Consider the following 56,564-nt stretch of genomic DNA (forward strand, 5'->3'; position numbering starts at 1 on the left):
GTGCTCGAGCAGGTGGCGGAAATTCATGATGGTGGTGCGATCCGGCAGGGCGCTATCCAGGGATAATCGGGCAAACAGGCGCATGGAGGCGATTTCGTACAGGGCATCTTCCATGGCACCGTCGCTCAGGTTGTACCAATGCTGCATGCAGTGAATACGCAGCATGGTCTCCAGCGGATAGGGCCGTCGGCCATTGCCCGCCTTGGGATAAAACGGCTCGATGACAGCGGTCATATTCTGCCATGGCAGAATCTGCTCCATGCGGGAGAGGAAAATCTCTTTTCGGGTCTGACGGCGCTTAGTGCTGAATTCACTATCGGCGAAGGTGAGTTGATTGCTCATGATGTCCCTCTGGGATGCGCTCCGGATGAATATGATGATCTCATATCAGGAACTTGTTCGCACCTTCCTTAGATATAATTAATACAACAGTATTCTCACCATAAATACAACCACCAAAGTTTTAATAAATTTATAGTAATCAATGCAAAAAAAACATACATAATGCTTAAAGGTAATACCCTATCTCATTTCTGGTGATTATACTTCCTAAAACTCACAGAATAGTTTTTCTGGCGGTATATGCATTTGTACAAAGGCATCCGAATTCCATGCCCGCATCTAATATCAGAAAATATTAACTACGGATTCCCATAATATATAACCCCACCTACAGCCCCTGGCGAAAATAACTTTGCGGCTATATCCGTTAAAACAATCGTCCTTGAAGTATTTCATCACTATTCCTGTTAAGTCACCGCCCGCACGGCTATAATCCTTGCATTCATTATTACGAAAACAGGAACGCCTATGATCCGCAGTATGACCGCCTATGCCCGCCGTGAAATCAAGGGTGACTGGGGTAGCGCCGCATGGGAGCTGCGCTCGGTAAACCAGCGCTATCTGGAAACGTACTTCCGCCTGCCGGAGCAGTTCCGTAGTCTGGAGCCCGTGGTACGCGAGCGCATTCGCGCCCGCTTGACTCGCGGTAAAGTCGAATGCACCTTGCGTTTTGAACAAGATCCCAGCGCTCAGGGTGAACTCATCCTCAACGAAAAGCTGGCTAAACAGCTGGTAAACGCTGCCAACTGGGTGAAAATGCAGAGCGATGAAGGGGAAATCAACCCGGTTGATATCCTGCGCTGGCCGGGCGTGATGGCCGCCAAAGAGCAGGATCTCGACGCCATCGCCGCCGACATTCTGGCCGCTCTTGACGGCGCGCTGGACGACTTCATCGTCGCCCGCGAAACGGAAGGCCAGGCCCTGAAAGCGCTTATCGAGCAGCGGCTTGAAGGCGTGAGCGGCGAAGTGGCGAAAGTTCGCGCTCATATGCCGGAAATTCTCCAGTGGCAGCGCGAGCGTCTGGTCGCCAAGCTGGAAGATGCGGAAGTGCAGCTGGAAAATAACCGCCTTGAGCAAGAGCTGGTGCTGATGGCGCAGCGTATCGACGTTGCCGAAGAACTGGACCGTCTCGAAGCGCACGTTAAAGAGACCTATAACATTCTGAAGAAGAAAGAAGCTGTGGGTCGCCGTCTCGACTTTATGATGCAGGAGTTCAACCGTGAATCGAACACCCTGGCGTCAAAATCGATTAACGCCGAGGTGACCAACTCCGCGATTGAGCTGAAGGTACTCATCGAGCAAATGCGCGAGCAAATCCAGAATATCGAGTAACGCTTTCTCGTTTGTTATCGTATTTCGGTATCCAGGGCCATGATAAATCATGGCCTTTTTATTTATCTCTCTCACGGGTGAATGATAAGAATCTACTCATAAAAAATAGTCGTCCAGTTTTCGGTTGTGGCAAATAAGCACAACGCGGCACAGTCAGGAAAACACTACCGCGAGAGAAAAGAATGGACTTTAATGCACTTCACCAGCAAAACCAACCTTTGTTGCTTGCCAATGTCTGGGATGCCAGCAGCGCTCAGGCTGCTCAGCAGGCTGGTTATCAGGCGCTGGGATCCTCCAGCGCTGCTATCGCCGCAATGTTAGGGTATGAAGATGGCGAAGAGATGAGTTTTGACGAGCTGTTTTATGTCGTCTCACGCATCAAAACCGTTAGCGAACTGCCGTTAAGCGTCGATTTAGAGGCGGGCTACGGCGCGACAACCAGCCACATCATTGACAATATCCGGCGTCTGGCGCATCTCGGCGTGAGTGGAATAAATCTCGAGGATAGTCATGTGGTGGATGGTACGCGTCGTCTTGACGATGCGGAGCGCTTTGCCGTCAAACTGCAGGAAATAACCCGCGCCTGTCCCGGTCTGTTTGTTAATGTCCGCACCGATACCTTTCTTCTCAACGTACAAGATGCGCTGGTTCAGACGCTCTATCGCGGTCAACTCTACGCCAAACACGGCGCATGCGGTTTTTTTGTGCCTTGCGTCACCCGCGCGGAGGATATTACCGCCATCGTTCACCACGTGCCTTTACCCTTAAACGTAATGTGTATGCCTGAGCTGGCTGACTTCAGCACCTTATCGACACTGGGCGTAAAACGAATTTCGATGGGCAATTTTATTTATGCTGCGACGCAGGCCAGACTGAAAGACTTATTATGTCAGGTGCAAACCCAACACTCTTTCTCAGGTGTTTTTTGACCATGAAAATTACCGACAGCATGCAGTGCGATATCTGGTATCAGGCGCTGCTTGAACGCGCGGTGGAATTCACCGGCGTTTTTTTCGTCGGCGTGAAAACCACCGGCGTATTTTGTATCTCGGTCTGTCGGGCGCGAAAACCCCGGCGGGAAAACGTCGAATTTTATAATGACTTTAAATCCGCGCTGGATGCCGGCTTCCGGCCATGCAAAGTCTGTCGCCCGACGGAGAATGCCCGGACGGCCCCCGCCTTTGTTGAACAAGCGCTCCGCCTGCTGCGAGAAGCTCCAAAGGTCCGCCTCAGCGATAGCGAGCTACGTCAGCACGATATTAGCCCGGAACGCGTTCGCCGCTGGTTCCTGCAAAACCACGGGATCACCTTTCAGGCTTTTCAACGGATGCAGCGTTTGAATATGGCGCTTCAGGAATTAAAAGCAGGCCGCTCAACTACCGATGTCGCTTTCGATAGCGGTTACGAGTCCTTAAGCGGCTTCGGCTATACCTGCAAAAAATTGACAGGTTTCGCACCCAGCGCGCAACGCCAGGTTGTTTTAATTCATCGTTTTACCACCCCGTTAGGGCCAATGTTTGTTTGTGCAACGCAACGGGGAATTTGTCTGCTGGAGTTTGTCGACAGACGAGCGCTGGAGTCAGAATTCAGCGACCTGCAGCGGCGGTTCAACGCCAGCATCATCGCAGGTGAAAATGCCCACACCAGGCAGGCGCAACAGGAAATAACGGAGTATTTCGCCGGACAGCGTCAATCGTTCGAGGTGGCGCTTGATACCCCAGGCAGCGAATTCCAGCGAGCGGTCTGGCGCCGTTTACAGCACGTTAGCTTCGGTGAGACGACGCATTATCAATCGATTGCGATGGAGATAGGTAAACCAACGGCCACGCGCGCGGTGGCTGCTGCAAACGGCGCTAACCGCGTCGCGATTATCATCCCGTGCCATCGAATTATCGGCAAAGATGGTTCGATGACCGGTTACGGCGGCGGCATTGCACGAAAAATATGGCTTATTAACCATGAGGCAACCATCAGGGAAAAACGCGGCTGATTTTACTTTCAGGATCAACGGGCCCCTCCCTGACTTTCACCGCGGCTCGGTAAGCCTATTTTTTATCCAGCACCCGGCAGGTTAAAAACGCCCCTGCCGCGCACAGCAGCGCCGGAGCCAGATAGCTGTGATCCATGTGGGTAAACTCCATCACCAGCGCCACTGCGGTCAACGGCATCTGCATGGAGGCGGCGAGAAACGCGGCCGCCCCCACCACAGCGAAGCTGCTTTTATCACCGCCAGGGAAGCCGAGCTGCCAGAGCGCGCAGAGCAGCAGGCTGACCAATCCGCCCACCGCCAGCCCTGGGGTTAACAATCCACCCTCCGCGCCGCCGCGCAGCACCGCCAGAATCACCACCATCTTCAATACTAACAGGACAGCGACCATGGAGAGAGGCAGCCCGTCGCTGAGCGCCAGCTGCATTGGACCCTTGCCATTGCCCGGAAGCTCGGGGAAATAAAGACTCAGGATGGCAAGAAGAGAAAACCCCAGCAGACAGAACACCGGCATCTGCCAGTTACTTCGCGCGCGTGAACGCGCCGCGCTGGTCGCTTTGCGAAAGAGCCAGGCGCCGGTGCCAAGAATCGGGCCCGCCAGAATCGCCCACCAGAGAAAGGTGTGCGGAAGTGCGCTGGAAACAAAATGGTATTGCGATTCATCCCCTAACCCCAGGGTGGCCGTCCAGGCGGCAATCGCCGAGGTCATTATCGCCGCCAGCGTTTTTTCCCAGCTAAACGACAGCAGCATGACCTCAAGGCTGAACAACGCCCCGGCCAGCGGGACGTTATAGACCGCCGCCAGACCCGCGCCCGCCCCACAGGCAATCAGCGTGCGGGTTTCATCTTCCAGCAGGCGCAGCTTACGCGCCACCATCCCCGCCCCCAGCGCGCCCATTTCCCGGGGCGCCACTTCGCGGCCAAGCGGGGAGCCCAGCGCTACGGTGACGATCTGCAGCAGCGCGTGGATCGTCGTGGTGCCCGCGGGCATGGGTACGCAGGGGTTGGCCACAGCCGCCGCAATGGAAACCCGCCTCTGCCCATAGCGACCAAGCAGCCACCAGCCAAATCCGGCGACGGCGCCGCCGGCCACGATTGCCACGATGCGGCGTGGCCAGGACGACTCCGTGACGCCCTGTAAAAATGACACCGAACCGACGATCTGCCCATAACTGTAACCAAAAGCCAGGTGCTGAATCGCGTGTAAAATTAGTGCCAAAACCATGCCGGACAGACCGGCCAGAATCCCGGTTAATACCACGGCTATCAGGCGGATCAGATGATTTTTATTCCCGGCGGCGACGCTCATTTTCTCAGGCCTTGAAAAGGAAAAATAAAAGAATAAAGGACGAGACTTAAACATTGCGTAATCATAGTGTTTTCGATAGTGATACCCATCGCTTCACTTAGCATTACTTTTTCTAATCAATAAAAATCCCTAAAAATCAATAAACCTTTAAATCAAGCCATCACAGATACTACTTCCATTAATTTTTCCTGGCGTAAATGATTCGCTTTAGAAAATCTCAATCGTGATCCTGCGCACAAATCGTTAACCTGCCCGCCATTACCTGGGGGGATCTATGCTGCTTCATGTTCTGTATTTAATCGGTATCACCGCGGAAGCCATGACCGGCGCACTGGCTGCCGGGCGCCGGCGGATGGATACGTTTGGCGTCATCATTATCGCCACTGCGACCGCGCTGGGCGGGGGTTCCGTTCGCGATATCCTGCTGGGGCACTATCCTCTTGGTTGGGTGAAGCATCCCGAATATGTCATCATTGTCGCCATCGCCGCCGTCCTCACGACTATTGCCGCTCCGGTGATGCCGCACCTTCGTCGGCTGTTTCTGGTGCTGGACGCGCTGGGGCTGATCGTGTTTTCCATCATCGGCGCGCAGATCGCCCTGGACATGGGCGAAGGCCCGGTTATCGCCTCTATTGCCGCCGTGATCACCGGTGTCTTCGGCGGCGTACTGCGCGATATGTTCTGCAAACGCATTCCGCTGGTCTTCCAGAAAGAGCTGTATGCCGGGATCTCCTTTGCCGCAGCCGTACTCTATATTGCTCTGCAACATTACGTCAGCAGCCACGATGTGGTGGTGCTGGCTACACTGCTGTTCGGCTTTACCGCCCGCATGCTGGCGCTGCGCTGGAAACTGGGGCTACCGGTCTTCCACTACACCCATGACGCCCACTAACCGCCTTAAAATCCGGGGATGCGCTGCCCGCTAAGCCATTGCGCCAGCGCCACCACGTCCGGATGGTGCAGGAAAGCCACCAGCTGGCGGGCTCTGATCTCCCCCACGCCAGGCAGCGTGCGCCATTGCGCTTCACTTTTTGCCGCCAGCAGATGCCAGTTCTCGCTTTCGAGCTGCGCCAGCGCCCCCTGCGGCACCGGGATCCCCATCGCCAGCACCCAGCGGATAAAAGGTCGTTTGCGAACGAGATCAAAATGATGCCAGAGGTGCTGCCCGCGGGCGGCGGAAATCCCTGGCACCGCCTGCAGCTGCTCAACGGTAAGCGCCAGCCAGGAAAAAATATGCGTCATCGGGTTTTGCTGCTGAATGACGCGCCATAAATTTTCCCCCACGCCATCGACATTCAGGGCGGACTTTGATGACAACCAGATCAGCCTGGAAAGAAACTGTTCGCTGCACTCAGGGGTGGCGAAATAGCAGGTTAGCGCATTAAATTTCGCCGGCGGCGGCGTCGGTTTATGGCGCTCGGCCGTCCGCCAGACGACGGCGTCGACCCGAGGAATACCCTGCCCTGCCAGACTGATCTGCAGCTGATCGCCAACCCCAATATCCAGCATCTGCCAGCGGGACACAGAGCCAACGTTAACCCGCTGCACGCGTTTATCATCCAGCCGCTGGGGCTCAAGCTCGGCCACCACGTTGAGTCTGCCGCTGCGGCCGGTACTGAAACGGATCGCCCGTACCTGCATCACCCGCGATGCCGGAGGATATTTCCAGGCTGCCAGCCACTCGCCCTTTCCGGGCGACCAGACTCGTCCCGGCGGCTCGCGTCCTTCGCGCACAATCACACCGTCGCTGACGAAGGGCAGCGGCGAGCGATACCAGCGCTGGCGCCACTGCGCCACCTGCTCGATGCGCGACACCGGATGGGTATATTGTCCGCTGTACTTAAACCCCGCCTGCGCCAGCAGCTGCTGACGACGGCGCATATCCGACGGGCCGTCTGGCCAGGCCCAGATAAAAACGTCCAGTTGACTGAGCGCCGCCGCCGCGTCGGCTCGCATCATCAACCCGGCGACTTTCGCCCGCGCATTCATCCCCCCGGCCCGCTGCTGGACATGGCCGTCCCGGCGCAGAAACAGTTCCCCCTGCAGTACGCTGTCGGCCAGTTCACCGGTCATCACTTTCGCCAGCGCCGGGATCTGCCGCGCTCGGGCGGTCCATGCCTCACCGCGTAAACCATCGCCGCGGCTAATGGCCTGAACCAGACGCCCCTGGCGATAAACGAGAGTCACCGCCACGCCGTCCACTTTAGGCTGTATCCACAGGTCGGATTTATTTTTCATCCAGCGGGCAACGCTGTCCTCATCCGCCAGCTTGCGCACGCCGGTATGGGCCACCGGATGACGCGCATCGCCGGTGGGCGGAGGCAGATCGTCATCCTCAGGCGTCGCGCCCGGAAAGCATTGTCGCCACTGCGCCAGGCGCAGGGTGAGCTGGTCGTAAACGTCATCGCTCACTCCGCTGGCGCCCTGCCGCCAGTAAGCCTCTTTCCAGGCGACAATTTGCTGATGAAGGCGTGATGTCTCCTGCCTTCCTCTGTCCGGCGGCCAGTCCGGACACGTCGCCAGCGCGCTGGCAGAGAACATCCCTAACGCCAGCCACCACCCTCCTTTACGCATTGCAGTCCCCTCCACCATCACCTCGCGGAGAGTCTGCTGCAGAATGCCGCGAGCCGCGACGGAAGCTTTTTCGCCTTGCGAAGCGCCTTCCAGGATTTACGCCTCATTGCAGCAACGGCTGGCGAATTCAGGAAAACGGCAGGCAAAATGAAAGAAACAGCGGCAAAAAGTGTGACAATGACTGCGTCACGCCGCGGCGACGTGTATAATAGGCTCGTATGTAGGACCTCTTTCGATAACCACATACAAAAGACACTCATGGCTCAAGGCACGCTTTATATTGTTTCCGCCCCTAGCGGCGCGGGTAAATCCAGCCTGATTCAGGCTTTATTAAAAACCCAACCGTTGTATGACACCCAGGTATCGGTCTCCCATACCACGCGGGCGCCGCGTCCGGGTGAAGTGCACGGCGAACACTATTTCTTCGTGAATCACGACGAATTCCGCTCGATGATTGGCGAAAACGCGTTTCTGGAACATGCAGAGGTCTTTGGCAACTATTACGGCACGTCGCGTAAAGCGATCGAGCAGGTGCTGGCGACCGGCGTCGATGTCTTCCTCGATATCGACTGGCAAGGCGCGCAGCAGATCCGTAAAAGCATGCCCGGCGCGCGCAGTATTTTTATTCTGCCGCCGTCAAAAGATGAACTGGACCGTCGCCTGCGCGGCCGCGGCCAGGACAGCGAAGAGGTGATCGCGAAACGGATGGCCCAGGCCGTTGCGGAAATGAGCCATTACGCGGAATATGATTACCTGATTGTGAACGATGATTTTGACACCGCCCTGAGCGACCTGAAAAATATCATCCGCGCTGAACGTCTGCGCATGAGCCGCCAAAAGCAGCGACATGGCGCTTTAATCACCAAACTATTGGCAGACTGAACCCACATTCAGTATCATGCCCAGTCATTTCTTCACCTGTGGAGCATTTTAAGTATGGCACGCGTAACTGTTCAGGACGCTGTAGAGAAAATTGGTAACCGTTTTGACCTGGTACTGGTCGCCGCGCGTCGCGCTCGTCAGATGCAGGTTGGCGGAAAGGATCCGCTGGTACCGGAAGAAAACGATAAAACCACCGTTATCGCACTGCGCGAAATCGAAGAAGGTCTGATCAACAACCAGATCCTCGACGTACGTGAGCGCCAGGAACAGCAAGAGCAGGAAGCCGCTGAATTACAAGCCGTTACCGCGATTGCTGAAGGTCGTCGTTAATCACACAGCGGGTCGCCCTTGTATCTGTTTGAAAGCCTGAATCAGCTGATTCAAAACTACCTGCCGGAAGACCAGATTAAGCGTCTGCGGCAGGCGTATCTCGTTGCACGTGACGCTCACGAGGGTCAGACACGTTCAAGCGGTGAACCCTATATCACGCACCCGGTCGCGGTAGCCTGCATTCTGGCCGAGATGAAGCTCGACTATGAAACGCTGATGGCCGCGCTGCTGCATGATGTGATTGAAGATACCCCCGCCACCTACCAGGACATGGAACAGCTTTTTGGTAAAAGCGTCGCCGAGCTGGTAGAGGGGGTGTCGAAACTTGATAAGCTCAAGTTCCGCGATAAGAAAGAGGCGCAGGCCGAAAACTTTCGCAAAATGATCATGGCGATGGTGCAGGACATCCGCGTCATCCTCATCAAGCTTGCCGACCGCACCCACAACATGCGTACTCTGGGCTCGCTGCGCCCGGATAAACGCCGCCGCATCGCCCGCGAAACCCTGGAAATTTACAGCCCGCTGGCGCACCGTTTAGGCATCCATCACATCAAAACCGAGCTCGAAGAGCTGGGCTTTGAAGCACTGTACCCTAATCGCTACCGCGTCATTAAAGAGGTGGTCAAAGCGGCGCGCGGCAACCGTAAGGAGATGATTCAAAAGATCCTCTCCGAAATCGAAGGGCGTTTGCAGGAAGCGGGGATCCCCTGCCGCGTCAGCGGTCGCGAGAAGCATCTATACTCCATCTACTGTAAAATGGTGCTCAAAGAGCAACGTTTTCACTCGATCATGGATATCTACGCCTTCCGCGTTATCGTCCATGATGCCGATATCTGCTATCGCGTGCTCGGCCAGATGCACAGCCTCTACAAACCGCGTCCGGGTCGTTTTAAAGACTACATCGCCATTCCGAAAGCTAACGGCTATCAGTCTTTGCACACCTCGATGATCGGCCCCCACGGCGTCCCGGTCGAGGTACAAATTCGTACCGAAGACATGGACCAGATGGCGGAGATGGGGGTAGCGGCGCACTGGGCTTATAAAGAGCACGGCGGCGAAAGCAGCACCACCGCGCAAATCCGCGCTCAGCGCTGGATGCAAAGCCTGCTGGAGCTACAGCAGAGCGCCGGTAGCTCGTTTGAATTTATCGAGAGCGTAAAATCCGATCTGTTCCCCGATGAGATTTACGTTTTCACCCCGGAAGGGCGCATTGTCGAACTGCCTGCCGGCGCCACGCCGGTGGACTTCGCCTACGCGGTGCATACCGATATCGGTCATGCCTGCGTCGGCGCGCGCGTCGACCGTCAGCCCTATCCGCTGTCGCAGCCGCTCTCCAGCGGTCAGACTGTCGAAATTATCACCGCGCCGGGCGCTCGCCCGAACGCCGCCTGGCTGAACTTTGTCGTCAGTTCGAAAGCGCGCGCCAAGATCCGTCAGCTGCTGAAAAACCTTAAGCGCGACGATTCGGTTAGCCTTGGCCGTCGTCTGCTCAATCACGCGCTGGGCGGAAGCCGCAAACTCGCCGAGATCCCGCCGGAGAATATCCAGCGCGAACTCGATCGCATGAAGCTGGCCTCGCTTGACGATCTGCTGGCGGAAATCGGTCTGGGCAACGCCATGAGCGTCGTGGTGGCAAAAAACCTGCAGCAGGGCGAAGCCGCTGCGGCGCCGGTGCCGGCTAACGCGTCGAACCACGGTCATCTGCCAATCAAAGGCGCCGATGGCGTGTTGATCACCTTCGCCAAGTGCTGTCGTCCAATTCCAGGTGACCCGATTATCGCCCACGTCAGCCCGGGTAAAGGGCTGGTTATCCACCATGAATCCTGTCGTAACATTCGCGGCTACCAGAAAGAGCCGGAGAAATTTATGGCGGTTGAGTGGGATAAAGAGACCGCTCAGGAGTTCATCACCGAAATCAAGGTGGACATGTTTAACCACCAGGGCGCGCTGGCTAACCTGACGGCGGCGATCAACACCGCGTCTTCCAATATCCAGAGCCTGAATACGGAAGAGAAAGATGGCCGCGTATACAGCGCCTTTATCCGCCTGACCGCGCGCGACCGCGTGCATCTGGCGAATATCATGCGCAAAATCCGCGTCATGCCGGACGTGATTAAAGTCACCCGTAACCGAAACTAGCTTTATGAACTCAAAGCGCTACGAGCGTATCTGCGAGATGCTCGCCAGGCGTCAGCCTGACCTGACGGTCTGCATGGAGCAGGTCCATAAGCCTCATAACGTCTCTGCGGTCATCCGGACCGCAGATGCCGTTGGCGTACACGAAGTGCATGCCGTCTGGCCGAGCAGCCGGATGCGTACCATGGCCTCCGCCGCCGCGGGCAGCAACAGCTGGGTGCAGGTTAAAACCCACCGCACTATCGCAGATGCCGTCGGCCACCTGAAAGGCCAGGGCATGCAAATTCTCGCCACTCACCTTTCCGACAAAGCCATCGATTTTCGTGAAATCGACTATACGCGTCCAACCTGCATCCTGATGGGTCAGGAAAAAACCGGCATCACCCAGGAAGCGCTGGCGCTGGCCGATCAGGACATCATTATCCCGATGATCGGCATGGTGCAGTCGCTGAACGTCTCCGTCGCCTCGGCGCTGATCCTTTACGAGGCGCAGCGCCAGCGGCAGAATGCCGGGATGTACCAACGCGCCAACAGCATGCTGCCGCCACAAGAGCAGCAGCGCCTGCTGTTCGAAGGCGGCTATCCGGTGCTGGCCCGCGTCGCCAGACAAAAAGGTCTGCCTTACCCCCACGTTAACGAGCAGGGCGAAGTGGAAGCCGATGCCGCGTGGTGGGCTACCATGCAGGCTGCGAGGTAAACCCAATGTCAGGCCACCTGTTAGATGCCGTTCCGCTCAGTTCACTCACCGGTGTGGGCGCTGCGCAGAGCAGCAAACTGGCGAAGATTGGCCTGCATACGGTACAGGATCTGCTGCTGCACCTGCCTTTACGCTACGAAGATCGCACCCATCTTTACCCGATAGCCGAGCTGCTTCCCGGAGTTTATGCCACCGTGGAAGGTGAAGTGCTCAACAGCAATATCACCTTCGGCGGCCGGCGGATGATGACCTGCCAGATCAGCGATGGCACCGGCATCCTCACCATGCGCTTTTTCAACTTCAACGCGGCGATGAAAAACAGCCTCGCGACCGGTCGTCGGGTGCTGGCCTACGGTGAAGCCAAACGCGGGAAGTACGGCGCCGAGATGATCCACCCGGAATATCGCGTCCAGGGCGATATGAGCACCCCGGAGCTGCAGGAAACGTTAACCCCAGTCTATCCGACCACCGAAGGCATCAAGCAGGCGACCCTGCGCAAGCTCACCGATCAGGCGCTTGAGCTCCTGGAAACCTGCGCGATTAGCGAACTCCTGCCGCCGGAGCTGGCGCAGGGGATGATGAGCCTGCCGGAGGCGCTGCGTACGCTGCACCGCCCGCCTCCCTCCTTGCAACTTAGCGAGCTGGAAAGCGGCAAGCACCCGGCGCAGCAGCGTCTGATTCTGGAAGAGCTGCTGGCGCATAACCTCAGCATGCTGGCGCTGCGGGCAGGCGCCCAGCGCTATCACGCCCTGCCGCTCGGCGCCAACGATACCCTGAAAAACCAACTGCTGGCCTCCCTGCCCTTTAAGCCCACCGGCGCGCAGGCGCGGGTTACCGCCGAGATTGAACACGATATGGCGCTGGACGTGCCGATGATGCGCCTGGTGCAGGGCGACGTTGGCTCCGGTAAAACGCTGGTCGCTGCCCTGGCCGCCTTGCGCGCTATCGTCCACGGCAAACAGGTGGCGCTGATGGCGCCCACCGAACTGCTTGCCGAGCAGCATGCCAATAACTTCCGCAGCTGGTTCGAACCGCTGGGCATAGAAGTCGGCTGGCTGGCGGGCAAACAGAAAGGCAAAGCCCGTCAGGCGCAGCAGGAGGCTATCGCCAGCGGCGAAGTGCAGATGATTGTCGGCACTCACGCCATCTTCCAGGAGCAGGTGCAGTTTAACGGCCTGGCGCTGGTGATTATTGACGAACAGCACCGCTTCGGCGTGCATCAGCGGCTGGCGCTGTGGGAGAAAGGTCAGCAGCAGGGGTTCCACCCGCATCAGCTGATCATGACCGCCACGCCGATCCCCCGCACCCTGGCGATGACCGCCTACGCCGATCTGGACACCTCGATTATCGACGAGCTGCCGCCAGGCCGAACTCCGGTGACCACCGTCGCCATCCCCGACACCCGGCGCAGCGATATTATCGACCGCGTGCGCAACGCCTGTACCCATGAAGGTCGCCAGGCCTATTGGGTCTGTACGCTGATTGAAGAGTCCGATCTGCTGGAAGCCCAGGCGGCGGAAGCCACCTGGGAAGAGCTCAAACTGGCGCTGCCGGAGCTCAATATCGGCCTCGTCCACGGGCGGATGAAACCGGCGGAGAAGCAGGCGGTGATGCAGGCCTTCAAACAGGGCGAGATGCATCTGCTGGTAGCCACCACGGTGATTGAAGTCGGCGTCGACGTGCCTAACTCAAGCCTGATGATTATCGAAAACCCTGAACGTCTGGGTCTGGCGCAGCTGCACCAGCTCAGAGGACGCGTTGGTCGCGGCGCGGTCGCTTCCCACTGCGTGCTACTCTATAAATCGCCGCTCTCCAAAACGGCGCAGAAACGTCTGCAGGTCCTGCGCGACAGCAACGATGGTTTCGTCATTGCCCAGAAAGACCTCGAAATTCGCGGTCCCGGCGAGCTGCTCGGCACCCGCCAGACCGGCAACGCCGAATTTAAAGTGGCGGACTTACTGCGCGATCAGGCGATGATCCCCGATGTTCAACGCATTGCTCGCCACATTCATGAACGCTATCCGCTACAGGCCCAGGCGCTTATCGAGCGCTGGATGCCGGAAACCGAACGCTATTCCAACGCGTAGCGCGCTTTTGCCGCGCTGCGGGCAATTTTTCTACACAACGAGTGGATTATGAAACGAGAACTGGCCATCGAATTTTCGCGTGTCACCGAAGCCGCCGCGCTGGCGGGCTATAAATGGCTGGGCCGCGGCGATAAGAATACCGCCGACGGCGCAGCGGTTAACGCCATGCGCATTATGCTTAACCTCGTCAATATCGACGGCACCATCGTCATCGGCGAGGGCGAAATCGATGAAGCGCCGATGCTTTATATCGGCGAAAAAGTGGGTACCGGCAAGGGCGATGCGGTAGATATCGCCGTCGATCCCATCGAAGGCACCCGCATGACGGCGATGGGCCAGGCCAACGCCCTGGCGGTGATGGCGGTCGGCGATAAGGGCTGCTTCCTCAACGCGCCGGATATGTATATGGAAAAGCTGATCGTCGGCCCGGGCGCTAAAGGCGCTATCGATCTCAATCTGCCGCTGGAAGAGAACCTGCACAATATCGCCCGCGCCCTGAACAAGCCGCTGGGCGAGCTGACCGTCACCGTGCTGGCGAAACCGCGCCACGACGCGGTCATTGCCCAGCTGCAGCAGCTGGGCGTGCGCGTGTTCGCTATTCCCGATGGCGACGTCGCGGCCTCTATTCTCACCTGCATGCCGGATAGCGAAGTCGACGTACTGTACGGCATCGGCGGCGCGCCGGAAGGGGTGGTTTCCGCCGCGGTGATCCGCGCCCTCGACGGGGATATGCAGGGGCGCCTGCTGGCTCGCCACCACGTGAAGGGCGATAACGAAGAGAACCGCCGCATCGGTGAAAATGAGCTGGCGCGCTGCAAAACCATGGGCATTGAAGCGGGCAAAGTGCTGCGTCTGGATGAAATGGCGCGCAGCGATAACGTCGTCTTCTCCGCCACCGGGATCACCAAAGGCGATCTGCTGGACGGCATCACCCGCAAGGGCAACATGGCCACTACCGAGACGCTGCTGATCCGCGGCAAGTCGCGCACTATCCGTCGTATTCAGTCGATTCATTACCTCGACCGTAAAGATCCGGACATTCAGCAGCACATCCTGTAATACCGCTTTTTCTCTCCCAGGCAACCGTCCGCAGGCGGTTGCCCTGTTCTTCGTTTATATTTGATCAATAGAGCTTTCTTGCGCCTTCGGGGTGGAAATCTGGCTCGTCTGGACCGAAGATAAGGCATCGCTTGGCAACAGGAGAAGACGATGGCGGACTGGGTTAGCGGCAAAGTGACAAAAGTGGAGTACTGGACGGACGCCTTGTTCAGTTTATACGTGCGGGCGCCTGTTCATCCGTTTACCGCCGGGCAATTTACCAAGCTCGGGCTGGAAATCGACGGCGAACGCGTGCAGCGCGCCTACTCCTACGTCAACGCCCCCGGCAATCCCGATCTTGAGTTCTATTTGGTCACCGTCCCGGAAGGCAAGCTGAGCCCGCGTCTGGCGGCGCTGAAGCCGGGCGATGAAGTCCTGGTGGTGAGTGAAGCGGCAGGTTTCTTCGTCCTCGAGGAAGTACCGGATTGCGATACCCTGTGGATGCTGGCGACCGGCACTGCCCTCGGGCCGTACCTGTCAATTTTGCAGGAAGGCAAGGACCTTGAGCGCTTTAATAACCTGGTGCTGGTCCACGCCGTCCGCTACGCCGCGGACCTGAGCTATCTGCCGCTAATGCGCGAACTGGAGCAGCGCTATGCCGGCAAACTCCGTATTCAGACGGTGGTCAGCCGCGAAACCGTGGAAGGCTCGCTGACCGGCCGGGTGCCGTTTCTGATTGAAACCGGCGCGCTGGAAGAGGCCGTCGGCCTGCCGATGACCACTGACACCAGCCATGTGATGCTGTGCGGCAACCCGCAAATGGTGCGCGATACCCAACAGCTGTTAAAAGAGACCCGGCAGATGACCAAACATCTGCGTCGCCGGCCGGGCCATATGACGGCGGAGCACTACTGGTAATCAGGCGTCCGCTTTCCAGCGCACGTCCTGGGTCTCCTTGCCGAACTTATTCTCGCCCTGGGTGCCGACAAACGCCCCCAGGTCGATCAGCATCATGACGATAATCAGCGTCGGCACAAAGCGCCCGACGCCCCACTGCCAGACCTGCGGCAACATCGCCCAGTTCCCCGCCAGCAGCATCCACGCCAGAACCATCAGCAGCGCCCACAGCCCGGATTTGCCGCGATCGTGCAGCCGCTTGACCACCACCGCCGCCGTCGGCCACAGCAGGCAGACGATAATAAACGCCGCCGTCTGCAGGTTGAGCAGATTGCTGCCTGCCAGGGTAAACAAGGCGCTCATGGTCACCAGCCAGATGGCAATCCAGATCCAGAAATCGCGGCGGCCAATGCGCCCTTTAATTGAGAATAACCACTGCTGTAGGGTCATGCGTTTTTCCTTATCATCATCGTCTGCGTAGTTTACCCTGGCGTCGTGACTTTTTGACAAGCGCCGCGCTTCCCGATTTAATCGTCAGCAGGCAAAAAAAGGAACGACGGGCATGAAGAAGTGGACAATTTTGTGGTTAAGTGGGCTGATGGGCCTTGCCGTCGGCCCGCACGCGTTGTCCGCAGAGAGCGAATCGACGACCGCGGCAGCGCCCTACCTGCTCGCCGGCGCGCCGAGCTTTGACCAGTCGATCAGTCAGTTCCGCGAGAAATTCAACGCCGATAACCCAAAGCTGCCTCTGAACGAATTCCGTTCCATCGCCACCAGTCGCGATCGGGCTAACCTGACCCGCGCCGCCAGCAAAATTAACGAAAATCTCTATGCCTCCACCGCGCTGGAGCGCGGCACGCTGAAGATCAAATCCATGCAGATCACCTGGCTGCCGATCCAGGGGCCGGAGCAAAAGGCGGCCAGGACCAAAGCGCTGGAGTATATGAGCGCCATGATCCGCGCCTTCGTGCCGACTTTTAGCCAGGCGCAAAGCCAGCAAAAACTGCAGAAACTGCTGGCCGCCGGCAAGGGCAAGCGCTACTTCGCCGATACCGAAGGCGCCGTGCGCTATGTGGTGGCAGATCATGGGGAAAAGGGCCTGACCTTCGCCATTGAACCGATTAAGCTGGCGCTATCTGAAACGCTGGAAGGTAACAATAAATGACAAAAAGCAAAGCCTTTCCAGTGACGAGTCTCTATACTGTTTCACAGACCATGCTGCCCTCTGGGGCGGCTATATTCCTTGATTCGCTTAAGTAGCGTGGAGAATTAAAATGCGACATCCTTTAGTGATGGGTAACTGGAAACTGAACGGCAGCCGCCACATGGTAAACGAACTGGTTGCGAACCTGCGTACCGAGCTGGCTGGCGTAAGCGGCTGTGCAGTTGCCATCGCCCCGCCGGAAATGTATCTGGACCTGGCTAAGCGCGCGGCAGAAGGCAGCCACATTCACCTGGGCGCGCAGAACGTTGACGTGAATCTGTCCGGCGCATTCACCGGTGAAACCTCCGCCGAAATGCTGAAAGATATCGGCGCGCAGTACATCATCATCGGCCACTCCGAGCGTCGTACCTACCACAAAGAATCCGACGAGCTGATCGCGAAGAAATTCGCCGTGCTGAAAGAGCAGGGTCTGACCCCGGTTCTGTGCATCGGTGAAACCGAAGCCGAAAACGAAGCGGGCAAAACGGAAGAAGTTTGCGCACGTCAGATCGACGCCGTGCTGAAAACCCAGGGCGCTGCCGCTTTCGAAGGCGTGGTTATCGCTTACGAACCAGTATGGGCTATCGGTACCGGCAAATCAGCGACCCCGGCTCAGGCGCAGGCGGTGCACAAATTCATCCGTGACCACATTGCTAAAGCTGACGCCAAAATCGCTGAGCAAGTGATCATCCAGTACGGCGGTTCCGTTAACGCTGGCAACGCCGCAGAGCTGTTCACCCAGCCGGACATCGACGGCGCGCTGGTTGGCGGCGCCTCCCTGAAAGCTGACGCTTTCGCGGTGATCGTTAAAGCAGCAGAAGCAGCGAAAAAAGCGTAATTCGCTTTTCCCGGTGGCGACACGCGACCGGGTTGACTGACAAAACGTGGGAGCCCGGCCTAGCACAGCGCAAGCCGGGCTTTCTTTTGCCGTTACAGTTTCCCCAACAGCTGATACCAGGCGTAGTCCAGCGGCAGTAAAATCAGATAACTCACCGCCGCCAGCGCCAGACACAGTTGCATCCCCGCCCTCGCCGGGACCTTGCCTAACCCCATCGCCACCACGATCGGCGACGCCTGATAGGGCAGCAGCGGCGTGGAATAGCCCAGCACCTGAATCATAATCACGCTTAGCAGCGGAAAACCGGTGGCGTCGGCAAAGCTCTGGGCAAAGGTGGTATACAGCGCCGGCACGCCGTTAGCGGTCATAATAAAGTTCAGCGCGCTGGTTATCCCGGTCAGGGCGAGAAAGCTGGTGAAAGGATTGTCTTTATCCAGGGGCATCACCTGCAGCAGCGCATTGCCCACCGCGCCGCCAATCCCGGTTTGGGTGACGGCGATCGCTAGCCCCAGAATCCCGGCGACGTAAATGCAGGTGCGCATATTCACCCCGCTGGCAAACTCCTCGCCGTTGATAAAGCCCACCCGCGGCAGCAGCGTGATCACAGCCGCCGCCAGGCCGGTCCACGCCGGGCCGACGCCGTGCCAGCTCTCGGTCACCCATAGCGAGAGGACCACCGCCAGCAGCCACGCCAGACGTTTCTCGTCGCGGCTCATCGGCGGCAGCGGCGCCAGGTCGCGCGGTGGATGCGGCTTGCCGGGAAAAAGCCAGCAAATCAGCGCCACCAGCACCGCCCCTTTCAGCCAGCCAAGCACCGGCGTATGCAGCAGTAAATAGGGAACATAATTCAGATGGATACCGTACGAGCCTTCCGCCGCGCCACTCATCACCAGATTCGGCACGTTGGCGGGCAAAATCGTCGCTGACAGCTGAAAGGTGCCGAACCCCACCGCCAGCGCCAGGCCGAACCAGCCGCGGCTGCCGTCGGCAATGCCCGCGCGGCGGGCCATCGCCGCCACGATCGGCATCAGCAGCGCGATGCGCCCCATGTTGGAGGGCATCACGAACGCCAGGGCGTAGCTCAGGAGTACCACGCTGGCGACCATCCGCGGCCAGGAGTCGGTGAGCCTGGCCGACAGCGCCTGCGCCGCCCGGTCCGCCAGTCCGGTTTTACGGATGGCGATGCCGAGCACAAAGCCGCTGAACACCAGCCAGAACGCCGAAGAGGCAAAGCCGCCGAAGATCACCTCCGGCGGAGCGATTTTCGCCATCATTGCCGCTGCGAAGAACAGCAGCGCGGTGATAAATTCCGGCAGCAGCGACGTCGCCCAGAGCACGATGGTGACGCCGACAATCAATGAAGGAAGGAACAGCGGGTGGGTAAGCCAGAGCGACATGCCTGTCTCCTGTCGTTTTTTTCAGCAAGAATACGACGACAGGTAAGACAGGTAAACGCCAGAACTAGTGGTTTGCGTTAAGGATGGCGCAGCGATGATCCTGAATTTCTTCCGCTGAAGCCCGGTTCAGGGTCAGCAGGTTACGCTCCGTCGCCAGCAGCACCAGCGAGCCGTCGCTCTGTTGCGCCATTGCCAGCGCGAAGCGTCCCATATGTTCACGCGCCTCCGGCACCTCTTCCGCCAGCATCAGGAACGGGCTACGCTGGGCCAGCTCCGCCTCCGTCACCCGGCGCGCCAGGTATTCGTGGCCCTGAAGCCCGCCCGGTAGCGGCAGCCAGCGGCTGCTGATCGCTGCGGCATCCTTATCTAACTGCGCGCGCACATCGGGGCGCAGGCAGGAGATATGAATATGGAAATGGTTTTGCGTACGTCCACTGCGCGAGTTGATCGCCAGCGATACCGCGTTATCAGGAACCGGCGCGCCGTGGCGCTGGCTCATGATTTCACGCCCCTGCCAGGCCTGCCAGAAAAAGTTCGGCGTCAACGGTTCCAGCAGCAGCGGGCTTTCGGTGCCGTTGATGCGGTAGGTCGGCATCAGCAAATACTGCAGCGGGCCGTTACGGTCTTTAAACAGCACATAGCCGCCCTTGAGGTTCACTTCCGCGCACGGCGACGGGTTTTGCTGCTGTTGCTGATGGGGTACGCACTGCTGCAGGACAATCTTGCGTAATGCGTCCGGGTTGCCAGAGTGCAGCCAGTAGTAGCCGCCCGCCAGCGCCGCGAGGATCGCCACCAGCAGCGCCAGCAAAAAGTATCTTACTCTTCTCATTTTCATTCCCTGTTAAGCCTGAAGCGGAAGAGTAGCGTAATTTGATGACTAAATGAAAACAGATGGTGGACGGGGCGTTATCCCGGGTAGCGGCTGACGCCTTACCCGGGCTACGCACCACGCAAAACTGTAGCCCTGCTAAGCGTAGCGCAAGCAGGGACAAGAGAATTAACGCTGGCTAATCTGGTCGAAGGTGCCGCCGTTGGAGAAGTGCTCTTTCTGCGCTTTCGTCCAGCCGCCGAACTCCTGATCGATGGTAAACAGCTTCAGTTTCGGGAATTCGTTAGCATATTTCTTCGCCACATTCGGATCGCGCGGGCGGTAGAAGTTCTTCGCCGCAATCTCCTGGCCTTCCGGCGAGTAGAGATACTTCAGGTACGCTTCCGCCACCTGGCGCGTGCCTTTCTTATCCACCACTTTGTCGACCACCGAGACGGTCGGCTCAGCCAGAATCGACTCACTTGGGGTCACGATTTCAAACTTGTCTTTGCCCAGTTCGTTGGTCGCCAGCAGCGCTTCGTTTTCCCAGGCGATCAGTACGTCGCCGATGCCGCGTTCTACGAAGGTATTGGTCGAACCGCGTGCGCCGGAGTCCAGCACTTCCACGTTTTTATACAGCGCCTTGACGAATTCCTGGGCTTTCGCCTGGTCGCCGTGATTCTGATGCAGGGCATAGCCCCAGGCCGCCAGGTAGTTCCAGCGGGCGCCGCCGGAGCTTTTCGGGTTCGGGGTAATGACCGACACACCCGGTTTGATCAGATCGTTCCAGTCATGGATCTGTTTCGGATTGCCCTTGCGGACGAGGAACACGATGGTGGAGGTATACGGCGCAGAGTTATCCGGCAGGCGTTTCAGCCAGTTTTTATCGATGCGGCCGCGTTCGGCAATAGCGTCGACATCGTAGGCCAGCGCCAGCGTGACCACATCCGCTTCAATACCGTTAATCACCGAGGTCGCCTGTTTGCCAGAGCCACCATGCGACTGGCGGATCACCACGTTGTCGCCGGTCTCCTGCTTCCAGTGTGCGCTAAACGCTTTGTTGTACTGTTCGTACAGCTCGCGCGTTGGATCATAAGATACGTTTAATAGCTGAATGTCTTTTGCCAGAACGCTGGCGGATGCCAGCAACAGAGTTAACCCTACGCCCCACTTATTCATCGCACCGCTCTCTTTATGTGTGTTGTGATGGGTTAAGCGTGCCAGAAAGCGATTCAATGATTAAAGAATAAAAAAAGATTGGCTATAACTTGCGGATATAAAGACGCGAGTAAGGATGACCCCCTCCCGGGCGGGAGAGGGCGCGAAGCGATTAGACTTCTTCCATGCGACCCAGCAGCGCCTGCAGACGTTCCTGCCAGCCCTGCTGCTGCTCTTTCAGCTGGCTGTTTTCGCGCTCCAGCTCTTCACGACCATGCTGCGCGCTCTGAACTTCCTGCACCAGGGTGTTGTTCTTTTCTTTCAGCTCTTCGATTTCCATCTGCAACAGAGTGATGGTATCAATCGCCTGCTGAACCTTAGATTCTAATTTCTCAAACACTTCTAATGACATCGTCATACCTCTCCTGAACTTGCAAGGCGTTGATAGAAACTCGTGTTTCGTATACGCGGTCCCGCCTTAACGAAAATTAGCGCACATAGCGGTGTTATCGTCGATTGTATGAATCCCCGCCGCCCCTGTCCAGCGGCAAGCCGCGTAGATTGCGGTTTGCAACACTTTTCAGTCTTTACCTGGTGCTTTCAGCGCAGTTCGCTCGTAGTTCATGGGTCAATGTTAATTTTATGGTTAACAAAATGCGTGGTGAAACGCTCCGGCAGCGCTCTCGATGCGCGCAAATGGCGCGAAAACGCTCATTTTCTTGACGAGGCACACACATTTGAAGTTCGATATTTCTCGTTTTTGCTCGTTAACGATAAATTAACACTATGCCTACATGGCAATATGGTCGTCTGTGACCACCCTACATACAATAATCATCACCACGCTTCAGGATTCGATTATGAGCCAAACATCAACCTTAAAAGGCCAGTGCATCGCAGAGTTCCTCGGTACCGGGTTGTTGATCTTTTTCGGCGTTGGGTGCGTGGCTGCGCTCAAGGTCGCGGGAGCCAGCTTCGGACAATGGGAAATCAGCATCATCTGGGGTCTGGGCGTCGCCATGGCGATCTACCTGACCGCCGGGGTCTCCGGTGCGCACCTTAACCCAGCGGTGACTATCGCGCTGTGGCTGTTCGCCTGCTTCGAAGGCCGCAAAGTGGTTCCTTTTATTATTTCGCAATTCGCTGGCGCCTTTTGCGCTGCGGCATTAGTTTACGGGCTTTACTACAATCTTTTCCTCGATTATGAAACCACCCACCATATGATTCGCGGCAGCGTGGAAAGCCTCGATCTGGCCGGCATTTTCTCCACTTACCCGAACCCGCACATCAATTTTGTGCAGGCCTTCGCGGTAGAGATGGTGATTACCGCTATCCTGATGGGCGTCATCCTGGCGCTGACCGACGATGGCAACGGCATACCGCGCGGCCCGCTGGCCCCTCTGCTGATTGGCCTGCTGATTGCGGTGATTGGCGCCTCCATGGGACCGCTGACCGGCTTCGCCATGAACCCGGCGCGTGACATCGGCCCGAAAGCCTTCGCCTGGCTGGCGGGGTGGGGTGACGTCGCCTTCACCGGCGGCAAAGATATTCCTTATTTCCTGGTGCCGCTGTGCGCACCGGTGGTCGGCGCGGCGCTGGGCGCATTCAGCTATCGTAAGCTGATTGGCCGTCACCTGCCTTGCGACACCTGCGTGGAGGAAGAGCAACAGAGCCCCTCCTCTTCCACCGCTCAACATAAAGCTTCGCTGTAATCTGACTACGGGACACCGACTATGACCGACAAAAAATATATCGTTGCGCTTGACCAGGGCACTACCAGCTCCCGGGCCGTTGTGATGGATCATGATGCCAATATCGTCAGCGTCTCCCAGCGAGAATTTGAACAAATTTATCCTAAGCCAGGCTGGGTCGAACACGACCCGATGGAAATCTGGGCTTCCCAAAGCTCGACGCTGGTCGAAGCGCTGGCCAAAGCGGATATCAACTCCGATCAGATCGCGGCCATCGGCATCACCAATCAGCGTGAGACCGTGGTGGTGTGGGAGCGAGAGACCGGTAAACCCATCTACAACGCTATCGTCTGGCAGTGCCGCCGTACCGCGGAGATCTGCGAGCAGCTCAAGCGTGACGGGATGGAAGAGTATATCCGCAAGGCCACAGGCCTGGTGGTGGACCCGTACTTCTCCGGCACCAAGGTGAAATGGATCCTCGACCATGTCGAAGGTTCCCGTGAGCGTGCGAAGCGCGGCGAGCTGCTGTTCGGCACCGTTGACACCTGGCTTATCTGGAAGATGACCCAGGGCCGCGTGCACGTCACCGACTACACCAACGCCTCACGTACCATGCTGTTCAACATTCACGACCTCGACTGGGACGACAAGATGCTCGACGCGCTGGACATTCCGCGCGCCATGCTGCCGGAAGTGCGCAAGTCTTCCGAAGTGTACGGCCAGACCAACATCGGTGGTAAAGGCGGGACCCGTATTCCTATCGCCGGGATCGCCGGTGACCAGCAGGCGGCCCTGTTCGGCCAGCTGTGCGTCAAGGAAGGGATGGCGAAAAACACCTACGGCACCGGCTGCTTTATGCTGATGAATACCGGCGAAAAAGCGGTCACCTCCACCCACGGTCTGCTGACCACCATCGCCTGCGGCCCGCGCGGCGAGGTGAACTACGCTCTGGAAGGGGCGGTGTTTATGGCCGGCGCGTCTATTCAGTGGCTGCGCGACGAGATGAAGCTCATCAGCGATGCCTTCGACTCCGAGTACTTCGCCACCAAAGTGAAGGATACCAACGGCGTATACGTGGTACCCGCGTTCACCGGTCTTGGCGCACCGTACTGGGACCCGTATGCCCGCGGCGCGATTTTCGGCCTCACCCGCGGCGTGAACTCCAACCACATTATCCGTGCGACGCTGGAGTCCATCGCCTTTCAGACCCGCGACGTGCTGGAAGCGATGCAGGCTGACTCCGGCATTCGTCTGCACGCCCTGCGCGTAGACGGCGGCGCGGTGGCTAACAACTTCCTGATGCAGTTCCAGTCCGATATCCTCGGCACCCGTGTCGAGCGTCCGGAAGTACGCGAAGTGACGGCGCTGGGCGCGGCCTATCTGGCCGGTCTGGCGGTCGGTTTCTGGCAGAATCTGGATGAACTGCAGGAGAAAGCGGTGATTGAGCGCGAATTCCGCCCGGGGATTGAAACTACTGAGCGTAACTATCGTTACAGCGGCTGGAAGAAAGCGGTGAAACGCGCGTTAGCGTGGGAAGAGCACGACGAAGCGTAAGATTGTGAAGTTATTCCCGGCTTGCGGCGTAAACGCCTGAGCCGGGCTACAAAACCCCAAACAGCACGATCTTGTAGCCCGGACAGGTGCGCAGCACCGCTTCCGGGTTTTTTATCAGCCAAATATCGGCAGCAGCAGGTACAGCTTAATCACCAGCGCGTTGACGATATCGATAAAGAACGCCCCCACCATCGGCACTACCAGGAAGGCCATATGCGATGGCCCGAAACGGTCGGTAATCGCCTGCATATTGGCGATCGCCGTCGGCGTTGCCCCCAGGCCAAACCCGCAATGCCCGGCTGCCAGCACCGCGGCATCGTAGTTTTTGCCCATCATCCGATAGGTGACGAACACCGCATACAGCGCCATCGCCAGCGCCTGCACCGCCAGGATAATAATCATCGGCAGCGCCAGCGAGGCCAACTCCCACAGCTTGAGGCTCATCAGCGCCATGGCGAGGAACAGCGACAGGCTGACGTTGCCCAACACCGATACCGCGCGATCGAACACCCGATACAACCCCGCCAGCGCCAGGCTGTTGCTGAGGATCACGCCGATAAACAGCACGCAGACGAAGGTCGGCAGCTCGAAGACGCTCCCCGCCAGCAGTTGCGCAACCACCTTGCCCAGCGTCAGACAGATGGCGATCAGGGCGATACTTTCGATCAGCACCAGCGAGGTGATCACCCGCCCCACGTCCGGCTTTTCAAAGGCGGTTGGCGCCACCTGATCGTCCGGTGTCCCGTCCGGTGAGGAAGAGTGCTTCACCAGATAACGCGCCACCGGGCCGCCGATCAGGCCGCCCAGCACCAGGCCGAAAGTCGCGCAGGCCATCGCCACCTCGGTGGCGTTGGCAAAACCGTAGCGCTCAACGAACAGCTTACTCCACGCCGCCCCGGTGCCGTGGCCGCCGGATAAGGTAATCGACCCGGCCAGCAGACCCATTAGCGGATCCAGCCCCAGCAGCGTCGCCATGCCGATACCGAGGGCGTTCTGCAGCAGCAGCAGGCCAACCACCACGATCAGGAAAGTGCCCAGCACCTTGCCGCCGGCCCGCAGGCTGGCGAGGTTGGCGTTAAGACCGATGGTGGCGAAGAACGCCAGCATCAGCGGATCTTTCAGACTCATATCGAAATCAATTTCGATATCCATGCTTTTTTTCAGCGCCAGCAGCGCCAGCGCCACCAGCAGACCGCCGGCAACGGGTTCAGGAATAGTGTATTTCTTAAGGAAGGGAACGGTTTGTACGAGTTTTCTGCCGAGTAACAGCACGAGCGTTGCGGCAACGAGCGTCGATAAGGTATCGAGATGAAACATAAAAAGCTCCTTATGGGCGCATGATCCATTCACACGCGACGATATTCCTGGTGTCTTTAGCTTCTCATCATGAGGAGTCAGAGGGGGATTTTACGCAGAACGGCGGAAAAATTGACAGAAAAAGATATTTTGTATCCTTAATGATGCGATTTAGCATACAAAATGTTAATTACCTCGTTGCGCATATTCACGGTATAAATTTTTATGAGCAAACGCTGGCAAACGTTTGCTTTTGGTCTACAGTCCGATAAAATTCCCGCTTTGCCACCTTGGGATTGCTTGTGATGTCCGTTAACACCGCAGAGTCAGAAAATGCGCAACCGGTTGCGCATAAACCAGCCAGCGAATTAATCTACCGCCTCGAAGATCGCCCGCCGCTACCGCAAACCCTGTTCGCCGCCTTCCAGCACCTGCTGGCGATGTTTGTCGCGGTGATCACCCCGGCGCTGTTAATCTGCCAGGCTCTCGGTCTCCCGGCGCAAGATACCCAACATATCATCAGCATGTCGCTGTTCGCCTCCGGCGTCGCCTCTATTATTCAGATCAAAGCCTGGGGCCCGGTCGGCTCCGGACTGCTCTCCATCCAGGGCACCAGCTTCAACTTTGTCGCCCCGCTGATCATGGGCGGTACCGCCTTGAAAACCGGCGGCGCCGACGTCCCCACCATGATGGCCGCCCTCTTCGGCACCCTGATGCTGGCCAGCTGCACCGAAATGGTCCTCTCCCGGATCCTGCACCTGGCGCGCCGTATCATTACCCCGCTGGTTTCCGGCGTGGTGGTGATGATTATCGGCCTGTCGCTGATTCAGGTCGGACTGACCTCCATCGGCGGCGGCTACGCGGCGATGGCTGACCACACCTTTGGTGCGCCGAAAAATCTGCTGCTGGCGGGTATCGTGCTGGCGCTGATTATTATCCTCAACCGCCAGCGCAACCCGTACCTGCGCATCGCCTCGCTAGTGATTGCCATGGCTGCCGGTTATCTGGCGGCGTGGTTCCTCGATATGCTGCCAGCCAACACCGCCCCGACCAACAGCAGCCTCATCACCGTCCCGACGCCGCTCTATTATGGCCTCGGCATCGACTGGAGTCTGCTGCTGCCCCTGATGCTGGTGTTTATGATCACCTCCCTGGAAACCATCGGCGATATCACCGCCACCTCCGACGTCTCCGAACAGCCGGTCTCGGGTCCGCTGTATATGAAGCGCCTGAAAGGCGGCGTGCTGGCTAACGGCCTGAACTCCTTCGTTTCCGCGGTCTTCAATACTTTCCCGAACTCCTGCTTCGGTCAGAACAACGGCGTGATCCAGCTGACCGGGGTCGCCAGCCGCTACGTCGGCTTTGTGGTCGCCCTGATGCTGATCGTCCTCGGCCTGTTCCCGGCGGTGAGCGGCTTCGTGCAGCACATCCCTGAGCCGGTGCTCGGCGGCGCCACGCTGGTGATGTTCGGCACCATCGCCGCGTCCGGCGTGCGCATCGTCTCCCGTGAACCGCTGAACCGTCGGGCGATCCTGATTATCGCTCTGTCGCTGGCGGTAGGCCTCGGCGTGTCGCAGCAGCCGCTGATCCTGCAGTTCGCCCCGGACTGGCTGAAAAACCTGCTTTCCTCCGGGATTGCCGCCGGCGGTATCACGGCGATTGTTCTGAATTTAATTTTCCCGCCAGAAAAGGCGTGATCTCATGCGTTCCCGGTCGCGCATCGGCCGGGACGTCCTCCAACCACCTGCCCCATCACGGAAATAAACCACGCCTGCCTTGAGAAGTGCGCCTAAATCGGGCATAACACGGTGATGTGCATCTCACAGAATGGAAGACCATGAAATTTCTTGGAAAGCTGATTCTCTGGCTGCTAGTCGCTCTGCTGCTCGTCATTATTGGCGCGTGGTTCCTGCTGCAAACCCACTGGGGCGCCCGCCAGGCCAGCGCCTGGCTCAGCAATGGCACCGGCTGGCAGGTCTCCTTCGATGAGATGGAGCACGATTTCTCTCCCCCCTTCATGTGCAGTTGCGAAACGTCACCTTTGGTCGGGAAGGCAAGCCTGCCACTTTGGTGGCAAAAACGGTCGACATTGGCTTCAGCACCCGCCAGTTTAGCGATCCGCTGCATGCGGATGAGATAGTCCTTAACGACGGCACTCTGAATCTGTCACCCCACTCTGCAGACCTGCCGTTCGCTGCCGACCGGCTGATGTTGCGCAATATGGCTTTCAACAGCCCGGAAACCGGCTGGGCGCTCAGCGCGCAGCGCGTCACCGGCGGCGTCAGCCCATGGACGCCGGAGGCGGGCAATGTGCTGGGGAAAACGGCGCAGATCGAGATGAGCGCGGGCTCGATGACGCTCAATGGCGTCGAAGCCAGCAACGTTCTGATTCAGGGTAAGATTGATCAGGGCGAGGTCACCCTCTCCACCCTCGGCGCCGATGTCGCCCGCGGCACCTTAACCGGCAATGCCAAACGCAGCGCCGATGGCAGCTGGCGGGTGGATAACCTCCAGCTCAACGAGATTCGACTGCAGAGCCCCGCCTCGCTGACCGAGTTTTTCGCGCCGTTAACTACGGTCCCCTCTCTGCAGATTGGCCGCCTGGACATCACCGACGCCCGCCTGCAGGGACCGGACTGGGCGGTAACCGACCTCGACCTGAGCCTGCGCAACCTGACCCTTAGCCACGGCGGCTGGCAGAGCGAGGACGGCACGCTGTCGATGAACGCCAGCGAATTTATCTACGGCTCGCTGCATCTTTTCGACCCGATCCTCAATGCCGAATTCTCTCCCCAGGGCATTGCGCTGCGCCAGTTCTCCTCGCGCTGGGAGGGCGGCATGGTGCGCACCTCCGGCAACTGGCTGCGCGCCGGGAACGCCCTGGTGCTCGACGATACCGCTTTCGCCGGACTGGAGTACACGCTGCCGGCGAACTGGAAACAGCTGTGGATGACGCCGCTGCCAGTCTGGCTGCAAAGCCTGACGCTGAAAAAATTCAGCGCCAGCCGCAATCTGATCATCGATGTGGACCCTGCTTTCCCGTGGCAAATTACCGCCCTCGATGGCTATGGCGGCGAGCTACAGCTGGTGAAAAACGGCAGCTGGGGAGTATGGAACGGCAGCGCGACGCTGAACGCCGCGGCGGCGACTTTCAACCGGATCGACGTGCGCCGCCCATCACTCAAACTGAACGCCACAGCCTCGATGGTCAATATCACTGAGCTTAGCGCCTTCACCGAGCGCGGCATTTTGCAGGCCACCGCCGCGGTATCCCAGCTGCCGCAGCGCCAGGTCAATCTGAGCTTCAGCGGCCGCGGCGTGCCGCTGAATATTCTGCAGGCCTGGGGCTGGCCGTCGCTACCTATAAGCGGGGATGGCAATCTCCAGCTGACCGCCAGCGGCAGCGTGCAGGCCGATGCCCCGCTCAAACCGACGGTCAACGGGCAGCTCAGCGCCGTGAATATGGAGAAACAGCAGGTGGCGCAAATCATGCGCAACGGCGAGGTCAGCCCCACCCCCGCCGCGCCAGCGCCCGCTCCCGTCACCCCATAGCGATGCCCATTCCCTCTCCTCTATGGGGAGAGGGATTGCTTCCCGGCAAAACTCCACTCTGACTACTCTCTCCCTTTCAGGGAGAGAGTTGGGGTGCGAGTCCTGAAACCTGTGCGCAATACGCGGCTATCTGTACCTATTTAGCGCAACAGGTTCCTTTCAAATATCAGAGTTGCTATAACCAAATCACTGGAAGTCGATAAAAAACCGCTCCCTGTACCTACAAAAATATAAAAGGATCAATCATGCCTGAAAAACGTCAGCGTATTCTGGAGAATATGCAAAAATTCTCCCGGGCCATGATCGGCGCCGTATTGTTCTTGCCGGTCATTGGCTTAATTCTGGCCCTCAGTTCAGTATTAACTAATCCGACATTAATTGCTGAAACCAGTTTCTTACATCAGCTTGGGCAAATGCTCGGCGACACCTTTTGGCCTTTATTTGGCAACCTCGGCTTATTATTTTGCGTCGGCATCAGCTATGGCCTGGCAAAGGATAAAAAAACCGAGTCGCACTGGTTTCAGTGATGTGCTTTATTATGTTTCTTGGCGCCAACCACTCCTGGCTGGAACACACCCATGGACTCGCCGAAAAAATTAACGGTGAATATTATGGCACCGGGCAAACCCAGCTGCTGGGCTTTGTGGTGGTGGATATGGGCGTTTTCCTGGGCATTATTCTCGGCTGCACGATTGCGTGGGTGCACAATAAAGTCTCTGCCATTGAGCTGCCTGGCGCGCTGTCGATGTACGGCGGCGCCAAGCTGACGCTGGTGGCGATGACGCCGGTGGTTATCTTCTACGCCATCGCCTTTACCTGGATTTGGCCCTTTATGACCCACGGCATCTCCGCCCTCACCGGTTTTATGAAAAATGCCGGGGTCGCCGGGGTCTTCGTCTATGGTTTCTTTGAAAAATTCCTTATCCCCACCGGCCTGCACCATTTCGTCTGGTCCCCCTTCCAGCTCACCCAGATTGGCGGCACGCTGAACGTGGATGGTCAGGTGGTCTCCGGCACCCAGGCCATTTTCCTCGCCTATATGCGCCATCCCGACCTGACGCCGGTCATGAACGACGCATTACGTTTTTCGCAGCAAGGGATGACCACTATCTTTGGCCTGGCGGGCGCCTCGCTGGCGTTCTACCACACCGCGAAACCGGAGAAGAAAGCGATGGCGAAGGCGATTCTGCTGCCGGCGATTATCACCTCGATGCTGACCGGCATCACCGAGCCGATTGAGTTCACCTTCTTATTTGTCTCACCGCTGCTGTGGGTGATCCACGCGACGTTAACCGCCGCCTCGCAGGCCATTTGCGACATCTTCACCGTACGTCCCTGGGGAGCATCGGGCCTGATCGAGTTTCTGATCTATAACCTGCCGCTGCCGGTCTCCTTAACGCGCTGGCCGGGCTATGTCCTTATCGGTATCGGCCAGTTCGCCGTCTACTACGTGATTTTCCGCACCCTGGTGGTGAAGCTGAACCTGAAAACGCCGGGCCGGGAAGATGACGAGAACGTGAAGCTCTACAGCAAAGCAGAGTACCGCCAGAAAGTCGCGCAACCGCAGTCGGTCACCGATGACATTATCCGCGGCCTCGGGGGCAAGGAGAATATTCTCTCCGTCGATAATTGTTTTACTCGCCTGCGCGTGGCCGTGCGCGATATGGCGCGGGTTGATGACACGCAATTAAAAAATACCGGCGCCAACGGCGTCGTACGCAATCGAAATGAAGTTCAGGTTATTTATGGCGTCAAAGTGGGACAGGTACGTTCCCGGGTTGATAACTGGTTAGCAGAAAATTAATGAGGAGTATTTATGAAATTAACCGTATTAGGCGGGGGCGGCGTTCGCTCTGCATTTTTAGCGAAATCTCTGGCCTATAACGCTCACCGCATTGGTTTAACAGAAGTCGTTTTTCTCGATAACTCTGCTGATAATCTGGCGATATTTGGCGAAATTGCCCGCTATGTATTTAATACCATTCGCCCGGATATTCAGTTTAGTACCACCACCGACCCGGTCGCAGCGCTGCAGGACGCCAACTATATCATTACCACCCTGCGGGTTGGCGGCGATGAAAGCCGCATTCGCGACGAACGTATTGCGCTTGAGCATAACACTCTCGGCCAGGAGACCACCGGCGCCGGCGGTTTCGCGATGGCCATGCGCTCGATCCCGGCGATCCTTCGCTATTGCCGGCTGATCGAAGAACATGCCGCCGAAGACGCTATTCTGTTTAACTTTACCAACCCGTCAGGTCTGGTGACGGAAGCGATTATTAAGTCCGGCTTTAAGCGCCGGGTCTATGGGATCTGCGATGCCCCCTCCGAGCTGATTCGTGAACTGCCGGCGATCCTTGGCTGTGAGGAGCGCGACCTCAGCGTGGAATGCTATGGGCTGAACCATTTCTCCTGGTTTACCCACTTCACCGTCCGTGGGGAAGAGGTGACCGAACGGCTGATCGCCAGCCCGGAACTGTACCAGAAGACGGCGATGCAGTACTTCTCCCCGGAGCTGGTACGGCTTTGCGATAATCAGCTCCTCAATGAATATCTCTATTATTACTACTATCGCGACGAGGCGCTGAAGGCGATTCAGGGGGCCGGCGAGACGCGCGGAGAGCAGATCGCCCGCATCAATCAGGAGATGCGCGAGGCACTGCGCACCGTGGATGCCAGAACGCAACCGGAGGCCGCCTTCACCATCTGGATGCAGCATTACCTACGCCGGGAAAACAGCTATATGCAGAACGAATCCCGGCAGGAGAAATTCCACACCCGCGAACCGCTGACGCTGCGCCAGTTTATCGAAGAGCCGGACACCGGCGGCTATGCCGGAGTGGCGCTGGATATCCTGGAAGCGGTGAACAGCACCACCACCAAGCGGATCGTGGTGTCGATCCAGAATCACGACACGCTCGACTTTTTACGCCCGGACGACGTGATCGAGATCAGCTGCGACCTGAGCCGGGATGGCCTCAAGCCGGTGACGCCGGTGAAGGTACCGACGGCGCAGAAGAATATGATTGCCTGCGTGAAAGAGTATGAGCGGCTGGCGGTGGCGGCGATCCTGCAGCAGGATAAATCGCTGGCGGTGCGGGCGCTGATGGCGCACCCGCTGATCGGTTCCTATTCGCTGGCGAAAACCCTGGTCGAAGCCTACCTCGACGATGAGCAGTTCGCCGCCTGGCGGTAATCCGCTGCCGATGGGATTCCCCCGCTCGCACCGCGCTTAGCGGGGGCTAACTATTGCTACGTAGGCTGGTAAACCACATCTTCAATAGTCGCTCAAAGCCTAAGATGCAGTAGCCGAAAAACGGGTTGCTCCAGTAAATATCATCATCGAACTTCTGCGGGTCGTGAATAATAAACGCCGTATCCGCGGCCTGCGCCAGCGGGCTTTGGTAGTCGCCGGTAAAGCAGACCAGATTAATCTCCTTCCCCTCCAGGGCCTTAACCCAGTTGAGCGCCGAGCTGCTGCGCCCGGATTTAGAAATGATCCAGATGGAGTCGAAGCAGGCGGCGTTTTTCTGTTCGAGGATTTCGTAATCGGGCCACAGCGCCAGGCTGGCATTCACGCCGGTGACGAGAAACTTGTTGTAAATATACTGGGCGATCAGCTGTGAAAAGCCGCTGCCGTGGATCAGGATGCGCTGCTGTTTAAGGCTTGCCAGCAGCGGCGTCAGCGCTTCTTCCGGCTGAACGCTCATGTAGTCGATATCGTTGGTGACATCGAGCTTCGGCATGGTGATATTGAACTTGATAAAGTAAACCAGCTCCAGCCAGCCGCTGAACTTCAGTTTTTTCGCTAGCCGGACCAGGGAAGAGGGGTTGCTGTAGCACTGTTCAGCCACAGCGCGAACTCCCTGGCGGATACACTGCTCCGGGTCGTTCTGAATAAAGCGCAGCACGGTCATTTCCGTTTTGCTTAGCTTCACGTCACGAAAGATATTTTCTACGTCCATGGCGGGCTCCTCTCAGCGGCAGAATACGCTAACACCGTTCGACAACCGCGTCTGCGGCCTGAGTCACCACTATGAAATGAACGTTACTTTTTGTACAAAAATGGAATAAAAAAACCCTCTCCGCCGGGCGAAGAGGGCTGCTGCTGTTAACCTATTTACAACGTAATCGTCAGCGTATTGCCCTCGGCGCTCACCACCACTCCCCATTCGCTACCGGTCTGCGTACCGCCCTGCACGCCCGCGACCTGCGGGATATTGCGCAGACATAACGTCCAGCCGCGGGCCTCGCCTTCGCCGCTCACGGCGATGGCGTTACCCTGGCGCCTGGCCTTCAGGGTGAAGATCGTCGAGCCGTCTGCCGCCGGAACGTCACAGCGTGCCTCGCGTCCATCCTCAAGGTGGAACAGCTGGAAGGCGGTGCCCTCATGCCAGGCGTAATCCGGCTTCTGGTCATTGTTGCCCAGCGCCAGCAGGGTGTTGTCGCGAACGTAGACCGGCAGGCTCAGTGCATCGTGATGCTGCTTATGCCAGCGGCTACCCGGCAATTCATCGTTATGCCACAGATGCGTCCAGTGCCCTTCCGGCAGATAAAACTGCACTTCGCCGGCCTCGGAGAACACCGGCGCCACCAGGACCGAATCGCCCAGCATATACTGGCGGTCGAGATAGTCGCAGGCCGGATCGTCCGGAAACTCGAGCATCATCGCGCGCAGCATTGGCGTGCCGCACTCGTTGGCCAGCGCCGCCTGACGATAGAGATACGGCATCATGAGGCATTTCAGCTGCGTGAAGTGGCGCACCACGTCGCAGGACTCGTCATCGTAGGCCCATGGCACCCGATAGGATTTGCTGCCGTGCAGGCGGCTGTGGCTGGAGAGCAGGCCGAAGGCGCACCAGCGCTTGTAGACGTGGGCCGGCGCGGTGTTTTCGAAACCGCCGATATCGTGACTCCAGAAACCGAAGCCGGACATGCCGATCGACAGCCCGCCGCGCAGGCTTTCCGCCATCGATTCGTAGTTGGCGTAGCAGTCGCCGCCCCAGTGCACCGGGAACTGCTGCGCGCCCACCGAGGCGGAGCGGGCGAACAGCACCGCCTCCTGCTCGCCGACGGTCTCTTTCAGCACCTTCCACACCAGCTCGTTATAGATGAAGGCGTAGTGGTTGTGCATTTTCTGCGGATCGGAACCATCAAACCACTGGACGTCGGTCGGGATACGCTCGCCAAAGTCGGTCTTGAAGCAATCGACCCCCATCGCCACGAGGCCTTTTAGTTTGTCGGCATACCACTGGCGGGCTTCCGGATTGGTGAAGTCATAAATCGCCAGCCCCGGCTGCCACTTATCCCACTGCCACAGCGAACCGTCCGGGCGCTTCAGCAGATAACCCTTCTCTTTCAGCTCCTTGAACACCGGCGAGCGCTGACCGATGTACGGGTTGATCCACACGCAGACCTTCAGCCCTTTCGCCTTCAGGCGCTTGATCATCCCTTCCGGGTCCGGGAAGGTCTGCGGATCCCATTCAAAATCGCACCACTGGAAGGCCTTCATCCAGAAACAGTCGAAGTGGAAGACGTGCAGCGGCAGATGGCGCTCAGCCATACCGTCGATGAAGCTATTCACCGTCGCTTCGTCATAGTTGGTGGTGAACGAGGTCGTCAGCCACAGACCAAACGACCATGCCGGCGGCAGCGCCGGGCGGCCGGTGAACTGCGTATAGCGGTTAAGCACCGCTTTCGGCGTCGGGCCGTCGATCACGAAGTACTCAAGGTATTCGCCTTCAACGCTGAACTGGACTTTAGAGACTTTCTCCGAGCCCACCTCGAAGGAGACGCGCTGCGGATGGTTGACCAGCACGCCGTAGCCGCGGTTGGTCAGATAGAACGGGATATTTTTGTAGGATTGCTCGGTGCTGGTGCCGCCGTCTTCGTTCCAGGTTTCTACCGTCTGGCCGTTGCGCACCAGGGCGGTAAAGCGCTCGCCGAGGCCGTAGACGGTTTCGCCGACGCCGAGGTCGAGGCGCTCAAACATGTAGTTGCGCTGGGTCTTACTATCCTGCACGTAGCCGTTGTTTTTTAGCTGGCTACCGGTGATACGCACGCCGTCGCGCAGAAAATCCAGCGCCCAGAATTCGCCTTTAGTCACCCGCACGCTGAGGCTGCCGCTTTTCAGCTCGGCGAACCCGGCCGTATTTTCCATTTCGACATGGACGTCTTTCTGCACGTTCAGCGGATAGTGCGGGCCGTTATCCAGCGCGCCCTGGAAGTGCTCCATACGCACGCCGATTATCCCTTCCTGCGGCGAGAAAAAGCGCAGGGTGAACAATGGCGTATCCAGCTGCCAGGCGCGTTCGCGGACATCGCGCGGCGCGGCATAGACCACCATTTCATTCCCCTGCTGCTCCACCTCGTAAACCTGTACGGGTTGGATCAGGTTGAGCCCTGGTTGAATGAGCCAGTTTCCATCACTGATTTTCATTAAAACGTCCTCTTAGTTTTGCCATTCTTTGTCGATCGGGGCGGCGGTGAAATCTTGTTCGTTGCGACGCGCGCCCTCGGCCAGCTCGGCCATCATTTTTTTCAGGAACGGCGTTTTCAGCGTGTAGTAGCGTTTGGCGATCACCGCGCTCAGCAGGTAGCACACCGCCGGAACGAGGGTGAACAAGGCGATAATGATGGTGAGGGTGGCGCTGTTCTGGGTTTTAGCGGCGGCGTCATAGCCGCCGCCGGCCAGCATCCAGCCGATCAGCGCGCCGCCCAGCGCCAGCCCTAACTTGAGCACAAACAGGGTACCGGCGAAGCTGATGCCGGTCAGGCGTTTGCCGTTACACCATTCGCCGTAGTCGACGGTGTCGGACATCATTACCCACTGGATTGGCGTCACCAGCTGGTGCAGTACGCCAATGACGAAGATAAAGACAAACATGGTGATTTCGGCGTCCATCGGTACGAAGAACATCGCCACGCTGAGCACCGCCAGGAGGGCGTTGGTCCACCAGAAGACGCTGACTTTGCATTTCCAGTCGGTCAGCGGTTTCGCCAGCGCCGAGCCAATCAGGTTGCCGACGCAGTAGGTCGTGAGGAAGGCGGTGAACAGCGCCGCCGAGCCCATGATCCAGGTGGTGTAGTACATCATCGCGCCGCCGCGAACGCAGACCGCGAGGATATTGAGGATGGTGAGCACGCCGACCACCCACCACTGGTCATTGCGCCAGATATCGCGCAGGTCTTCACGCATCGAGGTACTGCTCGGCGGCGCTTCGACACGCTCTTTGGTGGTAAAGAAGCAGAAGGCCAGCATCAGGAAGGCAATCACCGACAGCACCGCGATGCCCCCCTGGAAGCCGAGCGCTTTGTCTTCGCCGCCGATAAAGTTGACCAGCGGCATCATCAGCACGGTGGAGAGCATGCCCCCCGCCGTCGCCAGCACGAAGCGCCAGGACTGCAGCGAAATGCGCTGCGTCGGGTTGTCGGTGATCACGCCGCCCAGCGCGCAGTAGGGGATATTCACCACGGTGTAGAGCAGGGTCAGCAGCGTGTAGGTCACGGCGGCGTAGATCAGCTTGCCGTTGTGGCTTAAATCCGGCGAGCTGTAGGCCAGCACGCAGACGAGGCCGAACGGGATGGCGCCGAAGAGGATCCATGGGCGGAACTTACCCCAGCGGCTGCGGGTACGGTCGGCAAGCAGACCCATACACGGGTCGGAAATCGCGTCCAGCGCGCGCGCCAGCAGGAACATGGTGCCGACAAAGCCGGCGGGGATACCAAAAATATCGGTGTAAAAAAACATCATGTACAACATGACGTTATCAAAAATAATGTGGCTGGCGGCATCACCCATGCCGTAACCAATTTTCTCTTTGACGGACAAAATGTGATCTTTCATATGCGCACTATTCCCTTAGCGGCACCGAGGGTTGGTACCGGTTACGGTTTTTGTAAACCTTTGCCGCACTAAGATGAATTGCGATATCTCGTTATCAGATTACGTTTCTTGTTTTCTGTGATCGCGGTAGGGAATCAGGGAGTGAAAAAGTGTAACTCACGGATTTTGTGAGGATTTGTCCAGGACTGTTCTGTAAAGTCCAGTTTTAACAGTAAAAAAGTGCGTTTAGGTATGTGGTAAACGGCTGAAAGTAGCTATAATGCGCCCCGCCTCCATGTAGCAATCGAGGCGCGGAAGATCGTCATCTCCGGTGAGGTGGCTGGACTTCAAATCCAGTTGGGGCCGCCAGCGGTCCCGGGCAGGTTCAACTCCTGTGATCTTCCGCCAGTTTGCCCCTGCTCCCCCACAGCCACTCCCTACCAACCTGAGCCCCCCAAACTCATCATCCCAGCCAATCATTTTTATCCAAACCCTGCGTTATTTTGTCTCTCGCAAACCCGTTACACTGGCGCGGTGGCCGCGTGCCGTTACCAACCGAAACAGGAGAGCCATAATGACCCCCGAACTCAGACACTGTTTTTCCATTACCATCCAGGTTGATAAACCGATAATCGTCTCCCGCAGCCTGCAGACCGGTAAGCGCCAGCTGATCCCGATTGTCGGCGGCAGCGTCTCGGGTCAACTTCGCGGCCACGTATTACCCGGCGGCGTCGACAGCCAGATAATCGAACCCGACGGCACCTGCAGGCTGTCCGCCCGCTATGCCCTGCAGGTGGCGGAAGGCACGGTCTATGTGGAAAACAATGGCATCCGCCGGGTGCCGGCCCAGTATCATGACCAGCTTTTCGCCGACGATATGCGCTTTTTTAGCGATATTCCGCCAGAAGCCATCTATTTTCGCACCGTGCCCACCTTTGAGGTGGATGCTCCCGCGCTCAGCTGGCTAACCACCTCGCTGTTTATCTGCGCCGGTGGCCGGACCCAGGATGGGGTGATGCTCGACTTCTATCAGGTGGGCTGATTTTCACTTTCTGCATATAACTGTTATTGCCGTTAGCCCGTTTTTCCCCTCCCGGCAGCGGTCTACGATGGCTCCATCTTTTCATTCACCCGAATCACAGACCGGAGCAGTTATGAAAGCTATCGCCATTACTCAAGCCGCCGCTGACGGCAACAACATCCCTTCTTTAACCGAGATCGACCTGCCGATCCCCACCGCCCACGGGCGTGATCTGCTGGTCGCTGTGAAGGCTATCTCGGTCAATCCGGTAGACACCAAAGTGCGCGCCGGCTTTCAGGGCGACACGCCGCGGGTGCTGGGCTGGGACGCCGTTGGCGTGGTGCAGTCCGTCGGTGAGGAAGTGACGCTGTTCGCGCCCGGGGACGAGGTCTGGTACGCCGGCGCGCTGGGCCGGGCCGGCAGCAACAGTGAATATCAGCTGGTGGATGAGCGCCTGGTGGCGCACAAACCGCGCACCCTCGATAATGCCTCCGCCGCCGCGCTGCCGCTGACGGCGATCACCGCCTGGGAGCTGCTGTTTCACCGTCTCGGCGTTGAGGAAGGCGGCAATGCGGGCGACACGCTGCTAATCGTCGGCGCGGCGGGCGGCGTGGGGTCTATCCTGACCCAGCTGGCCAGTAAACTGACCGCCATGACGGTGATCGGCACCGCCTCGCGTCCCGAGAGCCAGCAGTGGGTCCGCGAGGCGGGCGCGCACCATGTGATCGATCACAGCAAGCCGCTCGCCGACGAGCTGGCGCGCATTGGTATCACGTCGGTAACCCATGTCGCCAGCCTGACCAATACCGAGCAGCACTTCAACGCGCTGATCGACGCCCTCGCCCCGCAGGGCAAGCTGGCGCTGATTGATGACCCGGAGACCCTGGACGTGGTGCCGCTGAAGGCCAAAAGCCTGTCCCTGCACTGGGAATTTATGTTCACCCGTTCAATGTTTGAGACGGATGATATGATCGCCCAGCATCAGCTGCTCACCCGCGTGGCGGCGCTGATCGACAACCACACTATCAAAACCACCCTTGGCGAACACTACGGCGCCATCACCGCCGCCAATCTGCAGAAAGCGCATCGCCAGCTGGAAACCGGACGCGCCGTCGGCAAGATCGTGCTGGAGGGGTTTTAAGATGATATCGCTTATCGCCGTGCTCAAGGCGAAACCGGGCCAAACGGACGCCCTGCGCCAGGCCCTGCAGGCGCTGCTCCTGCCGACGAGACAGGAGCCGGGCAACCTCGACTATGCCCTGTTTCAGCTGCGCGACGCGCCGGACACCTTCTATATGCGCGAGGCGTGGCAGGGACAGGACGCCCTCGATGCCCATGTCGCGATGCCCTATTTTCAGGCGTTTATGACGCAGATGGAGTCTCTGCTGGCTGAGCCGCTGCGGCTGGACTTTCTGACGCCGGTTGAGCCTTAGCCCACCGGCTGACGAGGGGTGGGAAAATCACGCCCCTCCGCCGCGCGGGTTTAAAAGTGGGCGGGAAGCGTGCGGGTTATCTTTTCCAGCACCCCGCGATGGACCGTAATGTAACCACCTTTGCGCAGCTCTGCCAGAATCGACATAACACGGCTGCGCGACAGGTTGGTGCGGCGCTGTATAAAGCTTAACGCGTTAATTTGGCGACGATATGCCTCCGGGTAGTCCGCCAGCTCTGTTAGCAGGGTTCGCACCATCGGATAAGAATCCACCCCCACCATCTCCTGCGAACGCATCCTCAACACCATCAGTCGCTGCGCCAGAATATGAGCCATCTCCTGCCACAGGTTTTTCTCATTGAGGATCTCGACCGCCACCTGGTGTCCTATCCAGCGTCCGCGCAAATCCGTCTCAGCAAATACGGAACAGTGGCTTTTTTCCGGGATACCATTAAACGCGCCGTAACCATCGATTAATCCCAATAGCGAAGGGGCAAATATCGTTGATACAACCATGCTCTTCTCCGCATGGCAAACGGAGGCAATCCCCTCTTCGATTAAAATTATTCCAGATTCTTCCCGGGTCGGCGGAAAACGATAATAGGTCGATCGCGGCAGCGCAAAGGGTGAGCTGACGGGCAGGAACGCAGATAACAGGGATTTCACCGCGAATAACGGCTTTGTCTGTCTTCCGTAGTAAAAGGACGTTAACGCCTGGTCGGTAGAGGGGCTGGCTGCAGGTATCGACATGGTTTTTATGCCATCAGGTCAGGTTGAAAAAGTGATTCATTGAGAATCATAGTATCAACAGGTGAAATAACGAATAAAAGACAAGACGTTACGGGGATAAAAAGAGTGTAAGCATCATTATCTGCAATAACTATTTATCTCTATTCTACAGGAATAAATAATACTATATGCCGTAAATACCTATAAGGCTTAGCGGCGATAAAGATAAGGCCATCTTATTATTTACTGCGCTGGTTAAGGCCGCGCCTGAGGGTTTCTCTACCGCTTTCCCCCTCGCATCTCGGCCAGTCCAGGCTACGCTTATCGATGCCACTGACCACCCGCATTCCCCTCCCGTTCTATTGAGTCCATTCATCAAGAAGAGGTTTCGCTATGCTGATCAACGCTATTGGTACCTACTCCGCCAGCCAGCCGCTGGAATCAATGGCCATCACCCGCCGCGACCCGGGGCCGCAGGATGTACAGATCGCCATCGCTTACTGCGGCGTCTGCCACTCCGATCTCCACCAGGCGCGATCGGAATGGGCGGGAACGCTGTATCCCTGCGTGCCGGGGCATGAAATTGTGGGTCGGGTGACCGCGGTCGGCAACGCCGTCTCGCGCTACGCCGTCGGCGATCTGGTGGGCGTCGGCTGTATGGTCGATAGCTGTCAACAGTGCGAAGAGTGCGCTGAGGGACTGGAGAATTACTGCGACCATATGGTGCTGACCTATAACGGCCCGACCCAGGACGCGCCGGGACACACGCTTGGCGGTTATTCACAGCAGATCGTGGTCAATGAACGCTACGTGCTGTGGATAACCCATCCCGAAGCGCAGCTGGCCGCCGTCGCGCCGCTGCTGTGCGCCGGGATCACGACATACTCGCCGCTGCGCCACTGGCACGTCGGGCCGGGTAAAAAAGTCGGCGTGGTCGGCATCGGCGGCCTCGGGCATATGGGGATCAAGTTGGCCCACGCCATGGGGGCCCACGTGGTGGCCTTTACCACCTCCGAATCCAAGCGTAATGCGGCCAGAGCGCTGGGCGCCGATGACGTAGTGGTGTCGCGCAATGAAGACGAAATGGCGGCCCACGTCAAAAGCTTCGATTTCATCCTCAACACCGTGGCAGCGCCGCATAATCTCGATGCCTTCACCACGCTGCTGAAACGTGATGGCACCATGACGCTGGTTGGCGCCCCGGCCACGCCGCATCCGTCGCCGGAAGTGTTCAATCTGATCTTCCGCCGCCGGTCGATTGCCGGCTCGATGATCGGCGGTATTCCGGAAACTCAGGAGATGCTCGACTTCTGCGCCGAACACGGCATCGTCGCCGATATCGAATTGATCCGCGGCGATGAGATCAACGAAGCCTGGGAAAGAATGGTCAAGGGTGACGTGAAATACCGCTTCGTGATCGACAGTGCGACCCTCGCCGGCTAAGCGCCGCGACGAAAGGTACGCCGCCATTCCGTCGGGCTGACGCCAAAGCGCGCTTTAAACTGCTGGCGCCAGGTGACCGCTGAAAGATAGCCCACCGCCTCCGCCACCTGCTCGACCGGCAGATCGCCCGCCTCAAGCAGAGTCTGGCTGCGGCGCAGACGTTCGGCGGTCAGCCAGTCGGTAATGCTCATCCCGGTTGCCCGGGCGAAGTGGCGGGTCAGGGTACGGCGGCTCATCGCCACCACCCGGGCCAGCGAATCGAGACTGTGCGGCTCGGCAATATGCTGCTGCAGATAATCCAGCAGGCAGTTGATTCGCGCATCGCGGGTGTTTTTCGGCACCGGCTGGGCGATAAACTGCGCCTGGCCGCCCTCGCGGTGCGGCGAAACAATCATCCGCCGGGCGATCTGGTTGGCCGCGAGGCTGCCGAAACGCTGGCGGATGATGTAGAGGCAACAGTCCAGCGCCGCCGCGGTGCCCGCCGAAGTAATGATCCGCCGGTCGTCGACGTACAGGGCGTTGATATCCAGCTGCACCTGCGGAAACCGGCGCTGGAAATCCTGCTCGAACTCCCAGTGAGTCGCCGCTCGCCTGCCATCCAGCAGCCCGGCGTAGCCGAGGACGAACGCGCCGAGGCACAGGCCGACAATCTCCGCGCCGTTATCCCGGGCCCGCACCAGGCTATCAAGCAGCGCCTGCGGCGGACGTCGATCGACCTCGCCCCAGTAAGGCACCACCACGATATCCGCCTGTTCCAGCGCGGCATAATCGCCGGTGGCGTACAGCGCAAAACCATCGCGGGCGCGCAGCAGCCCCGGCCGCTCGGCGCAAATGTGCAGATTAAAGCGTTTGATTTCCGAAACCGAATCGCCAAACAGCATGCAGGGGACGGCGTAGTGAAACGGGCTAAAGCCCTCTACAGCGACAATCGCCACGTCGGTGAGTTTCATCGTCCCTTCCCCTTACGCATGTTAATAAACGACGGTTTCTCCATCCTGCGGGATAGAAACCACATCGGCAATCTGATTATCCAGCGCATACTGGCGCATCTCTTCCCGACTCACCAGGCAGTGGTTGACCGCCTCGAGGTGGATAGCCATGATTTTTGCTTCCGGCAGGGTGAAGTGCACGTTCAGGAGATCTTCCTTGCCCATGATAATCGGGCCAAAGCCGATGACGTGGGCGTAGCCGGCGTTGAGGACCACCACGTCCGGGCGCAGCTTCAGCAGGTCGGCTGCAATGTCATCGCGCCAGATAGTATCCCCCACCAGCCACAGCGTCTTCTCCTGCGGATGGCGAAACACCACGCCGCAGGCCTCGCCCAGGCGTTCAGCCATCGCCGGCACCGCGTAGGTCCGGTCGCTGCCGTGTTGGCCGGAGGTGGTTTTCTGCAGGCGCACGCCGGCAAATTCGCTGTCTGCCGACAGCAGGCGCAGATCCTGAAATCCCTGGCTGCGCAGCAGCGCGGCGTCGGCCTCATGCTGGACGAACACCGGCAGGGTTTTCGGGATCGCGGCGATCGCCGCCGCGTCCCAGTGATCGTCATGGGTGTGGGTGACGATCACCGCATCAACATCGACAATTTTATCGCGGGAAAACGGCAGCTCAACCAGCGGATTGCGCAATTCGCTGCGCGCGGTGCCCGGAAAACCCGGCCAGGCGCCTTTGTCCGCCAGCATCGGATCGATGAGAAATCTTTTCCCGGCGTAGTGAATAATCTGGGTCGCATTACGGATGTGGGTGATGTTCATGTTGGCATTCCTCTGGGGTCATCTGACGAACATCGTACTGAGTCCCCGCCTGGCTCAACAGGGGCGTTTGGGCAATGATCGATGAAATCGGGCCAACCTGCGGCGGTTGCCATCCGCCTCCGGCTATGTTGTTCTTAAGGCTCAATTTTTGACAGGAGTGGCAGGATGAAAAAGAAACTGACCGCCGCCGATATGCACGACCCGCAGGTCATCGCCGAGACGCCGTGGTTCAGCATGCGTAAGGTGGGTATTGATGTCGCCCCCGGCGAGCGCCGCGACTTTTATTCCATTCATTACCCGCGCCCGGCGGTGGGGATTGTGGCCATCCAGGATGAGAAGGTGCTGCTGATTCGCCACTACCGCTACCTGATCGATAAGGTGGTGTGGGCGATCCCTTCTGGCGGCGTCGATGAAGGGGAAGACCCGGCGGTCGCCGCGCTGCGCGAGCTGCGGGAAGAGACCGGCTGGCAGGCGCAACGCGTTGAGGAGATCATTCGCTTTAACCCCTCCTACGGCAGCAGCGATCAGCTGTTTATCACCTGGCTGGCCACCGGTTTACGCTGGGTGGGGATGGATGCAGATCAGGATGAGGTGATGGAGACCGGCTGGTTTACCTTCGACGAGATAAACCAACTGATCGCCCGCGGCGAGATGCCGGACGGGCTGTCGCTGGTGCCGCTGCTGCAGCTGATGGCGCAGCGGCGAAGCGGCTCGCTTACGGCTTAAGCATCCGCCAGCGGAACCACAGCTGGGCCACGAGGATCAGCACGCCGCCGATAATCTTTTGCAGCGGCAGCTGTTCGCCGTACCACAGCGCGGCGGCAATGACCGTCAGCAGCGGTTCGAGCACCATGATGATCGCCGCGCTGGCCACCGCCGCGTACTTCTGCCCCTTCATCTGCAGACCGAAGCGCAGGCTGGTAGCGATGACAATGCTGGCCACCAACCAGCCGAGAGTCGGCAGGGTCATCGGCTGGTCCCAGCGTTCAACGGCAGCGGAGATGGTCAACCCGACGATACCGGTGATCGCCAGCTGCACGGTGGTCAGGGGGATCAGCGGTACTTCACGCGCGCAGCGGCTGGTGTAACAGAACCAGATCGACTGCACCAGCGCCGTCAGCAAAAACCAGCCCTGACTGGGGTGGAAGGCTATCGGCATATGCAGACTGAGCAGCCCCAGGCCTACCACCGCGATCGGCAGGCACTCCCACCAGGCGCGCGGCGGGCGCACCTTCATCATCACCCACGCGGTCAGCGGGACGAACATCATCGACAGGCTCATGATAAACGCCCCTTCGCCGAGCGACGCCGTCGTGGAGACCGAATAGATCCACAGGCAGAGGTTGAGCGCAAACCAGAGTCCGCTGATGATGAGTTTTGGCCAGTGCTGCTTTTGCGGGCGAAAACCGCGGCAGAACGGCAGCAGAAGCAGCGCGGCGAAGAAAAAACGCAGCCCAAGAAACGCGAACACCGGCATGCCGGCGATCGCCTCGCGGGAAAATATCCAGCCGCAGGCGGCAATCACCGTCGCGGCAATCAGCAGCAGGTCAGCCTGCCGTTGGCGTACCATACGCGCCTCTCCCTGTGTGTTGGCTTACCAGCCAGGCACCGCGCCGCCGTTGAAGATAGTCTCTGCCGCCTTCGCCACCTCCGGCGACTGGTACGACTGCATAAACTCCTTCACGTTTTGCGCGTCTTTATTGTCTTCCCGGGTCACGATGATGTTCACGTAGGGCGAGTTTTTATCTTCGATAAAGATGCCGTCACGAACCGGCGACAGCCCGGTTTGCTGCAGGTAGGTGGTGCTGATGATAGCCACGTCGACTTTGGGATCGTCGAGTACGCGCGGCAGTTGCGCCCCTTCCAGCTCCATGATCTTCAGGTTATGCGGGTTGTCGGTGATATCCACCGCCGTCGGCAGCAGGCCGGTCCCGGCTTTGAGGGTAATCAGCTTCTCTTTTTGCAGCAGCAGTAGCGCCCGCCCGAGGTTGGTCGGATCGTTGGGGATAGCGATCGTCGCGCCGTCTTTCAGTTCGGCGACTGACTTGATCTTGCGCGAATAGCCGGCCATCGGGAAGACGAAGGTATTCCCGACCGCCACCAGATGATAATTATGCGCTTTGTTGTCCTGCTCAAGGAAAGGCCGATGCTGGAAGACGTTGGCGTCCAGATCCCCGGCGTTGGTCGACTCGTTGGGCAGCAGTGAGCCGCTGAACCCCACCAGCTCGACCTCCAGACCGTACTTCTCTTTGGCCACCTTCTTCGCCACTTCCGCCACATCCTGCTCGGCGCCGTTAATCACACCGACCTTAATGTGCTTCGCTTCATTATCCTTTTGGTCGCAGCCGACCAGCGCCAGACCCGCCAGCATCACTGCGGCGGCGGCCCGTAAACGTAATCTCATCCTCTTCACCCTGTCTGTCCTGAATGTCATTGTTTTTTTCGTACAAAACTATAGCGACTTTCGGGTCGGGTAATAAACAGCAAACCACGCAACTGGAAATAAAATCATCTTCGCGAAACGCGAGGCGCTAGCCCCGTCGCCACTCGCCCGGCGTCACGCCATAGCGCATTTTGAAGCGCTTTGAGAAGGACGCCAGCGACTGAAAGCCGCAGCGTTCGGCAATGACCTCGAGGTTGGTCTGACGCTCCAGGCGCAGCAGCCGGGCGGCCAGCGCCATTCGCAACTGCGACAGCCACGCCTGCGGCGTCAGGTGATAGACGCGGGCAAAATGACGGGCAAAGGTGGCCCGTGATAAAAACGCGCGGGCGGCCATACTCTCCAGCGTCCACGGTTGCTCCGGGGTCGCCATCACCGCCAGCACCGCCGGCATCAGGCGTTCATCGCTCATCAGGCGCAGCAGCCCGCCGGGCGGCTGTTGCTCGCCAAGCAGCATGCGCAGCAGGAGCACCAGCAGCGTATCGCCGAGGCTGCGCACGATAGCGCTGCCGCCGGGACGCTGCGCCAGGCTCTCGCGCACCAGTATATTAAGCAGCGCGTCCAGCTCCGGGCAGTCTTCACGCGCATCGGTATGGAGATGGATCAGCGTCGATACTTCACTGAACAGCCAGCTGACGTGCGGACCAAAATAGAATTCGCCGCACAGCATCTCCAGCGCCCCCTCCGCCGGGCCGGCGCGCATTTCCGTCACCGTGCCGTTAAACCGGTGCGCCACCGGCAGCACCTGGCCCCACTCCACCAGGCTCTCCATCAGGTGCGGCGAACCGTGGGGCAGGAGGACGACATCTCCCGCGCGCAGGTGATGGGTCTGGCCGCCGACGTTGAGCCGCCCCTCGCCGCGCAGCACCACGTGCCAAGGCACCACGCCGCTGCGCATTTGCTGGTGCCCGGCCTGCCAGCGGCCGCCGAAGCGACAGTGCAGGTTCACTTCGCAGCGCGGCGCCAGCAGCGCCAGCAGATGACTGAGACTGTCCATGCTTCTCCTGAGACGATAAGACAAAAAGGTGAGACGAAGACCGCCAGTCTAGCATGCGGCAAGCGCCTAAGATGACCCCATTGCCAACACACCCTCGATAACAACAGGAGTTAACCATGAGCCGTTTAGCAGATATCCGTGAACAAGACGCCACCGGCAAAGCCGCCGATATTTTCGCCGGGATCAAAAAAGCGATGGGCAAAGTGCCGAACGCCTACCTGACCATCGGCGGCCACTCGCCGGCGGCGCTGCAGCAGGCGCTGGCGCACAATGCGATGCTCCATAAAGGCAGCCTCAGCGCCCAGCAGCTGGAAGCGATTAATCTGTCGGTCAGCGAAGCCACCGGCTGTGACTACTGCCTGGCCGCGCACACCCTGATGGCGAAAAAAGCTGGCTTCAGCAGCGAGCAGATCCACGCCCTGCACCGCGGGGAGTATGCGGAAGAGACGCAGCTTGATGCGCTGGTGAAATTCGCGCAGACCCTGGTGACCACCACCGGTACGCTGCCGGAAGCCGACGTCGCCGCGCTGCGCAACGCCGGTTTTAGCGACCAGCAGGTGATTGAGATTATCAGCGCCATCAGCGCCATCCTGTTCACCAACATGGTGAACCGGGTTAACGACACGGTAGTCGACTTCCCGAAAGCCGATTAATCCGTCGCGCAGCGCCGGTTTTACAGCCCCAGATCGCTGAGCCCCGGATGATCGTCCGGGCGGCGCCCCTGCGGCCAGTGGAACAGGCGCTCGCTTTCGGCGATCGGCAGGTCGTTGATGCAGGCGTAGCGCGTCTGCATCAGTCCATGCTTATCAAACTCCCAGTTCTCATTGCCATACGAGCGAAACCAGTTGCCGCTGTCGTCGCACCACTCATAGGCGAAGCGCACGGCAATGCGATTCTCCTGCCATGCCCACAGCTCCTTAATCAGCCGGTATTGCTGCTCCTTGCGCCATTTTCGCTGCAGGAACTCAACAATTTGCCCCCGACCGTGGACAAATTCGCTGCGGTTACGCCATTCGCTATCCACGGTGTAGGCCAGGGCGACTTTTTCCGCATCGCGGCTGTTCCAGCCATCTTCCGCGGCGCGGACCTTCTGGATAGCGCTGTCGCGGGTAAACGGCGGTAACGGGGGACGTTGTTCGGTCATGCTTACTCTCCTCTACGGGCTAATTGCTGCTGCAGGCGCTGATTCTCCTGCTCCAGGTCATGAATACGTTGCTGCAGGTTCTGGCTGTACTCCGCCACCTGCTGCGCGCTGTAGCGCGGCGTAATGTGCTGCGGGCAGTTCCAGTCAAACGCCTGCAAATGAAAAAGAAACAGACGTTCAATGCGGGCGCGATAGTTGGCCGGCGCCACCTGCGCCAGCAGCTGCGGGTGGTCCTCTGCCGCCAGGACCTCGACGGTGGCGTAGATTTTCAGCCTGGCACGGCGCGGATAATCCATCAAAAACAGGCAGGCCCGGTCGCTGCCGCGCAGATTGCCGGTAGTAATGTACTGGCGGTTACCACCGAAATCGGCCATCGCCAGGGTGGTGTCATCCAGCAGATGCAGAAACCCCGGCGGGCCGCCGCGATGCTGAATGTAGGGCCAGCCGCTCTGCGACACCGTCGCCAGATAAAAGCTGTCGCGGGTGGCGATCATCCCCGCTTCGCTGTCGCCGAAGCGGTCGGCCTGGCGGCGACTGCGCGGCGTTTGCCACAGCGAGTCGCTGCCCATTTCATGCTGCACATCCATCACGTCCGGGGTGATAGCGATATCGAGAAAGGTTGCTGCCATAGCGCCTCCTGTTGTCTGGCGCCATCATGGACTGTACTGTAAAGAATGATAATACGGGTAAAGTGGCAATCATCTTTCCGCAAAACGGGAGAATAATGGATCGATTAAGCGCGATGGCGCTGCTGGTGAAAGTGACCGAGCTGGGGAGCATGTCGGCGGCAGCGCGGGCGCTGAATATGCCGTTGACCACCGTCAGCCGCCATATTGGCGAACTGGAGAGCGCGCTGGGCGTACGCCTGCTGGCGCGAACCACCCGCAAACTGACGCTCACCGACGCCGGGGTCGATTATGTTGCCGCCGCGCGGCGGATCCTTGAGGAGGTGGAAAACGCCGAACGCCAGGCGACGGGCGAATATCAGGAGCCAAAAGGCGAGCTGGTGATCTCCGCGCCAACGATGTTTGGACGCCAGCACGTTCTTCCGGTAATCAGTGAATTTATCGCCCGCTACCCGCTAATTCGCGTCCGTTTGCTGCTCAGCGATCGCAATGCCGACCTGGTGAGCGACCATGTCGATCTGGCGGTGCGGATTGGCGACCTGGCGGACAGCAGCATGGTGGCCACCCGCCTCGGCACCATGCGGATTGTGGCCTGCGCCCATCCGGCGCTGCTGGCGAAATACGGCGAGCCGCAGCGGCCGCGCGATCTGGCGGCGCTGCCGATCATCCGCATTGAATCGCCGATGCCCTATCGCGGCTGGCGCTTTCGCGCCGCTGAGCGCGAGGACCAGCTGATTAACCTGCCGCCGGTGCTATCCGTCACCACGCCAGAGAGCGCCGCCGATGCCGCGCGGCTGGGGGTGGGGGTGGCCCGCTTACTGCATTATCAGGCGCTGGATGGCCTGCGCCACGGGGAGCTCCGTCTGCTGCTGGAAAACGTCGAGCCGGATCCGGCGCCGGTCCATTTGCTGTATACCGCTCGGGATCTGGCGCCGCTTAAGCTGCGCAAATTTATCGATTTTGCCGCACCGGCGCTGCGTCAGGCACTGCTGCGCATCGCCGGGGCCGCTTAATGCGTCGCGGTCTTCAGCGGCGCCTCCTTTAACAGCCATGAGAGGACAAACGCCACCGCCATAATGCCGGCCGCCATCAGAAACGCCGCGTGGATCGCCGCGCCGAAGGCGTCGAGGTAGTCGAGGCGGATATCCGCGGGCAGGTGCTGGACCGCCACCGGATTCATTCCCGGCGGCAGCACCGCGCCTTCCGGCAGCAGTTGTTGCAGGTTGCTCTGCAGCACGTGCGTGAACACCGCGCCAAACAGCGCCACGCCGATGGAGCCGCCAATCGAGCGGAACAGGGTCACGCCGGAGGTGGCGACGCCGTACATCTGCGCCGGCATCGCATTCTGCACCGCCAGGACCAGCACCTGCATCACCAGCCCCAGACCCGCTCCCAGCACGCCGGTAAACAGGTACAGCTGCCACAGCGGCGAGTGAATGGTGATGCGGGTCAGCAGTACCATGCCGGTCACGCCGAGCAGGGTGCCGAGGATCGGAAACAGGCGATATTTACCGGTACGGCTGATAATCCGCCCGCTGATAATCGAGGTCAGCAGCAGGCCGCCCATCAGAGGGATCAGCTGTAGCCCGGCTTCGGTGGGCGTCGCCTCCTTCACCACCTGCAGATAGAGCGGCAGGAAGGTGACTGACCCGAACAGCGACATGCCGATGACGAAGCCGATCAGGCTGCACAGCAGGAAGCTGCGGTTGCGGAACAGCGCCAGCGGAATAATCGGCTCGGCGGCCATCCGTTCTTCGTAAATAAAGCCGATGATCCCCACGATGCCGAAGGCCAGAATGCACCACAGCTGCGGGTCATTCCACGCATGGACGCTGCCCCCTTCCGAGGTAAACAGGATGATGCACAGCAGCGCCATGCTGAGATAAATCGCCCCCAGCCAGTCAATCTGATGCTGGCTGCGTTTATTGCTGCTGTGGAATACCGCGCCGATCACCAGCAGCGCGAACAGGCCGAGCGGCAGATTGATATAGAAGATCCAGCGCCAGGAGGCGTGCTGCACCAGAAAACCGCCGATCAGCGGGCCGATCACCGTCGCCAGGCCGAAAACGCCGCCGAACAGCCCCTGATAGCGGCCGCGGTTGGCGGGCGGGATGACGTCGGCGACCGCCGCCATGCTGATCACCATCAGGCCGCCGCCGCCGAGCCCCTGCAGGCCGCGCATCAGCACCAGTTGGGTCATATTCTGCGCCAGCCCGCAGAGCGCGGAGCCGACGAGAAACAGCCCAATCGCCACCTGCAGCACGATTTTGCGGCCGAACAGATCGCCAAATTTACCGTACAGCGGCACCGCGATGGTGGAGCTGAGGATATAGGCGGTGACCACCCAGGAAAGCTTGTCCAGCCCGCCCAGTTCGCCGACAATCGTCGGCAGCGCGGTGGAGACAATGGTCTGATCCAGCGCTGAAAGCAGCATCACCAGCAGCAATGCGCTGAACAGCAGGCGTATCGACTGCACCGGTGGGTTAGCGACTTGAGAAGTCATTACAACGCTCGCTTGAAATTAATTAAATGCATAATTAATATTTAGTGAAAGAATGAGTCAGGTCAAGAGATCGCCATATCATGACAGCACAAAAGGATCAGGATGCTCCCCGCCGCCCGGGTCGGCCGCGCGGTAAAAAACCGGGTACCGCCAACCGCGAACAGTTGATGGACATCGCCCTGACGCTGTTTGCCCGCGACGGGGCGGGCCGCGTATCGTTGAACGCCATCGCCAAAGAGGCCGGGGTGACGCCGGCGATGCTGCATTACTACTTCAGCTCGCGGGATGCGCTGGTGACTCAGCTGATTGAGGAGCGCTTTATGCCGCTGCGCAATCACATCAGCCGCATCTTTGTCGATCATCCACAGGACCCGGTACTGGCGCTGACGATGATGGTCGAGACGCTGGCGCATATGGCGGAGAAAAACGCCTGGTTCGCGCCGCTGTGGATGCAGGAGATCATCGGCGAAATGCCGATTCTGCGCCAGCATATGGATGCCCGCTTCGGCGAGGAGCGTTTTCAGGTGATGCTGGGGACGGTGCGTCGCTGGCAGCAGGAAGGCAAGATCAATCCGGCGCTGGCGCCGGAGCTGCTGTTTACCACGGTGATTAGCCTAGTGCTGGTGCCATTTTCACGCATCCACAGCGATCCGCGTTTACAGGCGGTCAACCGTCAGACCATCGTCAGCCACGCGCTGGCGTTAATGGGCCACGGCGTTGGAGGTTAAGGCGTGGTTTTGACGCTTTTGTAGTCCGGATAAGACACCACGCGCCGCCATCCGGGATTTTCCCTGCTCGCACTGCGCTTAGCAGGGCTACAACTTCTATGTTAATTCCCGGCAGATTGCGCTCCCGGTTGATCTTCTGCGTTATGTCTCTTATGCCGCAGGGAGCGCACAGCACGAACCGTAGGCCGGGTAAGGCGACAGCCGCCACCCGGCAAGAATACAGGTGCCGTGCCTGATATCCTGCCCGGCGGCGTTGCGCTTGCCGGTCCTGGGTGGGGCGAAACTACGGGAGGACTGTGTAGGCCGGATAAGGCATTTATGCCGCCATCCGGCACAACCACAGGTACGGTACCTGACCGCCTGGGGATACCAGGATCGTTACAGCGCCTTCGACAAATAGTGGCGCTGCATGCCTGCGTGCGGGAAGTCGGGCAGCGACATCTGCAGCTGATAGCCTAATTTCTGATAAAACGGCAGCGCCTGGAAGCTAAAGGTATCCACCAGCAGATGGCTGCAGCCTTGCGCCTGCGCCTGCTGTTCCGCCTCCTGCATCAGCTCGCTCCCCAGCCCGCGCCCGCGCGTCGTCTCGCTAACCCACAGATACTCAATGCACAGCCAGTTGCCCTTGCGTTTGGCAATCAGCCCGCCCTGCATTACCCCTTGCGCATCGCGCGAGTAAATCCCCAGATCGCCAAACTGCGCCGCATCGAGATACTGCTGATTATACTGCCGCAGACCGGCAAACAATTCTTGTTGATCGTCGGAATTAATGCTTTTTGTAATGATTAGTGTCATTAACTATCTCCAGTATCGCGCTGCCGAATGGTTATTTTCCCTCTCCACTTTCACAAAATATTCTTATTTTCTCCATGATTATTTGCCTTAATTTTTTGCGTTCTAAAAGTAAGCAAAAAAACCTTTCCATTATCGCGACGGATCGTATAATGGGGAAAAATGAGAATGATCATTCTCACTACAAAACCAGAGGAGATGCGCTTTTCACCTCCTGAAGACCGAAGAGGTTGGCTTCAGCGGAGACACAATAACAATCACGTTCAGGAACATCTGTGTTCCTTTTTTGTCATTTTCGCTCACCCGAAAATGCCTCAGCGCCCAACCTATTCCCTCGTTTTTAAATAAACGGGGCGGACGTCTTATATCTTGAGAAAATATAATGAAATACATCATAGCTCCCATCGCGACAGCATTATTTCTCCTTAGCGGATGCGATAATGCGCAGACATCTGCTCCGCAGCAACCCACGCCGGAAGTGGGCGTGGTCACCCTGCAAAGCCAGCCGGTGCCGGTAGTCAGCCAGCTCACCGGCCGCACCACCGCCTCGCTCAGCGCCGAAGTTCGCCCGCAGGTGGGCGGCATCATCCAGAAACGCCTGTTTACCGAAGGCGATATGGTGAAGGCCGGGCAGGCCCTTTACCAGATCGATCCCTCCAGCTATCGCGCGACCTGGAACGAAGCGGCGGCGGCGCTGAAACAGTCCCAGGCGCTGGTGGTCTCCGATTGCCAGAAGGCCCAGCGCTACGCGTCGCTGGTCAGGGATAACGGCGTTTCCCGCCAGGATGCTGACGACGCCGCCTCCACCTGCGCCCAGGACAAGGCCAGCGTGGAATCGAAGAAAGCAGCGCTGGAGAGCGCGCGCATTAACCTGAACTGGACCACCGTCACCGCGCCGATTGCCGGGCGCATCGGCATCTCGTCGGTTACGCCGGGGGCGCTGGTCTCCGCCGATCAGGATACCGCGCTGGCGACGATCCGCGGGCTCGACACCATGTATGTTGATCTGACGCGATCCAGCGTCGATCTCCTGCGTTTACGCAAGCAAAGCCTGGCCAGCAACAGCGACACCCTCAGCGTGACGTTAACCCTGGAAGATGGCAGTACCTATCCCGAAAAAGGGCGTCTGGCGCTCACCGAAGTCGCCGTCGATGAATCTACCGGCTCGGTAACCCTGCGCGCTATTTTCCCCAACCCGCAGCACGTCCTGCTGCCGGGGATGTTCGTCCGCGCGCGCATCGATGAAGGCATCATGAACGACGCGATCCTCGCCCCGCAGCAGGGGATCACCCGCGATGCCAAAGGCGACGCCACGGCGCTGGTGGTCGATGCCGCCAACAAAGTTGAGCAGCGTACCGTGGAAACCGGCGACACCTACGGCGATAAATGGCTGGTGCTGAGCGGCCTGAAAGCGGGCGACAAGCTGATTGTCGAAGGCACCGGTAAAGTGGCCCCCGGACAGACAGTGAAGGCCGTCGCCGTCAACAATAACGGAGGCAACGCCTGATGTTCTCCCGTTTCTTCGTGCGTCGCCCGGTCTTTGCCTGGGTGATCGCCATTCTGATTATGCTCGCCGGGGTGCTGGCGATCCGCACCCTGCCGGTAGGCCAGTACCCGGACGTCGCCCCGCCGGCGGTGAAAATCTCCGCCACCTATACCGGGGCGTCCGCCGAAACCCTGGAGAACAGCGTCACCCAGGTGATCGAGCAGCAGCTCACCGGCCTCGACCATCTGCTCTACTTCAGCTCCACCAGCAGCTCCGACGGCTCGGTCAGCATCACCGTCACCTTTGAACAGGGCACCGACCCGGACACCGCCCAGGTGCAGGTACAAAACAAAGTCCAGCAGGCGGAATCGCGGCTGCCGAGCGAAGTCCAGCAGTCCGGCGTAACGGTGGAAAAATCGCAGAGCAGCTTTCTGCTGATCCTTGCGGTGTATGACAAAACCAACCGCGCCACCAGCTCCGATATCTCCGACTGGCTGGTCAGCAATATGCAGGACCCGCTGGCGCGCGTGGAGGGCGTCGGCAGCCTGCAGGTATTCGGCGCCGAATACGCGATGCGCGTCTGGATGGACCCGACCAAACTCGCCTCCTACTCGCTGATGCCTTCCGACGTCCAGTCGGCGATTGAGGCGCAGAACGTGCAGGTTTCCGCCGGTAAAATCGGCGCGCTACCGTCGTCCAATGCCCAGCAATTAACCGCCACCGTGCGCGCGCAGTCCCGGCTGCAAACCCCTGACCAGTTCAAAGCGATCATCGTGAAAAGCCAGGCCGACGGCTCGGTAGTACGCCTGAGCGATGTCGCGCGGGTGGAGATGGGTAGCGAGGATTACACCGCCACCGCCAATCTGAACGGCCACCCGGCCGCCGGGATCGCGGTGATGATGGCCCCCGGCGCCAACGCGCTGGACACCGCGACGCTGGTGAAAAGCAAAATCGCCGAATTCCAGCGTCAGATGCCGCAGGGTTACGATATTGCCTATCCGAAGGACAGCACCGAGTTCATCAAAATCTCGGTCGAGGACGTGATTAAGACCCTGTTCGAAGCGATTATCCTCGTCGTCTGCGTGATGTATCTGTTCCTGCAGAACTTCCGCGCGACGCTCATTCCGGCGGTAGCGGTGCCGGTGGTGCTGCTTGGCACCTTCGGCGTGCTGGCCCTGTTCGGCTACTCGATTAACACCCTGACGCTGTTCGCCATGGTGCTAGCGATCGGCCTGCTGGTGGATGACGCCATCGTGGTGGTGGAGAACGTCGAGCGCATTATGCGCGACGAAGGGCTCCCCGCTCGCGAAGCCACCGAAAAATCGATGGGCGAAATCTCCGGCGCGCTGGTGGCGATTGCCCTGGTGCTGTCGGCGGTGTTCCTGCCGATGGCCTTCTTCGGCGGTTCGACCGGGGTCATCTATCGCCAGTTCTCGGTAACCATTATCTCGGCGATGATGCTGTCGGTGGTGGTAGCGCTGACCCTCACCCCGGCGCTGTGCGGCGCGCTGCTCAGTTACTCCAAACCGCACACCAAAGGGTTCTTCGGCGCCTTTAACCGCCTGTGGGGGCGCACGGAAGCAGGCTACCAGCGCCGCGTACTCGGCGGCCTGCGCCGGGGCGCAGTGATGATGGGCGCTTACGCGCTGATTTGCGGGGCGATGGCGCTGGCGATGTGGAAGCTGCCGGGCAGCTTCCTGCCGGTGGAGGACCAGGGGGAGATCATGGTCCAGTACACCCTGCCCGCCGGGGCGACGGCGGTGCGTACCGCCGAGGTGCGCCGCCAGGTGACCGACTGGTTCCTCACCAAAGAGAAAGCCAATACCGATGTCATTTTCACCGTCGACGGCTTCAGCTTTAGCGGCAGCGGGCAGAATGCCGGGATGGCCTTCGTGTCGCTGAAAAACTGGTCGCAGCGCAAAGGGGACGATAATACCGCCCAGGCCATTGCCCTGCGCGCCACCAAAGAGCTGGGGACGATCCGCGACGCCACCCTCTTCGCCATGACCCCGCCGTCGGTGGACGGCCTCGGACAGAGCAACGGCTTCACCTTCGAGCTGATGGCCAGCGGCGGTACCGACCGCGACAGCCTGATGAAGCTGCGCAGCCAGCTGCTGGCGGCGGCCAACCAGAGCAGCGAACTGCAGTCGGTGCGCGCTAACGATCTGCCGCAGATGCCGCAGCTGCAGGTGGATATCGATAACAACAAAGCCGTCTCGCTGGGGCTGTCGCTGAGCGACGTGACCGATACGCTCTCCAGCGCCTGGGGCGGTACCTACGTGAATGACTTTATCGATCGCGGCCGGGTGAAAAAGGTCTATATCCAGGGCGAAAGCGACGCGCGCGCGGTGCCGTCGGACCTTGGCAAATGGTTCGTTCGCGGCAGCGATAACAGCATGACGCCGTTCTCCGCCTTCGCCACCACCCACTGGCAATACGGCCCGGAAAGCCTGGTGCGCTACAACGGCTCCGCCGCCTTTGAGATCCAGGGCGAAAACGCCGCCGGCTTCAGCTCCGGCGCGGCGATGGACAAGATGG

Annotated in this window: 51 protein-coding genes, 1 tRNA gene and 2 pseudogenes (1 of these 54 cut by a window edge); 31 read left to right on the forward strand and 23 right to left on the reverse strand. The window is 59.0% G+C overall.

Features of this window, described 5'->3' with window-relative positions; translation table 11 throughout:
* Window positions 1-342 (reverse strand): IS5/IS1182 family transposase (locus HMPREF1024_RS11240; RefSeq protein ID WP_009308788.1); only part of this gene is annotated, 342 nt, incomplete at its 3' end.
* A gap of 468 nt (window positions 343-810) precedes the next feature.
* Here HMPREF1024_RS11240 and HMPREF1024_RS11235 point away from each other — a divergent pair.
* The 3 genes from HMPREF1024_RS11235 to HMPREF1024_RS11225 all read left to right on the forward strand — a co-directional run bounded on the left by HMPREF1024_RS11235 (window position 811) and on the right by HMPREF1024_RS11225 (window position 3,664).
* Window positions 811-1,674: a YicC/YloC family endoribonuclease gene (locus HMPREF1024_RS11235; protein ID WP_002922636.1), complete on the forward strand. Its 864-nt coding sequence runs from the start codon at window positions 811-813 to the stop codon at window positions 1,672-1,674.
* Between the two features lie 182 nt (window positions 1,675-1,856).
* Complete coding sequence (locus HMPREF1024_RS11230; protein WP_004152903.1) at window positions 1,857-2,603, forward strand: isocitrate lyase/phosphoenolpyruvate mutase family protein; 747 nt, start codon at window positions 1,857-1,859, stop codon at window positions 2,601-2,603.
* Window positions 2,604-2,605: 2 nt separating this feature from the next.
* Entirely contained in the window at window positions 2,606-3,664 is a 1,059-nt protein-coding gene (locus HMPREF1024_RS11225; RefSeq protein ID WP_004151500.1) for a bifunctional transcriptional activator/DNA repair enzyme AdaA, read from the forward strand.
* Between the two features lie 55 nt (window positions 3,665-3,719).
* Here the strand turns inward: HMPREF1024_RS11225 and HMPREF1024_RS11220 are convergent, their stop codons facing one another.
* Complete coding sequence (locus HMPREF1024_RS11220; protein ID WP_009308789.1) at window positions 3,720-4,970, reverse strand: chloride channel protein; 1,251 nt, start codon at window positions 4,968-4,970, stop codon at window positions 3,720-3,722.
* A gap of 274 nt (window positions 4,971-5,244) precedes the next feature.
* Here HMPREF1024_RS11220 and HMPREF1024_RS11215 point away from each other — a divergent pair, with 274 nt between their 5' ends.
* Window positions 5,245-5,862, forward strand: coding sequence for a trimeric intracellular cation channel family protein (locus HMPREF1024_RS11215; protein WP_009308790.1), 618 nt, complete (start codon window positions 5,245-5,247; stop codon window positions 5,860-5,862).
* A 5-nt stretch (window positions 5,863-5,867) separates the two neighbouring features.
* Here HMPREF1024_RS11215 and ligB read toward each other — a convergent pair whose 3' ends face one another.
* On the reverse strand, window positions 5,868-7,544 hold the full coding sequence (gene ligB, locus HMPREF1024_RS11210; RefSeq protein ID WP_009308791.1) for an NAD-dependent DNA ligase LigB: 1,677 nt from the start codon (window positions 7,542-7,544) through the stop codon (window positions 5,868-5,870).
* A gap of 258 nt (window positions 7,545-7,802) precedes the next feature.
* On the opposite strand from ligB, the gene gmk reads away from it, so the two are divergent.
* From gmk to fpr, 7 genes are all read left to right on the forward strand, one after another.
* Window positions 7,803-8,426, forward strand: coding sequence for a guanylate kinase (gene gmk, locus HMPREF1024_RS11205; protein WP_002922664.1), 624 nt, complete (start codon window positions 7,803-7,805; stop codon window positions 8,424-8,426).
* A gap of 54 nt (window positions 8,427-8,480) precedes the next feature.
* Complete coding sequence (rpoZ, locus tag HMPREF1024_RS11200) at window positions 8,481-8,756, forward strand: DNA-directed RNA polymerase subunit omega (protein ID WP_000135058.1); 276 nt, start codon at window positions 8,481-8,483, stop codon at window positions 8,754-8,756.
* An 18-nt stretch (window positions 8,757-8,774) separates the two neighbouring features.
* Window positions 8,775-10,895 carry a bifunctional GTP diphosphokinase/guanosine-3',5'-bis pyrophosphate 3'-pyrophosphohydrolase gene (gene spoT, locus HMPREF1024_RS11195; protein WP_004150214.1) on the forward strand — a complete coding sequence of 707 codons (2,121 nt, stop codon included), beginning with the start codon at window positions 8,775-8,777 and terminating at the stop codon, window positions 10,893-10,895.
* A gap of 4 nt (window positions 10,896-10,899) precedes the next feature.
* Window positions 10,900-11,589 (forward strand): tRNA (guanosine(18)-2'-O)-methyltransferase TrmH, encoded by a 690-nt coding sequence (trmH, locus tag HMPREF1024_RS11190; protein WP_004181538.1) that lies wholly within the window; start codon window positions 10,900-10,902, stop codon window positions 11,587-11,589.
* Between the two features lie 5 nt (window positions 11,590-11,594).
* Window positions 11,595-13,676: an ATP-dependent DNA helicase RecG gene (recG, locus tag HMPREF1024_RS11185; protein ID WP_009308792.1), complete on the forward strand. Its 2,082-nt coding sequence runs from the start codon at window positions 11,595-11,597 to the stop codon at window positions 13,674-13,676.
* A 48-nt stretch (window positions 13,677-13,724) separates the two neighbouring features.
* Window positions 13,725-14,735: a class II fructose-bisphosphatase gene (gene glpX, locus HMPREF1024_RS11180; protein WP_002922903.1), complete on the forward strand. Its 1,011-nt coding sequence runs from the start codon at window positions 13,725-13,727 to the stop codon at window positions 14,733-14,735.
* A 150-nt stretch (window positions 14,736-14,885) separates the two neighbouring features.
* Complete coding sequence (gene fpr / locus HMPREF1024_RS11175) at window positions 14,886-15,632, forward strand: ferredoxin--NADP(+) reductase (RefSeq protein ID WP_004173895.1); 747 nt, start codon at window positions 14,886-14,888, stop codon at window positions 15,630-15,632.
* On the opposite strand, the gene HMPREF1024_RS11170 is transcribed toward fpr, so the two are convergent.
* The gene (locus HMPREF1024_RS11170) at window positions 15,633-16,061 is read right to left on the reverse strand and encodes a DUF805 domain-containing protein (protein WP_002922907.1); all 429 of its coding nucleotides are present in this window, start codon (window positions 16,059-16,061) and stop codon (window positions 15,633-15,635) included.
* Window positions 16,062-16,173: 112 nt separating this feature from the next.
* On the opposite strand from HMPREF1024_RS11170, the gene HMPREF1024_RS11165 reads away from it, so the two are divergent.
* Window positions 16,174-16,776, forward strand: a complete 603-nt coding sequence (locus tag HMPREF1024_RS11165; protein WP_002922908.1) for a YiiQ family protein — start codon at window positions 16,174-16,176, stop codon at window positions 16,774-16,776.
* A 109-nt stretch (window positions 16,777-16,885) separates the two neighbouring features.
* Window positions 16,886-17,653 carry a triose-phosphate isomerase gene (gene tpiA / locus HMPREF1024_RS11160; RefSeq protein ID WP_002922909.1) on the forward strand — a complete coding sequence of 256 codons (768 nt, stop codon included), beginning with the start codon at window positions 16,886-16,888 and terminating at the stop codon, window positions 17,651-17,653.
* Window positions 17,654-17,745: 92 nt separating this feature from the next.
* Here tpiA and HMPREF1024_RS11155 read toward each other — a convergent pair whose 3' ends face one another.
* From HMPREF1024_RS11155 to zapB, 4 genes are all read right to left on the reverse strand, one after another.
* Complete coding sequence (locus HMPREF1024_RS11155) at window positions 17,746-19,050, reverse strand: SLC13 family permease (protein ID WP_004151505.1); 1,305 nt, start codon at window positions 19,048-19,050, stop codon at window positions 17,746-17,748.
* Window positions 19,051-19,114: 64 nt separating this feature from the next.
* Window positions 19,115-19,885 carry a CDP-diacylglycerol diphosphatase gene (locus HMPREF1024_RS11150; RefSeq protein WP_020803798.1) on the reverse strand — a complete coding sequence of 257 codons (771 nt, stop codon included), beginning with the start codon at window positions 19,883-19,885 and terminating at the stop codon, window positions 19,115-19,117.
* 162 nt (window positions 19,886-20,047) lie between these two features.
* Complete coding sequence (locus tag HMPREF1024_RS11145) at window positions 20,048-21,037, reverse strand: sulfate ABC transporter substrate-binding protein (RefSeq protein WP_002922936.1); 990 nt, start codon at window positions 21,035-21,037, stop codon at window positions 20,048-20,050.
* A gap of 151 nt (window positions 21,038-21,188) precedes the next feature.
* Window positions 21,189-21,434: a septal ring assembly protein ZapB gene (gene zapB / locus HMPREF1024_RS11140; RefSeq protein WP_004150222.1), complete on the reverse strand. Its 246-nt coding sequence runs from the start codon at window positions 21,432-21,434 to the stop codon at window positions 21,189-21,191.
* Between the two features lie 442 nt (window positions 21,435-21,876).
* On the opposite strand from zapB, the gene HMPREF1024_RS11135 reads away from it, so the two are divergent.
* On the forward strand, window positions 21,877-22,728 hold the full coding sequence (locus HMPREF1024_RS11135) for an MIP/aquaporin family protein (RefSeq protein ID WP_002922941.1): 852 nt from the start codon (window positions 21,877-21,879) through the stop codon (window positions 22,726-22,728).
* Between the two features lie 21 nt (window positions 22,729-22,749).
* On the forward strand, window positions 22,750-24,261 hold the full coding sequence (glpK, locus tag HMPREF1024_RS11130) for a glycerol kinase GlpK (protein ID WP_002922944.1): 1,512 nt from the start codon (window positions 22,750-22,752) through the stop codon (window positions 24,259-24,261).
* A gap of 114 nt (window positions 24,262-24,375) precedes the next feature.
* Here the strand turns inward: glpK and gltS are convergent, their stop codons facing one another.
* Window positions 24,376-25,578 carry a sodium/glutamate symporter gene (gltS, locus tag HMPREF1024_RS11125; RefSeq protein ID WP_004173891.1) on the reverse strand — a complete coding sequence of 401 codons (1,203 nt, stop codon included), beginning with the start codon at window positions 25,576-25,578 and terminating at the stop codon, window positions 24,376-24,378.
* Between the two features lie 284 nt (window positions 25,579-25,862).
* Here gltS and HMPREF1024_RS11120 point away from each other — a divergent pair, with 284 nt between their 5' ends.
* The 4 genes and pseudogenes from HMPREF1024_RS11120 to HMPREF1024_RS11105 all read left to right on the forward strand — a co-directional run bounded on the left by HMPREF1024_RS11120 (window position 25,863) and on the right by HMPREF1024_RS11105 (window position 32,305).
* Window positions 25,863-27,254 (forward strand): NCS2 family protein, encoded by a 1,392-nt coding sequence (locus HMPREF1024_RS11120; protein ID WP_002922950.1) that lies wholly within the window; start codon window positions 25,863-25,865, stop codon window positions 27,252-27,254.
* 140 nt (window positions 27,255-27,394) lie between these two features.
* Window positions 27,395-29,109: pseudogene (locus tag HMPREF1024_RS11115) on the forward strand (AsmA family protein).
* Window positions 29,110-29,354: 245 nt separating this feature from the next.
* A pseudogene (locus HMPREF1024_RS11110) lies at window positions 29,355-30,913 on the forward strand (PTS transporter subunit EIIC).
* Between the two features lie 12 nt (window positions 30,914-30,925).
* Entirely contained in the window at window positions 30,926-32,305 is a 1,380-nt protein-coding gene (locus HMPREF1024_RS11105; protein WP_002922956.1) for a glycoside hydrolase, read from the forward strand.
* A 46-nt stretch (window positions 32,306-32,351) separates the two neighbouring features.
* On the opposite strand, the gene HMPREF1024_RS11100 is transcribed toward HMPREF1024_RS11105, so the two are convergent.
* The 3 genes from HMPREF1024_RS11100 to HMPREF1024_RS11090 form a co-directional block, all read right to left on the reverse strand.
* Complete coding sequence (locus HMPREF1024_RS11100; protein ID WP_004173889.1) at window positions 32,352-33,074, reverse strand: MurR/RpiR family transcriptional regulator; 723 nt, start codon at window positions 33,072-33,074, stop codon at window positions 32,352-32,354.
* A 155-nt stretch (window positions 33,075-33,229) separates the two neighbouring features.
* Window positions 33,230-35,548, reverse strand: coding sequence for an alpha-xylosidase (gene yicI / locus HMPREF1024_RS11095; RefSeq protein WP_009308797.1), 2,319 nt, complete (start codon window positions 35,546-35,548; stop codon window positions 33,230-33,232).
* Window positions 35,549-35,560: 12 nt separating this feature from the next.
* Complete coding sequence (locus HMPREF1024_RS11090) at window positions 35,561-36,955, reverse strand: glycoside-pentoside-hexuronide family transporter (protein ID WP_009308798.1); 1,395 nt, start codon at window positions 36,953-36,955, stop codon at window positions 35,561-35,563.
* 292 nt (window positions 36,956-37,247) lie between these two features.
* On the opposite strand from HMPREF1024_RS11090, the gene HMPREF1024_RS11085 reads away from it, so the two are divergent.
* The 4 genes from HMPREF1024_RS11085 (at window position 37,248) to HMPREF1024_RS11070 (ending at window position 39,388) form a co-directional block, all read left to right on the forward strand.
* A tRNA-Sec gene (locus tag HMPREF1024_RS11085) sits at window positions 37,248-37,342 on the forward strand.
* 166 nt (window positions 37,343-37,508) lie between these two features.
* On the forward strand, window positions 37,509-37,976 hold the full coding sequence (locus HMPREF1024_RS11080; RefSeq protein WP_009308799.1) for a DUF3237 domain-containing protein: 468 nt from the start codon (window positions 37,509-37,511) through the stop codon (window positions 37,974-37,976).
* 112 nt (window positions 37,977-38,088) lie between these two features.
* Window positions 38,089-39,096: a zinc-binding alcohol dehydrogenase family protein gene (locus HMPREF1024_RS11075; RefSeq protein ID WP_002922964.1), complete on the forward strand. Its 1,008-nt coding sequence runs from the start codon at window positions 38,089-38,091 to the stop codon at window positions 39,094-39,096.
* Window position 39,097: 1 nt separating this feature from the next.
* Window positions 39,098-39,388, forward strand: a complete 291-nt coding sequence (locus HMPREF1024_RS11070; protein WP_002922965.1) for a putative quinol monooxygenase — start codon at window positions 39,098-39,100, stop codon at window positions 39,386-39,388.
* A gap of 50 nt (window positions 39,389-39,438) precedes the next feature.
* Here the strand turns inward: HMPREF1024_RS11070 and HMPREF1024_RS0126675 are convergent, their stop codons facing one another.
* Window positions 39,439-40,137 (reverse strand): winged helix-turn-helix transcriptional regulator, encoded by a 699-nt coding sequence (locus tag HMPREF1024_RS0126675; protein ID WP_032451376.1) that lies wholly within the window; start codon window positions 40,135-40,137, stop codon window positions 39,439-39,441.
* A 372-nt stretch (window positions 40,138-40,509) separates the two neighbouring features.
* Here HMPREF1024_RS0126675 and HMPREF1024_RS11065 point away from each other — a divergent pair, with 372 nt between their 5' ends.
* Window positions 40,510-41,559 carry an NAD(P)-dependent alcohol dehydrogenase gene (locus HMPREF1024_RS11065; protein WP_009308803.1) on the forward strand — a complete coding sequence of 350 codons (1,050 nt, stop codon included), beginning with the start codon at window positions 40,510-40,512 and terminating at the stop codon, window positions 41,557-41,559.
* Here the strand turns inward: HMPREF1024_RS11065 and HMPREF1024_RS11060 are convergent.
* Window positions 41,556-42,509: a GlxA family transcriptional regulator gene (locus tag HMPREF1024_RS11060; protein WP_004212442.1), complete on the reverse strand. Its 954-nt coding sequence runs from the start codon at window positions 42,507-42,509 to the stop codon at window positions 41,556-41,558. The genes HMPREF1024_RS11065 and HMPREF1024_RS11060 overlap by 4 nt on opposite strands.
* A 21-nt stretch (window positions 42,510-42,530) precedes the next feature.
* On the reverse strand, window positions 42,531-43,310 hold the full coding sequence (locus tag HMPREF1024_RS11055; protein ID WP_004212457.1) for an MBL fold metallo-hydrolase: 780 nt from the start codon (window positions 43,308-43,310) through the stop codon (window positions 42,531-42,533).
* A 165-nt stretch (window positions 43,311-43,475) separates the two neighbouring features.
* Between HMPREF1024_RS11055 and HMPREF1024_RS11050 the strand changes: the two genes are divergently transcribed.
* Window positions 43,476-44,036 carry an NUDIX domain-containing protein gene (locus HMPREF1024_RS11050; protein WP_009308807.1) on the forward strand — a complete coding sequence of 187 codons (561 nt, stop codon included), beginning with the start codon at window positions 43,476-43,478 and terminating at the stop codon, window positions 44,034-44,036.
* On the opposite strand, the gene HMPREF1024_RS11045 is transcribed toward HMPREF1024_RS11050, so the two are convergent.
* The 3 genes from HMPREF1024_RS11045 to HMPREF1024_RS11035 form a co-directional block, all read right to left on the reverse strand.
* The gene (locus HMPREF1024_RS11045) at window positions 44,026-44,880 is read right to left on the reverse strand and encodes a DMT family transporter (protein WP_002922972.1); all 855 of its coding nucleotides are present in this window, start codon (window positions 44,878-44,880) and stop codon (window positions 44,026-44,028) included. The two genes, HMPREF1024_RS11050 and HMPREF1024_RS11045, sit on opposite strands and share 11 nt — an antisense overlap.
* A gap of 24 nt (window positions 44,881-44,904) precedes the next feature.
* Entirely contained in the window at window positions 44,905-45,714 is an 810-nt protein-coding gene (gene nlpA / locus HMPREF1024_RS11040) for a lipoprotein NlpA (RefSeq protein WP_009308809.1), read from the reverse strand.
* Between the two features lie 127 nt (window positions 45,715-45,841).
* Complete coding sequence (locus HMPREF1024_RS11035) at window positions 45,842-46,747, reverse strand: AraC family transcriptional regulator (RefSeq protein ID WP_009308811.1); 906 nt, start codon at window positions 46,745-46,747, stop codon at window positions 45,842-45,844.
* 116 nt (window positions 46,748-46,863) lie between these two features.
* On the opposite strand from HMPREF1024_RS11035, the gene HMPREF1024_RS11030 reads away from it, so the two are divergent.
* Window positions 46,864-47,400: a carboxymuconolactone decarboxylase family protein gene (locus tag HMPREF1024_RS11030; protein WP_009308812.1), complete on the forward strand. Its 537-nt coding sequence runs from the start codon at window positions 46,864-46,866 to the stop codon at window positions 47,398-47,400.
* 20 nt (window positions 47,401-47,420) lie between these two features.
* On the opposite strand, the gene HMPREF1024_RS11025 is transcribed toward HMPREF1024_RS11030, so the two are convergent.
* Together HMPREF1024_RS11025 and HMPREF1024_RS11020 are read right to left on the reverse strand one after the other, a co-directional pair.
* Window positions 47,421-47,891 (reverse strand): nuclear transport factor 2 family protein, encoded by a 471-nt coding sequence (locus HMPREF1024_RS11025; protein ID WP_004173883.1) that lies wholly within the window; start codon window positions 47,889-47,891, stop codon window positions 47,421-47,423.
* A gap of 2 nt (window positions 47,892-47,893) precedes the next feature.
* The gene (locus HMPREF1024_RS11020) at window positions 47,894-48,520 is read right to left on the reverse strand and encodes a pyridoxamine 5'-phosphate oxidase family protein (RefSeq protein WP_002923018.1); all 627 of its coding nucleotides are present in this window, start codon (window positions 48,518-48,520) and stop codon (window positions 47,894-47,896) included.
* 95 nt (window positions 48,521-48,615) lie between these two features.
* On the opposite strand from HMPREF1024_RS11020, the gene HMPREF1024_RS11015 reads away from it, so the two are divergent.
* Window positions 48,616-49,530: a LysR family transcriptional regulator gene (locus HMPREF1024_RS11015; protein WP_002923020.1), complete on the forward strand. Its 915-nt coding sequence runs from the start codon at window positions 48,616-48,618 to the stop codon at window positions 49,528-49,530.
* On the opposite strand, the gene HMPREF1024_RS11010 is transcribed toward HMPREF1024_RS11015, so the two are convergent.
* On the reverse strand, window positions 49,527-51,020 hold the full coding sequence (locus HMPREF1024_RS11010) for an MDR family MFS transporter (protein WP_004145022.1): 1,494 nt from the start codon (window positions 51,018-51,020) through the stop codon (window positions 49,527-49,529). The genes HMPREF1024_RS11015 and HMPREF1024_RS11010 overlap by 4 nt on opposite strands.
* 80 nt (window positions 51,021-51,100) lie before the next feature.
* On the opposite strand from HMPREF1024_RS11010, the gene HMPREF1024_RS11005 reads away from it, so the two are divergent.
* Entirely contained in the window at window positions 51,101-51,748 is a 648-nt protein-coding gene (locus HMPREF1024_RS11005) for a TetR/AcrR family transcriptional regulator (protein ID WP_004181564.1), read from the forward strand.
* Window positions 51,749-52,126: 378 nt separating this feature from the next.
* Here the strand turns inward: HMPREF1024_RS11005 and HMPREF1024_RS11000 are convergent, their stop codons facing one another.
* Window positions 52,127-52,543 (reverse strand): GNAT family N-acetyltransferase, encoded by a 417-nt coding sequence (locus HMPREF1024_RS11000; protein ID WP_009308815.1) that lies wholly within the window; start codon window positions 52,541-52,543, stop codon window positions 52,127-52,129.
* Here HMPREF1024_RS11000 and HMPREF1024_RS31330 point away from each other — a divergent pair.
* The gene (locus tag HMPREF1024_RS31330) at window positions 52,518-52,634 is read left to right on the forward strand and encodes a hypothetical protein (protein ID WP_014343452.1); all 117 of its coding nucleotides are present in this window, start codon (window positions 52,518-52,520) and stop codon (window positions 52,632-52,634) included. The genes HMPREF1024_RS11000 and HMPREF1024_RS31330 overlap by 26 nt on opposite strands.
* On the opposite strand, the gene HMPREF1024_RS31335 is transcribed toward HMPREF1024_RS31330, so the two are convergent.
* Window positions 52,594-52,716, reverse strand: coding sequence for a hypothetical protein (locus HMPREF1024_RS31335; RefSeq protein WP_004150240.1), 123 nt, complete (start codon window positions 52,714-52,716; stop codon window positions 52,594-52,596). The two genes, HMPREF1024_RS31330 and HMPREF1024_RS31335, sit on opposite strands and share 41 nt — an antisense overlap.
* Before the next feature lie 206 nt (window positions 52,717-52,922).
* Here HMPREF1024_RS31335 and eefA point away from each other — a divergent pair, with 206 nt between their 5' ends.
* Together eefA and eefB are read left to right on the forward strand one after the other, a co-directional pair.
* Entirely contained in the window at window positions 52,923-54,047 is a 1,125-nt protein-coding gene (gene eefA, locus HMPREF1024_RS10995; RefSeq protein WP_009308816.1) for a multidrug efflux RND transporter periplasmic adaptor subunit EefA, read from the forward strand.
* Window positions 54,047-56,564 carry the 5' portion of a multidrug efflux RND transporter permease subunit EefB gene (gene eefB, locus HMPREF1024_RS10990; protein WP_009308817.1) on the forward strand. It continues 590 nt past the right edge of the window, so the window shows 2,518 of its 3,108 coding nt (coding positions 1-2,518); it begins with the start codon at window positions 54,047-54,049; its stop codon lies off the right edge, out of view. Before eefA ends, eefB begins: the two co-directional genes overlap by 1 nt.

This window comes from Klebsiella sp. 4_1_44FAA (assembly GCF_000238715.1).
GTDB lineage: Bacteria > Pseudomonadota > Gammaproteobacteria > Enterobacterales > Enterobacteriaceae > Klebsiella > Klebsiella pneumoniae.

Coding starts and splice junctions, on each gene's coding strand:
- HMPREF1024_RS11235 (WP_002922636.1), top strand. CDS start 811: ATGATCCGCAGTATGACCGCCTATGCCCGCCGTGAAATCAAGGGTGAC.
- HMPREF1024_RS11230 (WP_004152903.1), top strand. CDS start 1,857: ATGGACTTTAATGCACTTCACCAGCAAAACCAACCTTTGTTGCTTGCC.
- HMPREF1024_RS11225 (WP_004151500.1), top strand. CDS start 2,606: ATGAAAATTACCGACAGCATGCAGTGCGATATCTGGTATCAGGCGCTG.
- HMPREF1024_RS11220 (WP_009308789.1), bottom strand. CDS start 4,970: ATGAGCGTCGCCGCCGGGAATAAAAATCATCTGATCCGCCTGATAGCC.
- HMPREF1024_RS11215 (WP_009308790.1), top strand. CDS start 5,245: ATGCTGCTTCATGTTCTGTATTTAATCGGTATCACCGCGGAAGCCATG.
- ligB (WP_009308791.1), bottom strand. CDS start 7,544: ATGCGTAAAGGAGGGTGGTGGCTGGCGTTAGGGATGTTCTCTGCCAGC.
- gmk (WP_002922664.1), top strand. CDS start 7,803: ATGGCTCAAGGCACGCTTTATATTGTTTCCGCCCCTAGCGGCGCGGGT.
- rpoZ (WP_000135058.1), top strand. CDS start 8,481: ATGGCACGCGTAACTGTTCAGGACGCTGTAGAGAAAATTGGTAACCGT.
- trmH (WP_004181538.1), top strand. CDS start 10,900: ATGAACTCAAAGCGCTACGAGCGTATCTGCGAGATGCTCGCCAGGCGT.
- recG (WP_009308792.1), top strand. CDS start 11,595: ATGTCAGGCCACCTGTTAGATGCCGTTCCGCTCAGTTCACTCACCGGT.
- glpX (WP_002922903.1), top strand. CDS start 13,725: ATGAAACGAGAACTGGCCATCGAATTTTCGCGTGTCACCGAAGCCGCC.
- fpr (WP_004173895.1), top strand. CDS start 14,886: ATGGCGGACTGGGTTAGCGGCAAAGTGACAAAAGTGGAGTACTGGACG.
- HMPREF1024_RS11170 (WP_002922907.1), bottom strand. CDS start 16,061: ATGACCCTACAGCAGTGGTTATTCTCAATTAAAGGGCGCATTGGCCGC.
- HMPREF1024_RS11165 (WP_002922908.1), top strand. CDS start 16,174: ATGAAGAAGTGGACAATTTTGTGGTTAAGTGGGCTGATGGGCCTTGCC.
- tpiA (WP_002922909.1), top strand. CDS start 16,886: ATGCGACATCCTTTAGTGATGGGTAACTGGAAACTGAACGGCAGCCGC.
- HMPREF1024_RS11155 (WP_004151505.1), bottom strand. CDS start 19,050: ATGTCGCTCTGGCTTACCCACCCGCTGTTCCTTCCTTCATTGATTGTC.
- HMPREF1024_RS11150 (WP_020803798.1), bottom strand. CDS start 19,885: ATGAAAATGAGAAGAGTAAGATACTTTTTGCTGGCGCTGCTGGTGGCG.
- HMPREF1024_RS11145 (WP_002922936.1), bottom strand. CDS start 21,037: ATGAATAAGTGGGGCGTAGGGTTAACTCTGTTGCTGGCATCCGCCAGC.
- zapB (WP_004150222.1), bottom strand. CDS start 21,434: ATGACGATGTCATTAGAAGTGTTTGAGAAATTAGAATCTAAGGTTCAG.
- HMPREF1024_RS11135 (WP_002922941.1), top strand. CDS start 21,877: ATGAGCCAAACATCAACCTTAAAAGGCCAGTGCATCGCAGAGTTCCTC.
- glpK (WP_002922944.1), top strand. CDS start 22,750: ATGACCGACAAAAAATATATCGTTGCGCTTGACCAGGGCACTACCAGC.
- gltS (WP_004173891.1), bottom strand. CDS start 25,578: ATGTTTCATCTCGATACCTTATCGACGCTCGTTGCCGCAACGCTCGTG.
- HMPREF1024_RS11120 (WP_002922950.1), top strand. CDS start 25,863: ATGTCCGTTAACACCGCAGAGTCAGAAAATGCGCAACCGGTTGCGCAT.
- HMPREF1024_RS11105 (WP_002922956.1), top strand. CDS start 30,926: ATGAAATTAACCGTATTAGGCGGGGGCGGCGTTCGCTCTGCATTTTTA.
- HMPREF1024_RS11100 (WP_004173889.1), bottom strand. CDS start 33,074: ATGGACGTAGAAAATATCTTTCGTGACGTGAAGCTAAGCAAAACGGAA.
- yicI (WP_009308797.1), bottom strand. CDS start 35,548: ATGAAAATCAGTGATGGAAACTGGCTCATTCAACCAGGGCTCAACCTG.
- HMPREF1024_RS11090 (WP_009308798.1), bottom strand. CDS start 36,955: ATGAAAGATCACATTTTGTCCGTCAAAGAGAAAATTGGTTACGGCATG.
- HMPREF1024_RS11080 (WP_009308799.1), top strand. CDS start 37,509: ATGACCCCCGAACTCAGACACTGTTTTTCCATTACCATCCAGGTTGAT.
- HMPREF1024_RS11075 (WP_002922964.1), top strand. CDS start 38,089: ATGAAAGCTATCGCCATTACTCAAGCCGCCGCTGACGGCAACAACATC.
- HMPREF1024_RS11070 (WP_002922965.1), top strand. CDS start 39,098: ATGATATCGCTTATCGCCGTGCTCAAGGCGAAACCGGGCCAAACGGAC.
- HMPREF1024_RS0126675 (WP_032451376.1), bottom strand. CDS start 40,137: ATGTCGATACCTGCAGCCAGCCCCTCTACCGACCAGGCGTTAACGTCC.
- HMPREF1024_RS11065 (WP_009308803.1), top strand. CDS start 40,510: ATGCTGATCAACGCTATTGGTACCTACTCCGCCAGCCAGCCGCTGGAA.
- HMPREF1024_RS11060 (WP_004212442.1), bottom strand. CDS start 42,509: ATGAAACTCACCGACGTGGCGATTGTCGCTGTAGAGGGCTTTAGCCCG.
- HMPREF1024_RS11055 (WP_004212457.1), bottom strand. CDS start 43,310: ATGAACATCACCCACATCCGTAATGCGACCCAGATTATTCACTACGCC.
- HMPREF1024_RS11050 (WP_009308807.1), top strand. CDS start 43,476: ATGAAAAAGAAACTGACCGCCGCCGATATGCACGACCCGCAGGTCATC.
- HMPREF1024_RS11045 (WP_002922972.1), bottom strand. CDS start 44,880: ATGGTACGCCAACGGCAGGCTGACCTGCTGCTGATTGCCGCGACGGTG.
- nlpA (WP_009308809.1), bottom strand. CDS start 45,714: ATGAGATTACGTTTACGGGCCGCCGCCGCAGTGATGCTGGCGGGTCTG.
- HMPREF1024_RS11035 (WP_009308811.1), bottom strand. CDS start 46,747: ATGGACAGTCTCAGTCATCTGCTGGCGCTGCTGGCGCCGCGCTGCGAA.
- HMPREF1024_RS11030 (WP_009308812.1), top strand. CDS start 46,864: ATGAGCCGTTTAGCAGATATCCGTGAACAAGACGCCACCGGCAAAGCC.
- HMPREF1024_RS11025 (WP_004173883.1), bottom strand. CDS start 47,891: ATGACCGAACAACGTCCCCCGTTACCGCCGTTTACCCGCGACAGCGCT.
- HMPREF1024_RS11020 (WP_002923018.1), bottom strand. CDS start 48,520: ATGGCAGCAACCTTTCTCGATATCGCTATCACCCCGGACGTGATGGAT.
- HMPREF1024_RS11015 (WP_002923020.1), top strand. CDS start 48,616: ATGGATCGATTAAGCGCGATGGCGCTGCTGGTGAAAGTGACCGAGCTG.
- HMPREF1024_RS11010 (WP_004145022.1), bottom strand. CDS start 51,020: ATGACTTCTCAAGTCGCTAACCCACCGGTGCAGTCGATACGCCTGCTG.
- HMPREF1024_RS11005 (WP_004181564.1), top strand. CDS start 51,101: ATGACAGCACAAAAGGATCAGGATGCTCCCCGCCGCCCGGGTCGGCCG.
- HMPREF1024_RS31330 (WP_014343452.1), top strand. CDS start 52,518: ATGCTTTTTGTAATGATTAGTGTCATTAACTATCTCCAGTATCGCGCT.
- HMPREF1024_RS11000 (WP_009308815.1), bottom strand. CDS start 52,543: ATGACACTAATCATTACAAAAAGCATTAATTCCGACGATCAACAAGAA.
- HMPREF1024_RS31335 (WP_004150240.1), bottom strand. CDS start 52,716: ATGATCATTCTCATTTTTCCCCATTATACGATCCGTCGCGATAATGGA.
- eefA (WP_009308816.1), top strand. CDS start 52,923: ATGAAATACATCATAGCTCCCATCGCGACAGCATTATTTCTCCTTAGC.